Here is a 56,705-nt window from a genome sequence, read left to right on the forward strand (position 1 = left end):
CACTTCCACCTGAAGATCCTCGCGCGAGCCGAAATGCGCGAAGACGCCGCTCTTGCTCATTTGCATCCGTTCGGCCAGCAAGCCGATAGTCAAACCCTCAAGTCCGTCGCGGCTTGCCAGGTCCAGCGCAGCATCGAGGATCGCGACACGTGTCTGTTCGCCTTTTCGCATGATCTTTACCGTTTTCATTGAATCAAAATAAAATCGAACGGCCGTACTATTGTTATAGCTAGCCGCTCATGAAACAAGCTTTTTATTAGAAACCGGGGTCTAACTTCTGGCTACATCTATAGGATGAGTCTCAGTTGGTCCCGGTTTGTGGGCGAACAGCCAGTCGGGGCTGTCCGGGTTTGACCGCGCGGCGGTTTTTACGCCTCAATCGTAGCGGCCGATGGTGAGCATTTTCATCATCGTGCGATACGCGTTGTAGGCGAGCCAGTTAAGCAAACGCTCACCAGCCGGACGCGCTGCATATTGCTCGACCGTGATCGGCCGGCCGTCGTGAAAGGCAGACAGGATCGCGTCGCGCAGCTTCACGATCTCGTTTTCATGGTTCACCAGCACCATGTTCGCCTCATTGTTCAGCACCAGGCTCAATGCGTCCAGATTCGACGATCCTACCGTCGCCCAGTTCGAATCTACTACGGCCACCTTGCCGTGCAGGATTGTTTTCTCATATTCCGCGATCCGCACGCCGTACTTCAGAAGATTGCGATACAAGAACGGTGTTGCGTAATCGAGCGCGACAAACTCTTTTCTCCCGATCACCAGCGTGACGCGAACACCACGCTGCGCGGCGCGCGCCAGCGCGCGGCGCAGCTTGCGCCCCGGCATGAAATACGGATTCGCCAGCATCACTTCTTCTTCCGCGTGCGAAATCGCGGCGAGGTACGCCTTTTCGATTGCGCGCCGGTTGAGCAGGTTGTCGCGGGCGACAAAAGCCACGCACGGCTGGTCGACTGCGTGAATCAGGCCCCGTCGCGCTCGCAGGCGTGCTCTCAATGCACGGCGGTTCGTTCTCGACGACGCCCCCGGCGTAGGCTCTTGATCTTGTGGCCGCGGCGTCAGCGGCTTCACGCCGAGTCGAATCCGCTGCCATTGGAGATCGAAGGCTTCGCGGACATCCTTGACCACCGGACCCTGCGCTTCCAGCGCAAAGTCCCAGCGCGGGTTGTCGAGATGAACGCCGTTCTGGTCGAAGTCATCGACAATATTGATGCCGCCGCAGAACGCAATGTGATGATCGATCACCACCAGCTTGCGATGCGTCCGCGAGAAGCCAAGCTGGCCGAACAGATGCGGGTTGTACACGCGATGCTCGACGTTAGCCTGCGCCCATTCGTCGAAGAGCGGAAGTTTCGCGGTGCCTATGCCGTCCGTAATCACGCGTACATGCACGCCGCGCCGGGCCGCGTTCATCAGTGCCGTGGAAACGGCACGGCCCGCTTCGTCGTCGCAGAAGATATAGGTCTCAAGCGAGACGTCGTGCTTCGCGGCGTCAATGCGTTCGATCAGCGCCGGGAAAAATTCCACGCCGGATTTGAACAACCGCACCGTGTTGTTGATGGTGAAGCACAGGCGTATCGGGCGGCGTCCGCCAAAGAGCGCTAGCTTGAGTCGGGCGAACCGGCGTTTGGGCGTACCGAAACCGATCACCGGCTGTGCTCCGCGAGACGCTCGGGCAATTGCAGGATCGCCTCACGATTCGACGATGAAAAACACTTCGCCGCCGCCTCACGGAGCGGCAGCCAGAGAAACGCGGTGTGCTCGCGCGGCGCGAGCTTCACTTCCACGCAATGCGGGACGAGCAGGCTGAACTGATGCTCGACATTGCGCACGACGCCTTCGGCATACCGATGCCGCCACTCGGGATAGATGTCGTATTCAATCCGATGATGCCAGTCGATCAAAGAACGCTCCGGCACGCCCGGGCTGCCGACCACGATCCCGGTTTCCTCGGCGACTTCGCGTGCCGCCGTCAGGGCCAACGGTTCGTCGATGTGATCTTTTGAACCCGTCACGGACTGCCAGAAACCTGGCCGGTCGAAGCGCTCGATGACGAGCACGTCCATTTCGGGCGTATGGATGACAACGAGGACAGACTCAGGAATTTTCGGCGGCTTGGACATGATTGGAACGTTGCGGCCTTTCTAAGAGGCTGGCCGAAGAATGTAACCTAAAAATGGGAAAAGGCGCACCGGGAGGTGGTTTCGTTTCGGTGTTGCAAATGGGGGAAGGGCTGGGGAACTCGCGCACTCCCTCAGTCGGCTCTGAGTACTTGTCGTGGGCGATTTGCAGCAGAAGGCCTTGGACGAGGTGAGATTTTATCGATGCAATCGTGCTCCAACGGTCAAAAACCATCGCAAAACGACCCTGTGGGCGAAAATGCTGCCTTATCGTATGGGGGAATTTATCAGCCGTTACAAAGGTCACTTGCCTACGGCGCCCATAGATCCACGCGCCACTAATTCGAGCAGTGCGGCCGGACGCCGACGCAAAAGTTATTGGGCTGATCAAAAGTTATAGCCATTTAGGGGACGGTAGTACATGAGCGGTGAATTGATCCTGTACCAGACCGAAGACGGACTAGCACAGGTAAAACTTCGAGCCTTGGACGGAAACGTCTGGCTGTCGTAACTGGAAATAGCAGAGCTGTTTCTGACCACCAAGCAGAATGTCAGTCTGCACGTAAAAAACGTGCTGGAAGGCGCCGAGTTGGTCGAAAGCGCAGTTGTCAAGAATTCCTTGACAACTGCCGCGGACGGCAAGCAGTACCGCACCAAGCTTTATAGCCTGGACATGATTCTGGCTATCGGCTATTCAGAATCGGGCGAAGAGAATTTACGGCGCATAGCTTCGCCGAAAATTAGTACCGCATAAACCGAAAAAGGCGCCTGCGGCGCCTTTTTCGTTTCAACCCGTGATGCTGCTAAAGCTTACTGCGGCTTCGGCTCCGGCGCGCGCAAACGAATGTGCAGTTCCTTCAACTGCTTCTCGTCCACTTCGCTCGGCGCTTGCGTCAACAAATCGGTCGCGCGCTGCGTCTTCGGGAACGCGATCACGTCGCGGATGGAATCGGCACCGGCCATCATTGTGACGATACGATCCAGCCCGAAGGCGATACCGCCATGCGGCGGCGCGCCGTACTGAAGCGCGTCGAGCAGGAAGCCGAACTTGAGGCGTGCTTCTTCGGCGCCAATCTTGAGCGCGCGGAACACCTTGCTCTGCACTTCTTCCTGATAAATCCGCACCGATCCGCCGCCAATTTCCCAGCCGTTCAGCACCATGTCGTATGCCTTCGCGAGGCAGCGGCCCGGGTCCGTTTCCAGATATTCCAGATGCTCGTCCTTCGGGCTCGTGAACGGGTGATGCGCAGCCACGTAACGGTTGTCTTCTTCGTCGAATTCGAACATGGGGAAGTCCGTCACCCACAGCGGCTTCCAGCCCTTTTCGAACAAGCCGTTCGCACGGCCGAACTCCGAATGGCCGATCTTCAGACGCAACGCGCCCAAGCTGTCGTTCACAACCTTCGAACGATCCGCCGCGAAGAAAATGATGTCGCCGTTCTGCGCGCCGGTCCGCTCGATGATCGCAGCGATCGCTGCATCGTGCAGGTTCTTCACGATCGGGCTTTGCAAACCGTCGCGGCCCTTCGCGATGTCATTCACCTTGATCCAGGCCAGACCCTTCGCGCCATAGATGCGCACGAATTCCGTGTAGCCATCGATCTCGCTGCGCGTCATCTCGCCGCCACGCGGCACGCGGATCGCCGCCACGCGGCCGTCCTTGGAATTGGCCGGCGTGCTGAAAACCTTGAAATCGACGTCGCGAACGGCGTCCGTCAGATCAGTGAATTCCAGCTTCACACGCAAATCCGGCTTGTCCGAGCCGAAACGGCGCATGGCTTCGGAATACAGCATGACCGGGAATTTTTCGTCCAGCGAGACGTTGATGGTCTCTTTGAAGACGTGACGGATCATCGCTTCGAACAGATCGCGAATTTCCTGTTCCGTCAAGAACGACGTCTCACAGTCGATCTGCGTGAATTCCGGCTGACGATCCGCGCGCAGATCTTCGTCGCGGAAACATTTCACGATCTGGTAGTAACGATCGAAGTTCGCCACCATCAGCAATTGCTTGAACAATTGCGGCGACTGCGGCAGCGCGAAAAACTGACCCGGGTTCGTACGCGACGGCACGAGGTAATCGCGCGCACCTTCCGGCGTGCTCTTGGTGAGCATCGGCGTTTCAATATCGATAAAACCCTGCGCATCCAGATACTTGCGCACTTCAATCGCCACGCGATAACGCAAACGCAGGTTCTGCTGCATTTGCGGACGGCGCAGGTCGAGCACACGATGCGTGAGGCGCGTGGTTTCGGAGAGGTTGTCGTCGTCGAGCTGGAACGGAGGCGTCACCGACGGGTTCAGCACATTCAGCTCGTGGCACAGCACTTCTATCTTGCCGCTCGTCAGACCGGCGTTCGCCGTGCCTTCCGGACGGGCGCGCACGACGCCTTTCACCTGCACGCAAAACTCGCCGCGCACCCCTTCGGCAATCTTGAACATCTCAGCGCGATCGGGATCGCAAACGACCTGGACCAGGCCCTCGCGATCACGCAAATCGATAAAAATAACGCCGCCATGATCTCGCCGGCGATGAACCCAGCCGCACAGCGAAACGCTTTGGCCCAGCAGGGCTTCGGTCACCAGACCGCAGTATTCGGATCTCATCGACATGATGTTGTGTCTTTCGTTATTCATTGATCAACGGTGCGCGCGCACAAGCTCAAAGCGTTGTTCGCAGCGCGCCGGCATTACAGCGGCGGATCGACGGGGCGACGCGGCGCGGCCTGCGCTTGCGGCATGGACGGCGCGACTACTCCCATAGATACGATGTACTTCAACGCAGCATCGACGGACATGTCGAGCTCGATGACTTCGCTTTTCGGCACCATCAGGAAGAAACCCGAGGTGGGATTCGGCGTGGTCGGCACGTAGACGCTCACATGTTCTTCAGTCAGGTGATTGACCACGTCGCCGCCGGGAACGCCCGTCAGGAAACCGATGGTGTAGGACCCCGAATGCGGGTAACGGATCAGCAGTGCCTTGCGAAACGCGTTGCCGCTGCTGGAGAGCAACGTGTCCGATACTTGTTTGACGCTGGTATACAGCGGCCCGACCACGGGAATGTGACGCACGATCACATTCCACCACTCGACCAGCTTCTGGCCGACGAAGTTCTGCGTGAGCAAGCCCACGACGAAAATGAAAGCGAGCGTCAGCACAGCGCCGAGGCCCGGCAGGTGAAAGCCGAAGACCCGCTCGGGTTGCCAGGATTCCGGCAACAGCAGGAGCGTCTGGTCCATGGTCCCGATCACGAGCCCGATCACCCACAGCGTGATGGCGAGCGGAACCAGCACCAGCAGGCCGGTCGCAAACACGGATTTCAACGTAGTCTTTTTGGTCGTCATTTACACAGCCGGAAGGCCACCCCGTTCGAGCTTCAACGGTTTGGCTGGTTTGCCGCCCAGCGCACATTCACGGCTTCGGGCGGTCATCTTCTTGCGTGCGATCGGACAGATCGAGCAGATCGTGCAACTGGGCGCGCTTGCGGCACGGGCTGAGCACGACTGCATTGCAGGCTTCGCGCTTCACCCCAACGACGAGCGTCAATTCGATGCAGGCGAAGCCGGTTTGCTCGATGACGCCGCTGCCGACGACGTACCGCTCGACTTCGAGCTGTCTGCCGCTGGCGTGCTTGCAGCGGAGGAATCGGTCTTCGACGACTGATTGCCCGAATCTTTACTCGAACTGCCGGAATCCGATGCGCCTTCGCTCTTCGTTTCGGCTTTGGCGCCTTCGTCCTTCTTGCTGCCGTCTTCTTTCTTGGCAGCAGGGGCGCCGTTGTTGCCACCGCGGAAATCGGTCACGTACCAGCCTGAGCCCTTCAACTGAAAGCCCGCGGCCGTGACCTGTTTGACGAATGTGTCTTTCCCGCACTGCGGACAGTGCGTGAGCGGTGCGTCGCTCATTTTCTGGAGCGCGTCTTTTTCGAAGCCGCAGGACTCGCAGCGGTACGCGTAGATCGGCATGTCACTCTTCCTACGATTAACGTTTCGGCGCTTGCAAAGCCTTGAATTATAGCCTCAAACCATCGGCTAACCCTTAATTTTGGGCTGGCAGGCCTTGGTTTCAAGGGGACGCGGCCAGTTTGCGCAGGTTTCTTTTGTCGAAACGCAGGCTATGCAAGCGCAGGCGGATTCAGACGCCGGACTAAGCTTTCGGTCCACGCCGACGCCAGGTAAGCCAGCGTTCGCGTCCTGCGAAGACGTCGATGGAACCGGTCACTTCGTGCTCCTCCACGAGTTCGAAGTACGGTGTCAGCAACGCATCGAGCGCATCGCGCTCGATGCCGAACGGTGGGCCCTTGGGGGTATTGCCGAGGAAATAGAAACCCGCCAGCATCGCGCCGGGCTGCAGCAGTTCGGCCATCCGAACTGCATAGCCCTGCCACCGGTCGCGCGGCAAGGCGCACAGGAACGCGCGCTCATAGATCCAACTCGTTTCAAACGGCGGCTGGTACGCGAAGAAATCGGCTTGCTCAACCACGCCCGCGTGTTCGCCCAATTGCTCACGCGCGGCTGCAACGGCGCTCGGAGAGAAATCGATAGCCCTGACCGGCCAGTTTTCTCGCGCCAGCCATAGTGCTTCGTACGCGCTGCCGCAGCCGGGAATGAGGACGTTCGCCAACGTGTTCCGATGCGCGAGGGCAAACGCCCTGAACGCGTCAGGCGCGCCGGCCTGATCCCAGGGTGTAAAACGCTGGTCGAAGCGCTCGTTCCAGAACTCGGGGGAGTTCGGGTCGCGAGCCTGGAAGCTGGGAGGAGAAGCCGGCTTGCTGGTGTCGATCATGGCGCACTCACCCTCCGTATGCAAACACCTGCCAGAACTGGACAATGACCGCGCCCGCGCCTACCGCAAGCCCGAAGATCAACAAGGCTTGCAGCAAACGATTCGTACGTTTCTGCTCGATCAGGATCATGCGCATGAGCTCGTCATTGCCGCCGCCGGGCTGGTCATGATGGTCAGCCAGCACCTGATGGATCAGGCGCGGCAACTGCGGCAGCGTCTTGCTCCACTGCGGCGCTTCCAGTTTTAGCCTTTCGTACCAGCCGCGCCAACCGACCTGCTCATTCATCCAGCGTTCGAGATACGGCTTGGCCGTCTTCCACAGATCGAGTTCGGGATCGAGTGATCGACCGAGCCCCTCCACGTTCAGCATCGTTTTCTGCAGCAGCACGAGTTGCGGCTGAATCTCGACGTTGAAACGCCGCGAGGTGGAAAAGAGCCGCATCAGCACCTGGCCCAGCGAAATATCTTTTAACGCCCGGTCGAAGTACGGTTCGCAGACGGCGCGGATAGCGCTTTCCAACTCTTCGACGCGCGTGCTCGGCGGCACCCAGCCCGACTCCAGATGCAGCGTGGCCACACGGTGATAGTCGCGCTTGAAGAACGCCAGGAAATTCTGCGCCAGATAGTTTTTATCGAAGTCGGACAGCGCGCCGACAATCCCGAAATCCAGCGCGATATACCGCCCGAACGTCTCCTCCGCGAGACTCACCTGGATGTTGCCCGGATGCATGTCAGCGTGGAAAAAGCCGTCGCGGAATACTTGCGTAAAGAATATCTCGACGCCTTCTTGCGCCAGTTTCGGGATATCCACGCCCGCCGCTCGCAGCACTTCCACCTGGCTGATCGGCACGCCGACCATGCGCTCCATCACCAGCACGGTAGGCGCCGAATAGTCCCAGTACATCTCGGGCACCATCAGCAAATCGAGGCCCGCGAAATTGCGCCGCAACTGGCTGCCGTTCGCAGCCTCGCGCATGAGGTCGAGTTCGTCGTGGAGGTATTTATCGAACTCTGCGACCACTTCGCGTGGCTTCAGCCGCTTGCCGTCCGCCCACAGCCGTTCGGTCCAGTATGCAATGTCGCGCAGCAACGCCAGATCCGAATCGATCACCGGCAGCATGTTCGGCCGCAATACCTTCACCGCTACTGCCTTGCCCCCGTGGGCGCCGGTCTTGATCTTGGCGAAATGCACCTGCGCAATCGATGCACTCGCCACCGGCACACGCTCAAAGTCGTCGAACAGGACGTCAATGGGCGAGCCCAGCGCCTTCTCCACAAGGCCGATAGCGACATCCGAGTCGAACGGCGGCACTTGATCCTGAAGCTTGGCGAGTTCGTTGGCTATGTCGACAGGGAGCAAATCGCGGCGCGTTGACAGCACCTGCCCAAACTTCACGAAGATAGGCCCAAGGCTTTCGAGCGCGAGACGCAACCGCACCCCGCGTGGGACGTCGAACTTGCGGCCGAACGTGGTGACGCGCATCAGCAAACGGACGCGCCGGTCCTGAATGCCGCTCATCACCAGCTCGTCGAGCCCGAATCGCACTACGGTGAAAAAAATCTTGAGGAAACGCAGAAGACGCATGGTTCAGCCCGTTACTTGCTCGTGCCGCGCGCTGACGCGGCGCCGGACGCTGACGCGCCTCGGGCTTCGGCTTTTTGTTCAAGTCGCTCGATGCGTTTTTCGACGCGCGCGAGCGCGTCCCGGGCTACTGACAGTTCGGCATTGAACGTGTCGAGAGCGCTGCGGCGCACGAGTTGAGGTTGTTCGTCGAGCAGGTATTCGGCCACCGATTCAACCAGATTGCGTCCTGAGCGGCGGGCTTGTTCACCCACCTTGCGCACGGTCGAGCCAATGCGGTGAGCGGGACCGTCGCCAATGACGCGCGCCAGATCTTCCTCGGGCTCCCATCGCAGATGTTCGGCCAGTTTTGCGATCGTGGTCGCGAACTCCGCGTCGCCCTCTATGCGGACGTGTTTCATCGCAGCGGCCTGGCCGCCTTGCAGGAACGCCGGAACGGCGTCCGCGGGGACTGACAGCGTGACGTCGAATGTGCGTGCTTCGGTTTCGTCGACGGCGGCAATCAGCCCGTCAGGCTGCACCATCAGCAACAGCGAGAACGGCGAGAGCGCCAGCCGCGCGGTCTTGCCGGCGTAAGGCGTAAGCCGCTCGCGGGCCCAGGATTCGCGCGCGAGCACGTGGTTCACAGCCGCCGCGAATGCTTTCGATGCGGTTCTGGCTGCGGCCTGAGTGGCTGAAGGTGCGGCGGGTTGGGCAAATTCGTCTGCGTGCGTCATCGGCTCTGAGATGAAAAAACCCGCGCAAGCGGTCACTCGCGCGGGTTTCTATTCTACCTTTGCAACTGGCGTTGTCGTTTGCCCCACAGCACCGCCAACATCACGTTAGCCATAAGGCCTGCCTATCAACGCCGGGACGACCGGCTTTTTCAGCCTGTCGCGCTGATCAATTAACTGACCTGCTGGATCCCGGCCAGCAACCAGCCTTCGTTGCCGTACTTCTGCTTCGACAAGTTCCAGATCTCGATAAACGGCTCGGCGGCAGCGCCTTCCGTTTCACGAATCAAACCGTGGAAACGCACGCTGGCAAGGCTTTCCGTGCCGCGTTCCTCGACGCCCAGGATGTCGGCGTTGAGTTGCACGACGTCGGTACGGTTCGGCTGCGTGCCCCGTGCATCGATATCCAGCTTCACTTCCGCGAACATTTCCGGCGTGGTGAATTCGCGGATATCGTTGGAATTGCCGCGATCCCACGCGTCCTGCAAGCGCACGAAATAAACTTTCGCGTTTCGCACGAACGCTTCGCTGTCGAAACCTGCGGGCACGTCGATCTGCGGTGCGGCCTCGATCGTGTTCGCGCTGTTCAGCGCAGCCGCGGACGGACCAAAACCACCCGACGCCGACGGCGGTACATAGCTGGGTTCTTGCGAGTTAAACCCGGTACGTGCCGATCCGCCAAACGGTGAACCCGCGCCGCCGCCAGTTGCATACGCTGGCGTATTGGCGTTTTTCCTGCGGTTCATGATGAAGCGGAACACCATGACAGCGGCCATTACGATCAACGCGATCATGATCATGTTGGCCATTGCGCCAGCGAACGCGCCGCCAAGACCGAAGTGCGACAGCAACGCCGCAATGCCAAGGCCGGCGGCGAGACCGGCGAGCGGGCCCATCCAGCGGTTACGCGCAGGTTGCGCGGCCGCAGCAGCGGGCGCTGCTGCAGGTGCCGCACGCTGTGCGTTAGCGGCCTGACCTGGCTGCATGGACTGCGACGGCGGCGTCGCTTGATTCTGCTGAGCGGCACTCGTTGACTGACGGCCCATGCTGCGGCCGCCACCCATGCGGCGTGCCTCCGCATCTTCAGCAATCAAAGCACCGGCCATGATCACGCCAGCCAGCGCGACGACCCCGGCTTTCCTGAATAACGACTTCAGGAAACCCCGAGTTTGGGGTAAGCGCGTATCGGACATTTCGAATCCTTATAAAAGTGGAACACTAAAATTTTGTCCCGACGTGCAACGCTACCACGCCACCTGACAAATTGTAATATTCGACTCGATCCAATCCCGCGCGTTCCATCATTTCTTTTAAAGTTTCTTGATCCGGGTGCATCCGGATCGACTCTGCGAGATAGCGATAGCTATCCGCATCTTTCGCGAATTTGTCGCCAAGCCACGGCAAAAACTTGAAACTGTAGAGATCGTACGCTTTCTTTAACGGCTCCCATACCTTCGAGAACTCCAGAACCAGTACCCGGCCGCCCGGCTTCAATACCCGATACATTTCGGCCAACGCACCATCTTTGTGCGTCATATTACGAATCCCAAAGGCAACTGTAATGACATCGAAATAATTGTCGGGGAACGGAATCTTCTCGGCATCGCAGATCAGGGTTGGTGTGATCACACCCCGGTCAATCAGGCGATCACGGCCGACGCGCAGCATCGATTCATTGATATCCGTGTGCCAGACCTCGCCTTTTTCGCCCGCCTGTTTCGCGAACGCTTTCGCGAGATCGCCCGTCCCGCCTGCCAGGTCGAGCACTTTGTAGCCTGGACGAACCTTCGCCTGGCCGATCGCGAAAAACTTCCACGCGCGATGCAGCCCGCCCGACATCAGGTCGTTCATCAAGTCGTAATTGCTCGCGACCGAATCGAAAACGCTCGCCACCTTCTTCGCTTTTTCCTGTTCGTCGACCGTTTCAAAACCGAAGTGGGTCTTGCTCATCGCGTTCGTCCTCATCTTGTTCGTGTTGTTGGCTGCGCCCTGATACGGGCTGTCGGCCGATGGCAGTGGCAAATTGTCGCTGCGAGGTAAAAGCCGGTTAGTGGCGATGTCCACCGGACGCTTTTGGCGTCATTGGCGTATCGCGGTCAATGCCCGCCGCTTCCAGTTTGGCGAGATAGTCGGCCCAGAGTTCATCCTGGCGGACCGCGAGGTCATGCAGGATGTCCCAGGAATACAGGCCGGTATTGTGGCCATCGGAGAAAACGAGTTGCAATGCGTAGTGGCCGACCGGCTCGATGGCGTTGATCAGCACGTCCCGCTTGCCCGTTTGCAGCGTTTCTTGTCCGGGACCGTGACCTTGGACCTCCGCCGACGGCGAATATACGCGCAATAGCTCAAACGGTATCCGATACGTCTGATCGTTACCGTATTGCAGTTCGAGCGCGCGCGTTTTCGAATGCACGACAATGCCCGTCGGAATCGGCGTTTGTTTGGTCAGTCCGCTCATAGTGAGCCTTTATCAGAGTGTCATTAGCCCGGGCGGCCTGGCTGGAAGGTTCAGCTTCAGCGTCTCAACCGAACGCCAGCGCCATCTCGGCGCGTACTGCTTCGCGCAGCAAGGTGGCCTGCGCCCGGCGATTCGACAGCAGCGCCTGCGACACCGTGCGCTGGCGCGGCGCCCAGATGGGCAGCGGAAAACGGGAATCGTTGGAGTGGCGCGGGATGACGTGCCAGTGAACGTGAGGGACCTGATTGCCGAGACTGGCGAGATTGACCTTCGCCGGCGCGAGGATTCGACGGATCGCGCGCTCCACCCCGTTCACCGCCGTCATCAACTTGAGGCGCGCGGCGTTGTCGAGATCGGACATTTCCGCCACGTGCGCATGCCAGATCACGCGGCAAAAGCCCGGCCACTCGGGCTCGTCGGCGAGGACGACGCGCACCGCGTCGTCCGACCACAAGACCTCTCCGCCGTCTTCACGGCAAAAAACACAGTCCATCATTTTCCTCTAGCGAAACAAGCCCCGATTCCGCTATTACACCAGCACGCGCTCGATACCGCCATCGTTAGCGCGCGCCACGTAATCTTCCATCCAGCTCGCGCCGAGCACCTTGCGGGCGATTTCCACGACGATATAGTCCGCTTCGATGTTCGCGTCCTCGTTATAGCGCGACAAACCCTGCAGGCAGGACGGGCAGCTCGTGAGAATCTTGACGTCGGTTCCGGCGGATTGAGCGCCATCACCTGCTTTTAGCACCGAACCTGGTGCAGCACCCGCCGTTCCCGCCGACGCGTTCGCCATATTCACCGCGTTCGAGCCCGCCTCGCCCACCAGCGGAATGTCGCGCAACTTCGCCGCGCCCTTGCGGATTTCCTCTTCCTTGCGGAATCGGACTTGCGTCGAAATGTCCGGACGCGTGACGGCGAGCGTGCCTGATTCGCCGCAGCATCGGTCATTCTTCTCGATCTTGTACCCGTCGTTCGCCGAACCCATGATTTCATTCACGAGCTTGATCGGGTCCATTGTTTTGATCGGTGAATGGCAAGGGTCGTGATACATGTAACGCGTCCCGGTCACGCCTTCCAGCCTGATGTTTTTTTCCAGCAGGAATTCGTGGATATCGATAATCCGGCAGCCCGGGAAAATCTTCTCGAACTCGTATCCGGCCAGTTGGTCGTAGCAAGTTCCGCACGACACCACCACCGTCTTGATATCCAGATAGTTCAGCGTATTGGCCACGCGATGGAATAGCACGCGGTTATCGGTGACGATCTTCTCGGCTTTATCGAATTGCCCGGCGCCGCGTTGCGGATAACCGCAGCACAGGTAACCCGGCGGCAACACCGTCTGCACGCCGGCTTCCCACAACATGGCTTGCGTGGCGAGGCCGACTTGCGAGAACAGGCGCTCCGAGCCGCAGCCCGGGAAGTAGAAGACGGCTTCCGTATCCGATGTCGTCGTCTTCGGATTACGGATAATCGGGACAATCTTGTTGTCCTCAATGTCGAGCAACGCCCGCGCCGTCTTCTTCGGCAAGTTACCCGGCATCTTCTTGTTCATGAAGTGAATGACTTGCTGCGTCACCGGCGGCTTGCCGACCGTTGCCGGTGGTTTCGCCGTCTGCTTCTTCGCAAATTTCTTCAGCACTTCATTGCCCAGCCGCTGCGCCTTGTAGCCGACGCCCATCATCGCCGTGCGGGCCAGGTTGATGGTCTGCGGATTCGTCGCGTTGAGGAAGAACATGCCGGCCGCATTGCCCGCGTTGAACTTCTTCTTGCCCATCTTGCGCAGCAGGTTGCGCATGTTCATGGTGACATCGCCGAAATCGATCTTCACCGGGCACGGCGTCAAACACTTGTGACAGACGGTGCAGTGGTCAGCGACGTCGTTGAATTCGTCCCAATGCTTGATGGATACTCCACGCCGTGTCTGCTCTTCGTACAAGAACGCTTCGACCAGCAGCGATGTCGCGAGAATCTTGTTACGCGGGCTGTACAGCAGATTGGCGCGCGGCACATGCGTTGCGCAGACCGGCTTGCACTTGCCGCATCGCAGACAGTCCTTAATGGAATCCGCGATCGCGCCAATATCCGACTGCTGCATGATCAGCGATTCATAACCCATCAAGCCGAAGCTCGGCGTGTAGGCGTTGCGCAGATCGGCGCCCGCGAGCAGCTTGCCCGCGTTGAAACGGCCCTCCGGATCAACGCGTTGTTTGTACTCGCGAAATTCCGAGATCTCGTCTTCGGTCAGGAATTCGAGCTTCGTGATGCCGATCCCGTGTTCGCCCGAAATCACGCCGTCCAGATCGCGCGCCAGCTTCATGATGCGTGCGACCGCGACGTGCGCGTCCTGCAGCATCTCGTAGTTGTCGGAGTTGACCGGGAGGTTCGTGTGGACGTTGCCGTCGCCCGCGTGCATGTGCAGCGCGACAAACACGCGGCCACGCAGCACTGCTTTGTGAATGTTCTGCGCTTCTTCGAGGATCGGCTTGAACTCGCCGCCACTGAAAATGTGCCGCAATTCGGCGCGGATTTCCTGCTTCCAGGAGATGCGGATCATGCGGTCTTGCGCGACGTCGAACACACGTACGCCCGGCTGCGAATCCACGCGATCCGCCATCTTCTCGGCCAGTCCTTCGTAGCCAAGCTGAACCATGTAGTGCTGCGCTTCCCGCAACGGCAGATCCAGCTTTTCACCGATGAACGTCCAGCGCTCGCGCACTTTTTGAAGCAGCTCAAGCGCATGCTGCACACGATCTTCGAGCAATTCGGCGCTGGGAATCTCGTTGGCGTCATCGCTCTTTCCGAGCGGCAGCTTGCCCGTCTTGAAGAACGTTTCGAGCGCATCGACAAGTTTCAGCTTGTTCTTGATCGACAACTCGATATTGATCCGCTCGATCCCATCGGTGTACTCGCCCATACGGTTCAGCGGGATCACGACGTCTTCGTTGATCTTGAACGCGTTCGTATGCTTGGCGATAGCAGCCGTGCGCGAGCGATCGAGCCAGAAGCGTTTGCGCGCTTCGGCGTTCACCGCGACAAACCCTTCGCCGCTCTTGCCGTTCGCCATGCGGACGACTTCGGACGTCGCTTGAGCCACGGCATCTGGATCGTTACCGACGATATCGCCAATCAGCACCATCTTCGGAAACGCGTTGCGCTTGCTCTTGGTCGCGTAACCGACCGCGCGCAGATAGCGTTCATCGAGATGCTCAAGACCGGCGAGAATCGCGCCGCCCTGCTTCGATGTCTCGAACAAGTAATCCTTGATTTCCACGATGCTCGGAATGGCATCGCGCGCCTGGCCGAAAAACTCGAGGCAGACGGTGCGCGTATGCGCGGGCATCTTGTGCAGGATCCATCGCGCCGATGTAATCAGCCCGTCGCACCCTTCCTTCTGTACGCCCGGCAGACCCGACAGGAATTTATCCGTCACGTCCTTGCCAAGCCCTTCCTTGCGGAACTTGCTGCCGGCAATATCGAGCGATTCAGTGCGCAGCAATTTCTCGCCCGGCGCACGCGATCCGTCGAACCAGTCGAGCCGGAAACGCGCCACGGGGATGTCGTGAATCTTGCCGCAGTTGTGATCCAGGCGCGTGACTTCGAGCCAGTCGCCCTGCGGATCGACCATGCGCCACCAGGCCAGATTGTCGAGCGCAGTGCCCCACAGCACGGCCTTTTTGCCCCCGGCGTTCATCGCGACATTGCCGCCGACACACGATGCATCCAGCGACGTTGGGTCAACCGCGAACACGAAACCAGCGTGTTCGGCGGCTTCGGTCACCCGCCGCGTAACCACGCCCGCGCCCGAAAAAATGGTCGCGACTTTATGGTCGACGCCCGGCAGATCCGTCATTTCGACGGGTCCAAGCTGTTCGAGCTTTTCGGTGTTGATAACGGCCGCGAACGGCGTCAACGGAATTGCGCCGCCGGTATATCCCGTGCCGCCTCCGCGCGGAATCACGGTCAGCCCGAGTTCGAAGCACGCCTTGATCATCCCGGCAATTTCCGCTTCGGTATCCGGCGTCAAGACGACGAACGGGTATTCGACGCGCCAGTCCGTTGCATCGGTCACGTGGGAGACGCGCGACAGGCCATCGAACTTGATGTTGTCTTTTTCAGTGACCTTTCCCAAGACCTTCGATGCCTTCTTGCGCAGATCGTAGGTTTGCTCGAACTCTTTCTTGAAATCTTCGACCGCGCGGCAAGCGGCGCTGATCAGCAATTCCACCCGCGCCGCGCGATCCCGGCCGGCATCGTCCTGATGTTGCGAAAGATCCGCTTTGCGGCGCTTTTCGATATCGCCCAGACGGTGATTCAACGCTTCGATCAGCAATGCGCGGCGTTTGGGGTTATCGAGCAGATCGTCTTGCAGATACGGATTACGGCGCACGACCCAGATATCGCCGAGGACTTCATAGAGCATCCGAGCCGAGCGGCCCGTGCGGCGCTCGCTGCGCAGAATGGCCAGCGCTGCCCAAGCTTCCTCGCCGAGCAGGCGAATGACGATTTCGCGATCGGAAAACGAGGTGTAGTTATAGGGAATTTCGCGCAGGCGCGGCTCGGTATCCAGGGCCACGGCATGCGCGGCGCCGTTCGGATCGAAGGCTTGGGGTGCGTTCATATTCGACAGTTCGGTGAGCCGGCGCTTACGCTGACAATGAGATCACGAGCAGCGCTATAGCCGGCTTTGCGCGGGGAGGCGCAGATTTTCGAGTGATACTTTTTGTGAAGGTGCTCGCCGGCAGGAAGTGACAGAGGGTGGCGAGCGATGCAAAACCTTCGAGAGGCCGGAATCAGCGCCACGATCGCTGATGACGCGCATGTCGTTCCGAAGCCGCGTGGGTAGCGCAGCAGAGCGCGCAGCACTCGCGTAGAGCGTCGCGGGGAACATGCGTCAAAAAGCCGGTCCGGGACTGCCGTTGCATCTTCCGATCCTGTATCGAAAAAGGAATTCTAACTCATCAGGATGTTTGCCGTTCGCAGGCGGTAGCGGGTTGAAGGGCTTTATGCCTGCCAAATTTCGACGCATTTTTGATGGTTTTTTCGCCGGCGGGTTGGGGATTTCGCGGGCATTGGGGCCGGAGCGCGGCGCCGGATTTCTTGTGGGCAGTTGGGACCGATGGCCGATTGCCCGTTCCGGCGTACCAGCAGCCGTCGAACGCCGGAAACCCGTTCCACCGACCCCCCTGCGCTATTATTGATGCTTTCGCTCTCAAAAATGGCGCGCACAGCCGCGCGAACGGCTCCGGAATGACACACCCCGATTACCTCAAGAAAGTCCTGACCGCGCGCGTCTACGACGTCGCCCGCGAAAGCGAGCTCGAACCCGCCCGCAATTTGTCCGCGCGGCTGCACAACTCGGTCTACCTGAAACGCGAAGACAACCAGCCGGTTTTCTCGTTCAAGATTCGCGGCGCGTACAACAAGATGGTGCAGCTTTCCGCTGACGTGCTGGCACGCGGCGTGATCACGGCATCGGCGGGAAATCATGCGCAAGGCGTCGCTTATTCGGCCACGCGGCTTGGCTGCAAGGCCGTCATTGTCGTGCCGGTCACCACGCCCCAGGTCAAGATCGACGCCATGCGTGCGTTCGGCGGCCCGACCGTGGAGATCGTCCAGCACGGCGAATCCTATAGCGACGCGTACGGCCACGCCGTCAAGTTGCAGGGACAGCGCGGCCTGACCTTCGTTCATCCTTTCGATGACCCCGATGTGATCGCCGGCCAGGGCACCGTCGCGATGGAAATCCTGCGCCAGCATCAAGGCCCGATCCACGCCATTTTTGTTCCTATCGGCGGCGGCGGGCTCGCGGCAGGCGTTGCAGCGTACGTCAAGGCCGTGCGCCCGGAGATTCGCGTGATTGGCGTGCAAGCCATCGATTCGTGCGCGATGAAGCAATCCATCGAGGCAGGCGAGCGCGTCACGCTGGCTGAAGTCGGTCTCTTTGCCGACGGCACGGCGGTAAAACTCGTCGGCGAGGAGACATTCCGGCTGTGCCGCGAGTTGCTCGACGAAGTCATTACGGTAGATACCGACGCCCTCTGCGCCGCAATCAAGGACGTTTTCCAGGACACGCGCAGCGTGCTGGAACCGTCGGGCGCGCTGGCGGTTGCGGGTGCAAAACTCTACGCCGAGCGCGACGGGCTCGAAGCAAAGACGCTGGTCGCCGTGACGTCCGGCGCGAACATGAACTTCGACCGCATGCGTTTTGTGGCCGAACGGGCAGAAGTGGGTGAAGCGCGCGAAGCGGTGTTCGCGGTGACCATTCCGGAAGAACGCGGCAGTTTCAAGCGCTTCTGCGAACTGGTCGGCACACGCAGCGTGACCGAATTCAACTACCGGATAGCCGATGCCCACGCCGCCCATATCTTCGTCGGTGTGCAGATCAAGACGCGCGGCGAAGCGGTGCAGATGGCGAATGCGTTTATCGAACATGGATTTGCTACGGTCGATCTCAGCCACGACGAACTCTCGAAGCAACATATTCGTTACATGGTCGGCGGCCATTCGCCGCTCGCGCAAGACGAACGCCTGCTGCGCTTCGAATTCCCCGAGCGTCCGGGCGCGCTGATGAAATTCCTTTCGTCGATGGCGCCAAACTGGAATATCAGCCTGTTCCATTACCGGAACCAGGGCGCGGACACCAGCTCAATTCTCGTTGGCGTCCAGGTCCCGGCATCGGACAACGCGGCCTTCGGGCAATTCCTCGCGACCTTGGGTTATCCGTGGTGGGACGAAGGTGCGAACCCCGTCTACAAGCTATTCCTGGCCTGACGCCGCATGGCCTTCACGCTGGACGACAAGCTGGTGGTCGCGATTTCATCGCGCGCGCTGTTTGATTTCGAAGAAGAAAACGAAGTCTACGAAGCCGGCGACTCGCGCGAATACGAGGCGCTGCAGCGCTCGCGGCTTCATGTTCCGGCTAAACCCGGCATTGCGTTCTCGTTGATCGAGAAGTTGCTCGCGTTGAACGTGGACGGCGAACGCCGCGTGGAAGTCGTGATCCTGTCGCGCAGCGATCCTATCAGCGGTCTGCGCGCGTTCAGTTCGTGCAAGGAGCATGGGCTGGTGATCGAACGCGGGGTGTTCACGCGTGGCCGGTCACCGTTTGGCTACCTGGAACCGTTTCGCGCGTCGTTATTCTTGTCGGCGAATTCAGCCGATGTCCGCGATGCCCTCGCCGCCGGCTTTCCCGCCGCGACGGTCGTGCCGCGAGCGCCGCTTGCCGCGAGCCGGTATCCTGACGAAATTCGAATCGCTTTCGACGGCGATGCCGTGCTTTTCTCCGACGAAGCCGAGCGGGTGTTCCAGGCGCAGGGCTTGCCGGCGTTTGTGGAGCATGAAGTCGGCAAGAAGGATCTGGCGTTGGCGAACGGGCCGTTGAAACCGTTGCTGGAAGCACTTCACAAGCTGCAAAAACTTAGCCATGCCACATCGCGGATGCGGATTCGCACGGCGCTTGTCACGGCGCGATCGGCGCCCGCGCACGAGCGGGCGATCCGGACGTTGATGGCCTGGAACATCGAAATCGACGAAGCGATGTTCCTCGGTGGATTGAACAAAGGCCCGTTCCTGGGCAAGTTCGAACCCGACTTTTTCTTCGACGACCAAATTGGCCATATTGAATCGGCTCGCGTTGTGACAGCGACGGGGCATGTTCCGAGTGGCATATCGAACGCCTCATCATGAATACGCCCGAACACTCTCCTCTTGGCAAGCCGGTCCAGTACACCGAACGGTACGATCCGGCGCTGCTCTTTCCCATCGATAGAAGGCCGGGGCGCGACGCACTCGGACTCACCGGCGCGTTGCCGTTCTTCGGCACCGATATCTGGAATGGCTACGAGCTCTCGTGGCTGAACAAGAAGGGCAAACCGCAGATCGCGGTGGCGACTTTTATCGTGCCAGCGGATTCGCCCAATATTGTCGAGTCGAAGTCGTTCAAGCTGTATCTGGGATCTTTCTCGCAGACCGCGTTTGATTCTATCGATGATGTTCGAGCGGCCATTCGCAAGGACGTTTCCGCGGTGTGCGGGGCGAATGTTTCCGTGCAGCTTGTCGCGCCTTATGAGTTTGGCGTGAAGCTGAAGATGGAGGAGTTTGAGGGGTTATCGCTGGATCGGCTGGATCTGGATGCTGAAGTTTATTCACCGGATCCATCGCTATTACGGGCGTCTTTTGGCGAATCGCCGGTGGATGAAACGCTGTTTTCCAATCTTCTGAAATCGAATTGTCCGGTGACTGGGCAACCGGATTGGGGCAGCGTGCAGATTCGTTATGTTGGTGCGCCAATCGATCATGCCGGATTGCTGCGATACATCATTTCTTATCGGGAACATACCGGGTTTCATGAGCAATGCGTCGAACAGATATTTCTCGACGTGATGCGGGAGTGCAAGCCTGAACGGTTGGCCATTTATGCGCGCTATACGAGGCGCGGCGGTTTGGATATCAACCCGTTCAGGACAAACTTCAATTTGCCGTTGCCGGATAATGCGAGACTAGCGCGACAATAGGGGCATTCGCGCCGGCTGGCATAAGCTTCCCCGGCGCGAATAAAGCATCCCTCAGGCCTTCTTATAAGCCACGCAATCCACTTCAACCTTGCAATCGATCACCATCGATGAAACCACGCAAGCGCGTGCCGGCGGATGTTCGCCAAAGTATTCCTTGAACACCTTGTTGAACGATGCAAAATCCCGCGGATCATCGAGCCAAACGCCGCAACGCACGACATGCTCCGCGCCATATCCGGCTTCTTTCAAAATCGCGAAAACATTCTGGATAGCCTTATGCGATTGGGCAACGATCCCGCCTTCAATGACTTCGCCGTTTTCCATCGGCGTTTGACCCGAAACAAAAAGCCATCCGTCCGCTTCCACAGCCCGCGAAAACGGCATTACCGCGCCGCCTTGTCCTTTACCGCCTTCCACGCCATATCGTTTCATTGCACATCCTCAACGTTAATCAAAAGTGCCCATGCGCATCGAGTCTGGAACCCTCGCCGCGCGCCACAAAATGTCCCGCTCTTAATCCGGTCACAGCGCCGTCGAAATAAGAAAGCACGCCATTTACCCAAACCGCATCGATACCATCCGCCTCCTGCCGAGGCTCGGCGAACGTAGCTTTATCGCGGACCTTGTCGGCGTCGAAGAGAACGAGATCTGCGTGATATCCCACTTGAATCTGACCGCGCTCCGACAACCCAAACCGCCGCGCCGATAACCCCGTCATCTTGCGCACCGCTTCCTCAAGCGCGATCAGCGACGTATCCCGCGCGTAATGCCCCAGCACTCGCGGAAACGCGCCCCACAAACGTGGATGCGGCAGCGGATCATTCGGCAAACCATCGGAGCCGACCATGGTTGCCGGATGCGACAGAATCCGCCGGACATCGTCTTCCGACATGTTGTGATAAACCGCGCCCGCCGGCTGCAAGCGCTTGCCCGCCTCCTGCTGCGTCACGTTCCATTCGGCGGCAACCTCGGAAATCAACTTCCCCGCCATCTCCGGATGCGGTTCCGACCACGTGATCGTGATGTCGATATCGCCGGTCACCTGCTTCAAATCGAGCGTCGATGAACTCCGGTTGTACGGATAACAATCGCATCCAACCGGCTGACCCTCGCGTGTGTTTTCAAGCGACTTCAAAACCTCCGTGCTACGCCCCCAGTTCGATGGCCCCGCGCACTTCAAATGCGAGATCACGACGGGAACGCGTGCATGCTTGCCGACTTGATACGCCTCGTTCATTGCGTCGAGAATCGCATCGAATTCGGTGCGCATGTGCGTGGTGTACAACGCGCCGGCGTTGGCCAAAGGCTCGGCCAGCGCCATCACTTCTTCCGGCGGTGCGCTGAACGCCGAGCCGTAGGCAAGACCGCTGCTCAACCCAAGCGCACCATGCGACAACGCTTCTTCCAGCTGCGCGCGCATGCCGTCGATTTCCTCAGCCGACGCCCCGCGATCCAGCCGATCCATATGATTGTTCCGCAACGCCGTGTGCCCGATCAACGCGCCCACGTTCACCGCCGGACGCGCTTCGTTGACTGCATCGATATAAGCCGCAAACGTCGGATAAGAGAAATCGTGCCGTTCGCCTAACAAGTTCATCGGATCGGGCGGATCGCCCTTCAACGTCACCGGCGATGCGCTGATCCCGCAGTTGCCGACAATCACCGTCGTCACGCCCTGCGATATCTTCGGCAGCATCTGCGGCGAGCGAATGACATGGGTATCGTCGTGCGTATGGACATCGACAAAACCCGGCGCCAGCACCCGCCCTTCCGCCTCCACGACGTTCTCCGCCGTCCAGCCGCTCAGCTCACCGATCGCGACGATCCGGCCATATTTCACGGCCACGTCGCGCTGAACCGCCGGTGCGCCCGTTCCGTCGATCACCCGTGCGCCTTTGATCAGCGTATCGACGTGTTCTCCAACCGATGCCATGTTCAATCTCCTAAAGGCTGACGTTCGTCGACGCCGCCACCACGATAAGCATCCAGCGCGTGTTTCATGCGCCGCAAAAGCTCGCGGCTCGTATCGCCTTGCTTCACGGCAAGTTCGGTCACAAGCAGGTCGAGCGCCATCAACATGGCGTAACGCGATGTCGACGGCTTGTAGATAAAATCGGTTTCATTCGCGATGATCGGGATCAGCCAGTCGGCCAGTTGCGCGAGCGGCGACGCGGGCGCAGTCAGCGCAATCACCCGCGCGCCATACTCCCGCGCGATCCGGCAGCTTTCGACCATCTCCGGCGTTTGCCCCGTCACCGATAACGCCACCACCACGTGCTCACGCGAGAGCGTCGCGGCGACCATCCGCTGCAGTAAGCCATCCTGATACGACGCCACCGGGCGCCCCAGCCGAACCAGACGAAAGCGCATTTCATCGGCTAACGCGGTCGAGCCTCCGCCCATGCCGAACACGTAGATCATCCGGGCATCGGCGAGCGCGTCGGCGGCAGCGGCAATCGGCGCCGCCCGCAGCGCGCCGCGATTGTGGGCGAGCGTAGTCTGGATATCGTCGAAAATACGGGCGGCGAGGGAATCGGCGGGATCGTCGGCATCGGTTTCGTCATACGAACTGCCGCGCAAAAACCGCTGGCCAACCGCCGCCGCCTGTGCCAGCCGCAATTTAAGCTCGCGGACGTCATGGCACCCGACCGCCTTCGCAAAACGCGTCACGGTCGCAATGCTGACCTCGGCTTTTTTTGCGAGCGCACCGATGCTGGCGCGCGATGCGCCGGTCAAATCGTCGAGAATGAGCGCCGCGACCTTCCGTTCCGCCGAACGCAATTCGGGCGCGCGCTCGGCAATCCGGGCGACGATATCGAAAGCGGGCGGTTCGGATGACACGTTCATGAAAACCTTTTCGGCAGGCGTGGTACTAAATAACAATGTCTTGGGCATCGTACTTTCTGTACCATTGTCGCGTCAATCTCGATATTAAATCGGATACAGCAAAACAAGCCCTCAACTCTATACAAACGGACGATGGAGTAGCAGCACATGAAAGTTACAAACTATCAAAGCGCGACAATCGACCCATTTGGCAAGGGTCTGGGCATGGTGCCGGGCGTCAGCGTGCATCTGGTAGATGCCGCGCGCCTTGACTGGAATCTGCTCGACGAGGACGTGAGCCTGCCGGCCGCCGTCCTCTACGCGGACCGGATCGAGCACAACCTGAAGTGGATGCAAGCGTTCGTGGCTGAATACGGCGTAAAACTCGCGCCGCACGGCAAGACGACCATGGCGCCGCAATTGTTCCGCCGCCAACTGGACGCCGGCGCGTGGGGCATCACGCTTGCCACGGCACATCAGGTGCGCGCGGCGTATCGCGGCGGTGTGCAGCGTGTGCTGATGGCGAATCAGCTGGTCGGCAAACGCAACATGGGCATGATCGCGGAATTGCTGACCGATCCCAATTTTGAGTTCCATTGCCTGGTGGATTCGGCGGACAACGTCGACCAGCTCGGCGCGTTTTTCAGCGATGTGAACAAGCACGTGAACGTGCTGCTGGAACTGGGCGTGGCGGGCGGCCGAACGGGTATTCGCGACGACGCGCAGCGCGACGCGGTGCTGGCAGCCATTGCACGCTGGCCCGATGCCGTGAAGCTAACCGGCGTCGAGATATATGAGGGCGTGTTGCAGGACGAAACGAAGGTGCGGGCGTTTCTGCAGCACGCGGTGGACGTGACGCGCAAGCTGGTCGACGACGGCAAGATCGAGCGCAAGCCGGCCATTTTGTCGGGCGCGGGATCGGCGTGGTACGACGTTGTCGCCGATGAATTCGCGAAAGCGAACAGCGATGCTATCGAAGTGATCCTGCGTCCGGGCTGTTACCTGACGCACGACGTGGGCGTGTACAAGAAAGCGCAGAACGAGATTTTCGCGCGCAACCCGATTGCGAAAAAGATGGGCGAAGGGTTAAAACCGGCGCTGCAATTGTGGGCCTATGTGCAATCCATTCCGGAGCCGGATCGCGTGATCATTGGCCTGGGAAAACGCGATGCCGCGTTCGATGCCGGCATGCCCGAACCCGCTCGCCACTTCCGTCCCGGTACGCAATGGCCTCGCGACATTGCGAGCGATGAAGGCTGGGAGATCTTCGGCATGATGGACCAGCATGCGTATTTGCGGATCAAACCGGGCGACGACATCAAGGTCGGCGACATGATCGCCTTCGACATCTCGCACCCTTGCCTCACCTTCGACAAATGGCGCCAGATTCTGGTCGTCGATACAAAATATCGCGTGAAGGAAGTGATCGAAACGTCGTTCTAAGCTTAAGCGTCGTCGGAGACGGGACTTCCAAGCTCGCCCGGGCCGTTCAATTCGGCGGTTCCGGCGGCCACTTCCTGGATGCGCTGCTCAAGCGCACGCAACGCGCCGGAGAGCGCGGTGACGGCGTCGTCAGGAAGCGTCGACAGAGTCTCGTGAAGGAAAGCATTGCGGCGCGGCATGCCGGCTTCGGTGACGGCGCGGCCGGCATCGGTGAGAACCACGTTCGATACCCGGTTGTCACGCTGGTCGACACTACGCACAATCCAGCCCAGCGCCTCCAGCGTCTTCAACTGCCGCGTGAGCGCGCCCGGATCCACGCGGAGCCTTTCGACTAGCCGCTTCTGCGACAACTCGCCTGCATGATCGTGCAGCGCAAGCAGGATGCGCCAACGCGGCATTGGATGGCCGACCTGCGACTCGAACGCCTGCATGAACGTTCGATAAGTGCGCCCAAACTGCTGTATGAAGGCGATACGGTCCGTCTCGTCCATGCTGATTGGTTCCCGGCTGACTGCTTTAATGCTAGTTGCTTCCGTGTTGCGCGTTTGCGCGTCGTTCTTCGCGTGCCCGGCTTCTGATGTCGCGCTCATTCGGCCACTATCGTCGGTTCAACCTTCACGCCCTTCAAGCGCACCGGCGGTACGCGACGCGATTGCCACACCGCCAGCACCGCCACAATGGCTGCCACCGCGAGACCAATGTGAATAGCCGCAACCAGCGACTCGCGTGCCGATTCAAGCAGCATCGCGCCGTCATGACCCGCGCTCGCAAGCTGCGACAGCAACGTGGTTTGCGCGTCGTGATTGATCAGGATCTGCGGATCGCTCAGGTCGCCAAACCAGTGGTTGGCGTTGGCTTTTTCAAGTGAGAGCTGCACGCCGCTCGCATACAGATGGCTGATCAGCGTACCCGTCAGCGCCGTGCCAATCATCCCGCCAATCATGCGCAGCGACTGCAGCAGCGCCGTCGCAATACCCAGATGCTCCCTTCCCGCAGTCAATTGCGCGAACACGGTCAGGTTCGGCATGACAAAACCCAGGCCCATTCCGCCCAGCACCATGAACACCATCAACAGCGGTCGCGGCATTGAGCGCGTGGCGATCACTACGCCGAGGCACGCCAGCGCGAGCAACGCGAAACCGACAAACAACATGGCATTCGGATTCTTCACACGCGTCACAATCCGTCCATTCACGATACTGCCGATCGTAATGAACACCACCAGCGGCGTGATCATCAGGCCGGCGTCTTTCGGCGACATCCCAAAACCGCCCTGAAATAGCAGAGGCGCGTAGAACAGCAGCGAAAACATCGTGAAACCGCCGAGAATCGCGAGCGTAAAGAGCGCAGAGAGGCTCTTGTTGCGGAACATATCGACGGGAAGAATGGCGTAATCGCAGCGTCGTTCCCATTTCCACAGCGCGTAACCGGATGCAACGCTTACTACCAGCAGCATCAACGATTCCACCGACAGCCCGTGCTTCGGCAACATTTCGACAAACAATTGCAGCGAACCCAGCGCAATCGCGATCAGGCCCGCGCCTTGCCAGTCCAGACGCATCTTGCCTTCATGCTTGACGTGCCGAAGGTGCGGAAGGAAGCGCCAGACGAAAAACACCGACAACAAACCGACGGGCAGATTCACGTAGAAGACGGAGCGCCAGCCGTAGTATTGGGTCAGAATCCCGCCAAGCGATGGACCGACCGCGTTGGCAATACCAAACGCTGAACTCATCATCACTTGCCAGCGAAGGCGCACGACGGAGTCAGGAAACAGATCGGCAATACACGCGAACGCGGTACCAACCAGCATGCCGCCGCCAATGCCCTGAAGGCCGCGCGCGAGCACGAGGAACAGCATGTTGTCGGCCAGACCGCAGAGCGCGGACGCGACGGTGAACACGACGATAGACGCGATTACGAACGGTTTGCGGCCGTAATAGTCGCCAAGCCGGCCGAAAATAGGCACGGTGATGACGGATGTGAGCAAGTACGAAGTGGCGACCCAGGCGTACAGGTCGAAACCCCTGAGTTCAGCGACGATAGTGGGCAACGCGGTGCCCACCACGGTTTGATCGAGTGCGACCAGCATGGTCACGAAGCAGATGCCCAACATCGCCATCAGCGATTCGCGAAACGGGAGCACTTGTCCCGCGGAGTGATGCTCGGCAGTATGAACAGCCATTTTTTGATACCGCAATGATTGACTTATCAACAGAATGGGAATCATAGCACGGCAAAAGGCTCTAATCCAAGGCCAGACGCCTCCTCAACCTTTTCTAAAATTGCCATGGAACCGACGCCAATCGCCGTTTCGCCCCTCTCGCAGGAAGATCTCGCGACCTTGCGCCGAGCCAAGGAAGCGCTCGAAAGTCCCTCGCTTACGATGAAATTGGCGAGCGTGGTTGGCTCGCCGATCGAAAAGCTGATGGGGAAAATGCCGAACGTCGCGCAGGAGAAAATCGACGACGCAACCCAGGCTGCGCTCAAGAAATGCCTGCAACTCGCGCTGCGCACGCTCAGTAAGACGACGGTTGACGGCGTCGTGCTGCCGCCCGAAAAACCGCATAACCTGATGCACAAGCTGGCTGTTGCGACAACGGGTGCGGCTGGCGGCGCGTTTGGACTATTCGCGTTGCCGGTGGAATTGCCCGTCACGACCACGTTGATGTTCCGCTCGATCTGCGATATTGCGCGCAGCGAGGGCGAAGACGTACACCTCATCGATACCCAGTTGCAATGCTTGATGGTGCTCGGCATGGGCGGTCCCAGTTCGAGCGACGATGCCGCCGATATCGGCTATTTCATCGTGCGTGGGACGTTGGCGCAGTCGGTATCGAAGGCGACGAGCGAACTGGCGGCGAAGGGTTTGAGCGGACACGGCTCGACTGCATTGCTCAAGTTCCTGCAGACGGTGGCGTCGCGGTTCTCGGTGCAGGTCAGCGAACAGGTCGCCGCCAAGTCGATTCCGGCGATCGGCGCAGTGCTGGGGGCCATGGTCAACACGGTTTTCATCGATCATTTCCAGCAGATGGCGCACGGACATTTCACCGTACGGCGGCTGGAGCGGCAATACGGGCAACTGGCGGTCGAGCGCGCTTTTCAGACCATCGATATAGGCAGCGGGAAGTGAACCACTAGCTAGCTTGCCTGCAATGTCTCCACGGTTTGAGAAGCCGTAACCCGGCGCACAAACCCAGCCGCCTGCTCCAGCGCGCGGCTCGCCTCCGGCACGAACGGCGCGAACATCTGGAAGACGTGCGGCATTTTCGGCCAGATCTGAAGCTCGACACTGACGCCCGCCGCACGCGCTTTCTCCGCAACGCGCGTGGAATCGTCGAGCAGCACTTCGGTATCGCCGACCTGGACAAAGAGCGGCGGAAGACCGTCGAAGCGCCCGTATAGCGGTGACACGTAGGGGTTGCGGACATTAGCGCTGCCCGTATAAAGCTTGCCCGCCGGCGCGAACGCCCGGCCGTAGAACATGGGATCGCGACCATCGTTGGTCGTCATCGACGCGCCAGTCGCCGCCAGATCCGTCCATGGCGCAAACAACACCGCGCCTGCGGGCAGCGAATCACCCGCATCGCGTAAAGCCAGTAAGGTCGCAAGCGCAAGACCGCCGCCGGCCGAATCGCCGGCTATCACCATGGAGGCAGGCGGCACGCCATCGGCCAATAGTTGTCGATAAGCAGCCAGCGCGTCGTCCAGCGCGGCAGGAAACGGGTGCTCAGGGGCAAGCCGGTAATCGAGGGAAAAAGTCCGCGCGCCCGACCTTCTTGCGAGGGGAAAGACGAGCCCGCGATGCGTCGCGGGCGAGCAAAAATAATAACCGCCACCATGCAGGTACAGGATCGTGCTGTCAGACGGCTGACCGGGCCACAGCCACTCGCCACGAAGCGGGGCATGGTCCTGGCTGTATCGCTCTTCAAGACGCCAGCCCGACGGCGGTTTCGGCAGCCACACGCGCTTCGACGTCAATGCCCGGGCTCGCGCAACATCGATACCGGGCTTGCCCGTTTCGGGCCGCATCCGGTGACGTAAAACCCAGCAAGCGAGCGCACTTTGCCAACTCATGGCGACTCCTCTTTTCCGTGAACGTCAATAGTACGATCGTTCGTCTAGTCGCGTATGAAGAGGGCCCAAAAAGGGCCGCGGTGCGTTTCCTGTGCGCTGCGAAGCAAAACGCCTCGTCAGTTCGCCGGCATTACCTGTCCGCGAATCTCTCCAGTCGGGTTCTTCTCGGTGTGGATATTGAAGTAATACTGGCCGGCCATCAGTTCGTTGGCCTGTTCCTCGGAAAGCGTGGCCTGACCCGAGATCGGACTCGGCAGCGCGTTCTTATCGATAGCGACCTGCACCTTCGCGTTCTGGCCCACCGGCGCGGGGCCATGGAAGTGGGCCATCGTCGCAGGGCCCGACAACTCGGCGTACGTCACGGTCCACTGCAGCGTCTTGGTCGTGGTGTCGAAGGTGGCTTTCAGCATCCCATGCCCCTTGCTCACGCGCGGAGGCACTTCACTCGACGGTTGCAGGTTCGCTTGCAAAGCGACGGTATCGGCAAAAGCTGAGCTTGACGCGATTGACACTACAGACGACATCAACACCATGCTCAAACCCAACACACTGTTACGCAGACTGAATCTCGTGAACATGCTTGCTCTCCCCTGGGTGACTGATGAGTGAACGAGTCGTCTGCTCATCGACGCGCCATGGTAGTGCATTTTGCGTGTCTGGCCCTTTTCAATGAACCCGGGTAGCCAATACCGGGCTGGAAATGCGAAAAAGCCCCACGCGAGTGGTAATGCCGTTCAGTTAAGAGCTGAGCGGCATTTTCATTTTTGAAGCAGGAAGAGGTTGTAAACAACGCGTCGAGATGTTAACTTTTCAGCGCGATGCTCTCAGCCCACCTTACCTATCTGATCGAAGCGCAAGAGCCGCTAGCCGAGCTGAGCCGGCTGGCTGAGCATCTGCCTTATGAATGGATCGAACGGGCGGTCCAGGCAACGGGCACAGTGAGCATCCGGCGCCGCCGCCTGCCCGCGAAACAAGTGGTGTGGCTGGTAATCGCGCTGGCGATGTACCGGCACCGGTCAGTCAGCGAGGTGCTGGACAGCCTTGATCTAGCGTTGCCCAACGAGGCCGCGCCGTTTGTCAGCAAGAGCGCGGCGGCGCAGGCGCGTCAGCGCGTCGGCGAAGCACCGTTGGCTTGGCTGTTTGAGCAGACAGCACGTGCTTGGACGACGCAAGACGCGGCTCACCATGCATTCAAGGGGTTGAGTCTGTGGGCGATGGACGGCACCACGCTGCGCACGCCCGACAGCCCGGCCAACCGTGAGCACTTCGGCGCACAGGGTTACGCCAGTGGCAAGGTGGCCAGTTATCCGCAAGTGCGCGCAGTGACGCTCACCGCGATTCCGACGCATCTGGTCGCCGATATCAATTTCGGTCGCTACGGCACCAACGAAATGGTGTACGCCAAAAGCCTGCTGCCGCAGATACCGGAAGACTCGCTGACTGTGTTCGACAAGGGCTTTCTGGCCGCTGAGATTCTGTGTGGCCTGACCATGGGCGCACGCAATCGCCACTTTCTGATTCCAGCCAAATCCAATACCTGCTGGGAAGTGATCGCGGGTACCGCTGACGATGCAACGGTGCGCATGCGCGTCTTGCAGCAGGCGCGCAAGAAGTGCCCGGCTTTGCCCGAATTCTGGAATGCGCGGGCGATCCGCACCATCGCGCGCGGGCGTGAACGCGTGCTGCTGACTTCGCTGGGCGAGCGTCGGCGTTTCAAACCCGCCGATATCGTGGCCTGCTACGAGCGTCGTTGGCAGATCGAAACCAGTTTCCGGGAGATCAAGCAATCGATGCTGGGTTCGGAGTTGACCTTGCGCAGCCGCAGCGTCGAAGGGGTGTATCAGGAAATATGGGGCGCGTTGATCGCCTACAACATGATTCGCCGTGAGATCGCCAGCGCCGCATGGGAAGCCAAACTCGAGCCGACTGATATCAGCTTCGTGCGAGCCTTTCATACGATCCAGCACGAAATGATGTGGGCCGCTGTTACTCCGGCCTACGCAAAATTGCCAGCGTGCCTTAAGCGTTTGCGTGAACGGCTCAAGGCTTTACCCAATGAAAAACGACCCGGTCGCGCATGCGAGCGGGTCGTCAAATCCCGACCTAAACGTTACACCGTTCGATACCTTAAGAAGGAACTTAACTGAACGGCATTACCTCACGGGGAGGGCTTTCATGTTGGAGACAGTTTCTAAAGTTCTTCGCGGACAGTATTCTCCACTTTCCAAACTTTATTGCCGTTTCCAAACTTAATTGTCACGAAACAATACTCAAGCGCCAAAATTCTTCGACGCAAAGTCCCAGTTCGCAATGTTCCAGTACGCCTCAATAAACTTCGGGCGCGCATTGCGATAGTCGATGTAATACGCATGTTCCCACACGTCGATGGTCAGCAGCGCCTTCGCGTCGGTGGTCAGCGGCGTAGCGGCATTGCTGGTGGAGACGATATCGAGCGAACCGTCCGGCTTCTTCACGAGCCACGTCCAGCCCGAACCGAACGTGCCGGTTGCGACCTTCGCGAACTCTTCCTTGAATTTATCGAACGAGCCGTACTTGGCGTTGATGGCGTCGGCCAGCGCGCCGCTCGGAGCGCCGCCACCCTTGGGCGACAGGCTGTTCCAGAAGAACGTGTGGTTCCACACCTGGGCTGCGTTGTTGAACACGCCGCCCGATGCTTTCTTGACGATTTCTTCGAGCGACAGGTTTTCGAATTCGGTACCCGGAATCAGCTTGTTCAGGTTCGTCACATAGGTTTGATGATGCTTGCCATAGTGATACTCAAGCGTTTCTTCCGACATGTTCGGAGCAAGCGCGTTCTTGTCGAACGGCAACGGCGGGAGGGTATGTTCCATGGTGCGAGCTTCCTTCTATGATGATTATGGGGGACGTGAGGAGTGAAGCAATGGAGCACTCGATTGTAGGCGAGTTGGGATAACCCCGCAAATTGCGGGTTTTTATGAGCAGTATCGATTACGAAGCTTTAACAGCGGCGTAAAAAATGCTCGAACGTTCCTTCTAAGCCGTCAAAAATACGGGCTTTGAACTACCCGCGCAGGTCTTGTAAAAACTCATGCGCGCATCGCATGAAAGCAGCGGTCGATGCACACCGCCCGAGCGTCAGAACCAATCAGAATTCATTGGAAAGCCGCGGCTGGATATCGGCCAGCACAATATCCGCCGATCCTTCCGCCAAATGCACGGTCAATGGCCGTTTTGGCTTCAGCGCATTCGGCGCGCGTACGGCGCGTCCGGATTGGGTATCGATCAAAGCCGCGTAGCCGCGCTCGAGCGTGCGTTGCGGGCTCAACACCTGCAACCTCGCCGATAACTCCGACACCCGCGCCGCCGCCCGTTCATGCCGGCGCCCTTGCGACACACTCAGGCGTTGTGAAAGACGCATCAGATGTTCCCGCTCGGCGGCGAGATCCGGACGCCAGCGCTGCCAGCGCATCTGCACGAGCGCAAAACGCGCGCGGGCATCGCGGACCGGACGCGCACCGGCGGACGCCAGCCGCACCGCCAGTTGCCGCAAGTGCGTGCGCTGACGTTCCAGGCGCTCCGCCGGGCTGACCAGCCGCCGCGCCAGCCAGTCGAGCTGCTGCGCACGCCGTTCCATCATCCGGCCGAAACCACGCGCCAACGCCGCATGGCGATGATCGAGATCGCGCAGCAACAACACGCGCTGCGGACTGACCAGTTCGGCGGCTGCCGTGGGGGTGGGAGCGCGGACATCGGCGGCGAAATCGGCGATGGTGAAATCCGTCTCGTGGCCCACGCCGCTGACAACCGGCATCGCACTTTCGGCTATCGCGCGGGCGAGCACTTCCTCGTTGAACGCCCACAGGTCTTCGATCGAACCGCCTCCACGACACACGATCAACACATCGACTTCGCGGCGTGCGCTGGCCTGATCGACCATCGCGGCGAGCTTCGCGGCCACGCCCGTGCCCTGCACCGGCGCGGGATACACGATCACCGGCACGTGCGGCGCGCGCCGCGAGAGCGTGGTGAGCACATCGCGCAACGCCGCCGCCTGCAACGACGTCACGATGCCAATCGCCCGCGGATGCTGCGGCAACGCACGCTTGCGTTCGACCGCGAACAGCCCCTCGGCTTCAAGTTTCGCCTTCAGCTTCAAGAAGGCTTCGTACAGACGACCTTGGCCCGTGCGCCGCACCGCTTCCACGCCGAGTTGCATTTCGCCACGCGGTTCATACAGGGTCACGAGCCCGCGGACCTCGATCCGGTCGCCTTCACGCGGCGTGAACTCGGCGTACTGCGCACGGCCGCGGAACATCACGCAGCGCATCTGCGCCTGCGCGTCCTTGATCGAGAAATACCAGTGGCCGCTGGCCGCTTTCGTAAAATTCGATACTTCGCCCGATACCCAGACCAGCGGAAACGAGCGTTCGAGCATTGACCCGATCGCCCGGTTCAGCGCCGACACGGGGATGACGGCATCGGCACTGGCGGCTGAACCGGATGAAGCGAAAGGATCGGAGCTCATTGAAGAAAAAGTAGTCGTTTCAGGTTGAAAACGGGGTGGAGAACTGGCTTGCTCGCGGACGTACCAACAGGCCAACAAGGGCCATTCCCGCACCCCTGAACGGTCTACGAACAAGGCATGGACGATAGACCAATCAGAGTTCGAAGTGTAGCAAGTGTCCACAATGCACAAGTTACCGAAAGCTGACATCAACGCTTGTGAAACAATGATGAACACGCTTTAACTCATTGATTTAACAATGTTTTCTATCTCTAATTCATGAAGAAGCCGATGCAGGTCTTTCCTGGTGTCGATTTCAGCCCGCCGCAGCTCAAGTTGTTCACAGAGTTATCCACAGGCGAATTGTGAATAGCTTGCGAGCAAAATGGAGCATGGAATGTACCCTTTTTCCCGGCTTGAATCGAGGTCGGGCGCTGCCCTTCGACTGGCGCCCCAGGCATCGCCGCGCTAGAGTGCCGGGTTTAAGGGCGAGCGCGACATGTGCCCTGTGTCGTCCATCGACCGCTTACCTTCTGCTTGCCATTCGCCCAAATTCGCTCATTCTGGAGATCCGCCTCGATGCAAAGGTGCCGGCCGTTATCGCAAACATTGCCCCTCCTCTCGCCGCTACGCCGCTCACCGTTGCTGTCGTCCGAAGATATTGACCGCAAGGCGCGCCATGTCTGACTTCAAGCCGCCGATTGAAAACTTCCTCGCCCGTGAATGGCGCAAGCGCGGCTGGGTCGCGTGGTCGCTGACGCCGTTCGCTTGTGTGTTCGGCCTGATCGCCGCCATTCGACGCGCGTTTTTCGCGCTCGGCTGGATCAAGCAGGTGAACGTGGGCGTACCGGTGGTCGTGGTCGGCAACGTGACCGTGGGCGGCACCGGCAAGACGCCGACGGTCATCGCGCTGGTCGAAGCATTGCGCGCCGCCGGCTTTCAGCCGGGCGTCGTCTCGCGCGGTTACGGCGCGAAGATTCACGAAGCCACGCGGGTCACCGCCGACAGTCAACCCTCCGAAGTCGGCGATGAACCCCTGCTGATCGCCCGCCGCACGCATGCGCCGGTGATGGTGTCGCCGGATCGCGTCGCGGCGGCGCAGGCGTTGCTGAAGGCAAATCCATCGGTCGATGTAATCGTCAGCGATGACGGCCTGCAACACTACCGCATGGCCCGCGCGTTCGAACTCGTGGTCTTCGACGACCGTCTGGGCGGCAACGGCTTCCTGCTGCCGGCGGGACCCTTGCGTGAGCCGATGTCGCGGCGCCGCGACGCCACGCTCATCAACAGCCCCTACGACCGCACGTTGCCGCCGTGGCCGAACACGTTCTCGCTCGACCTGACCACCGGCGACGCCTGGCGTCTCGACGATCCCGCCGTGCGCCGTCCGCTTAGCGCGTTCAAGGGCGAACGGATCGCGGCAGCAGCGGGCATCGGCTCACCGGAACGGTTCTTCGCGTCGCTGCGTGCCGCCGGCCTCGCGCCGGCCACGCGCGCGTTCCCGGACCACTACGATTATCGTGACAATCCGTTCGCCGGCATCGACGCCGATTCGATCCTGATCACCGAGAAGGATGCAGTAAAATTCGGGGCCTGGCGTGACGCGCGCATCTGGGTGGTTCCAGTCGAAGCCGTGCTCAGCCCCCGCCTCATCGCATTAGTTGTGGAGAAACTCCGTGGACGCACGCCTGCTTGAAATCCTTGTCTGCCCTATTTGCAAGACCCAGCTCACGCATGACCGCGCGGCGCAGGAACTCATCTGCAACGTCGACAAGCTCGCCTACCCCATCCGCGACGGCATTCCCATCATGCTGCCCGATGAAGCGCGCCAGACTGTGGAAGGCACGCCCGTCGAACCGTTGAAACCTTCCGACGGAAACTGAGATTTCCAAGGTTTCCTAGATTTAGCACTGAGGTTTTATGAACGCACACGTTCCGGTCGCGCCGCTCTTTATCGCCGTCGTGCCCGCGCGGCTCGCGTCCACGCGGCTGCCGGACAAGCCGCTGGCGGATATCGGCGGCAAGCCGATGGTCGTGCGCGTCGCCGAGCGCGCGCGTTTGTCGGGCGCGCTGCAAGTGCTGATCGCAACGGATTCGCAGCGTGTGGTCGAGGTCGCGAAGGAGCATGGTTTCGAGGCGCTGCTCACGCGCGCCGATCATCCGAACGGGACCGACCGGCTCGCCGAAGTCGCGACGCATTTCGGCTGGAGCGACGACACCATCGTGGTCAATGTGCAAGGCGACGAGCCCTTGATCGACCCGGCGCTCGTGCGCAATGTGGCGGCGCATCTGGCGGCGCATCCGTCGTGCGTGATCGCCACCGCGGCACATCCTATCTCGGACCCCGCCGATGTCTTCAACCCGAACGTGGTGAAAGTCGTGCTGGATTCGAAGAGCGTGGCGCTGTATTTTTCGCGCGCGCCGATTCCCTGGTCGCGTGACGCGTGGCAAAAGGACTGGCCAAATGTCGCCGCGCTCAGTGCGCGTCCGTCCGTTCCCGCCAACGTGTTGCGCCACATCGGCTTGTACGCGTATCGCGCGAAGTTCTTGCGGATTTATCCCACGCTGTCAGTGGCGCCGATCGAAGAAGCCGAAGCGCTCGAGCAATTGCGCGCGCTCTGGCACGGCGAGCGCATCGCAGTGCTGACGACGAACGACGCGCCGCCGCCGGGTGTCGATACCCCCAATGATCTGGCCCGCGTCCGCGCGCTGTTCGGGGCGTCGGCATAAGAGTACGGGCCGCACGCTTAAGCCGCGCTTCCGCAGTCGACCTATCCATCGCTTCTCATAGCGATTACGACCCGCGAAATCGGCGCGTTTCCACCTGTTCCTAGCGCGCCATGCCGCTCTCGATCAACTCGCGTTAACCCCCGCTGCGTGCGACTTTCCGGGCTTTCCAGCCTCGGATTCGGGCCGCGATTGTGACGATGCGTGGCATAATCGATTGGTAGCGCGAGCCTTCCGGTCAGCGCCAACGCTCCTGAGCGCCTATGTCGACTGGTGCCGCGCCGTCTCTCGAATTCGGCTCGTCGCGCCTCGTTTGCGGCTTCAGCCGGGCGATGTGCCACAGCGACCGGATGCCAGATAAGCCTCGCAGCGCAGCGGTTTCTATTCGATTCGGAGATATCACCATGCGTTTGATCCTGTTGGGCGCCCCCGGCGCCGGCAAGGGCACCCAGGCCACGTTCATCAAGCAAAAGTTCGGCATCCCGCAGATCTCGACGGGCGACATGCTGCGCGCCGCCGTGAAAGCAGGTTCGCCGCTTGGCGTGGAAGCCAAGCGCTTCATGGACGCCGGCGAACTCGTGCCGGACACGCTCATCATCAACCTCGTAAAAGAACGCCTGCAGGAAGCGGACTGCGCGAACGGCTATCTATTCGACGGTTTCCCGCGCACGCTTCCCCAAGCGGACGCCATGAAGGAAGCCGGTGTTGCTATCGACTATGTGCTTGAGATCGACGTGCCGTTCGCGGACATCATCGAGCGCATGAGCGGTCGGCGCTCGCATGCAGCGTCGGGGCGCACGTATCACATCAAGTTCAATCCGCCGAAAGTGGAAGGTCTTGACGACGTCACCGGCGAGCCGCTGATCCAGCGCGACGACGACAAGGAAGAGACCGTGAAGAAGCGGCTCGACGTGTACGTTGCGCAGACCAAGCCCCTGATCGAGTACTACAACACGTGGTCCAAACATGGCGATAACAACGGCCTGAAAGCGCCGGAGTATCGGCGGATCTCGGGGCTCGGTACCGTCGATGAAATCCGCACGCGCGTGTTCGATGCATTGACCTGATTGTCACTGAGCGCTCATACCTGGGCGCTCGGGGCACGCCTTCTGAAACCCGCTCGCGCTCCATCGGCCGAGCGGGTTTTTCGTTTTCGTCCTGAGCGATCCCCGGGACGAAACATGTTCTACGACTCACCCTCATCAAGGAGCACATAGCATGGACATCCAGGACAACGTCTTTCTCGTCACCGGCGGCGCATCGGGCCTCGGCGCGGCGACCGCTCAGCTTATCCGCGACCACGGCGGCAAGGTCGTGCTCGCCGACATGAACGAAGCCGGCGGCGAGAAGCTCGCGAAGGAACTCGGCGGTGTGTTCGTGAAATGCGACGTGAGCCGCGAGGAAGACGGCCAACGCGCCGTGGAAGCCGCGACGCAACTCGGCAGCTTGCGCGGGCTGGTCAATTGTGCGGGCATCGCGCCGGCGGCGAAGACGGTGGGCAAGGATGGCCCGCATGCGCTCGATTTGTTCGCGAAGACGATCGGCGTGAATTTGATCGGCACGTTCAACATGATCCGTTTGGCGGCAGCGGCGATGTCGAAGAACGAGCCGAACGCGGCGGGCGAACGAGGCGTGATCGTGAGCACGGCATCGGTTGCCGCCTACGATGGCCAGATCGGCCAGGCGGCGTATGCGGCATCGAAAGGCGGCGTGGTCGGCATGACGTTGCCGATCGCCCGGGACTTATCGCGCAACGGCATTCGCGTGATGACGATTGCGCCGGGCATCTTCGAGACGCCCATGCTGCTCGGCATGCCGAAGGAAGTGCAGGACGCGCTCGGCGCGATGGTGCCGTTCCCCTCGCGCCTCGGCAAACCGAACGAGTACGCCATGCTGGTCAAGCAGATCTTCGACAACCCCATGCTCAACGGCGAAGTGATTCGCCTCGATGGCGCGATCCGGATGCAGCCGAAGTAGATTTTTCAACTTGAGGGGCGAACAGCGGCTGGCTGCTCGCAAGTTCAAATGCCGAGAAAAAACGGCGGCCATCGAAGAGATGAGCCGCCGTTTTTTACTTCACCAAAGCTGGAAAAAACTACCCGCCGTTGTGCTGCGTACGCTGACGCAGCTCATGCAATTCCGTCTCCACGACGGTGGCATCTTCAGCCTCAGGCCGATCATCGAGATACCGGCGTAGATCTTCCATCGCCGGGCGCAAGTAATCCAAGCGCGCGTAAGCGAAGCCCCGATCACGCACTTCTTCGATACTTCCCGGCATCAGGATCACGAGCCGTTGCTGCACGGCGAGCAGCCGTTGCCAGCGCTCCGTCTGAAGATAAATGCTCTTCAAATTGCGCAGCATTCGTCCGATGATTTCGCGGCGCGTAGCCGGCTGCAACAACACCCGCAGCGCACTGCCGATAGATTCGCCGACCCGCTGCACATACGGCTCGAGCATCTCGACCATCGCCGATTCAGACAAGGAATGGCCGGTGGTGGGATCGAGCATCACATCGCCGTCGGGCGTGGTCACGCGCAGCAGGAAGTGCGCGGGAAACGACACGCCACGCACTGGAATACCGAGCTGCTCGCTCATTTCCAGATACACGACGGCCAGCGAAATCGGAATCCCGCGACGCCGCTTCAGCACCATGTTCAGGTGGCTGTTATCGGGGTCATAGTAATCGTTAAGATTGCTGGTGAAACCCAGCTCGCGGAAGAAAAAGCGATTCAGCACGCCGACCTTCTGCTTGATGTCGGCGTCTTCGGGCATACGGCGGCGCACGCGCAGGACCAGCTCGTCGATCTCAGCCAGCACGCCTTGCAAATCGAGATCCGGATACGCGTCCTGGGCGAGCGACAACGCCGCCTCGGTGAGCGGCAGACTGTCGTCCTCCGCCACAAGCGAGGTGAAATAGTCGAGGATGCGCGTCGTCGTCATTGCAGCGTTCGCCTTCTGAAATACGCGTATTTAAAGCCCATCGCGGAGAGCATACCGAAATATAGCGCACCGAATACAACCAGGCTTGCACCGAGAAGCATGATTCGCTCCAGAGGTGCCGCACGCATGCCGATCCAGTCGAAATTGCCGGCCACCCAATGCATCACGCCCGCGAGCACGAGGCACGCGCCGACGAGTTGCGCGAAGAAGCGCGCCCATCCTGGCGACGGCTGGTAAATTCCGCGCTTGCGCAAGCCGATGAACAAAAGTGTGGCGTTCACGCAGGCGCCCAAGCCGATCGATAGCGTCAATCCGGCGTGCGCGAAAATAGGCACAAAAATCAGGTTGCTGAGCTGAATGGCGATCAACACGATGATGCCAATAATCACCGGCGTCTTGATGTCCTGTTTCGCATAAAAACCGGGCGTGAGGATCTTGATCAAGATGAGTCCGACCAGCCCGACGCCATACGCCGACAATGCCCGTCCGACCATGATGACGGAATTTGCGTCGAATTTGCCGTAGTGAAACAGCGTGGCCGTCAGCGGAACGGCGAAGAAAAACAGCGCAACGCCGCTGGGCGCCGCCATCAGGAACGTGATGCGCAGGCCCCAATCGAGCAGCGCCGAATATTCGACCGGATCGGCGTCCACGTGCGCCTTGGAAAGACTTGGCAGCAGGATGGTGCCCAGCGCCGCGCCGAGCAGCGCGGTGGGAAACTCCATCAGGCGATCGGAGTAATTGATCCACGACACCGCGCCCGGCCCGAGTCGCGACGCAATGTTCGTATTGATGATCAGGCTCAGCTGGGCGACCGACACGCCGAACGTCATGGGGACCATCTTGATCAGCACGCGCTTGACGCCTGGATGCCGCAACGCCCGGAAAAAGTTCAAGCCGATGCGCGGGATCATGTCGATCTTCTTGAGACCGGGCAACTGCACGAGAAACTGCAGCACGCCGCCCACGATCACTGCATAGGCGAGCGCGTAGACCGGCACTTTCAGGTGCGGCGCGAGAAAGACGGCGGCCGCGATGAACGACACGTTGAGCAGTACGGGCGCGAACGCGGGCAGCGAGAACTGCCGGTACGTGTTGAGCACTCCGGACGCCAGCGATGTCAGCGAGATGAAGATGATGTACGGGAACATGATCTGGGTCATGGTCACCGCAAGGCCGAACGCGCGGCCGTCATGCTCGAGGCCCGAGGCGACGGCGAACACGACCCACGATGCACCCGCTACGCCTGCCAGCGATACAACCGCCAGCGCCCATGCGAGCACCGTCGACATGGCGTCGACGAGGGCTTTGGTGGCGTCGTGGCCTTCGGTGTTCTTGAACTCTGCAAGGATAGGCACGAACGCCTGCGAGAACGCTCCTTCAGCGGACAAGCGCCGCAACAGGTTCGGTATGCGGAAGGCGACGTAGAACGCGTCGGTGAATTGACTGGCGCCGAAGGCTCGCGCGATCAGCGTTTCGCGGACCAGGCCGGTCACGCGGGAAAGCAGCGTGAAGCCGCTGACCGTCAGTAGGGCTCGGAATAGATTCATGGGGCGTTGATTATACGGGCCGCATTATGAACGCGACGCGTTGCAACATCGGCGGAATCGTTAGAATTTGCAACTTGGATGGCGCAAGGGCGCGTGCCTGCAGCTGTTAAACTGCGCGGCTCGATACATCCGGCGCATTGCATCCGGCTTATTGCGGTTGATTCCTTGCCACACTCAGCAAAAACCAGCCGGGCTTGCCAGTCCCATGATTTCGTTGCTATAATCGCCGGTTTCGAAGCTCCTGAATCTGCCTTTGGCACTTTTAGGTACGTTGCTGACGAAGTACAAAGCACGGCGGCTTCGCGTCTTCTTTCGACGTTTTTTGCGCTTTCGGGCAATCGATCCCGAGGGTTTGATCATAAACAGCGCATCGGATTGACCTCGTTTTATCTTGTGTGGAGTCGGACCAGCATTGAGTTGGATCTGATCCAGAAGCAAAACGGGAAGCGCTGAAACACATAGCTGGAACAGGATAAGGAACCGTCATGGCAAATACCGCACAAGCCCGCAAGCGCGCCCGTCAAGGCGCCAAGGCAAACTCGCACAACTCGGCGCTGCGCTCGAAATTCCGCACCGCCATCAAGGCAGTTCGCAAGGCGATCGACGCCGGCGACCAAGCCAAGGCTGCAGAAATCTACAAGACGTCGGTCAAGACCATCGACATCATTGCGGACAAGCGCATCGTCCACAAGAACAAGGCTGCTCGCCATAAGAGCCGTCTGTCGGCCGCTATCAAGGGTCTGCAAGCACCCGCTGCTTAAAGATCCTGTTGGGTCGCCCGCTGCGCGCCTTTAGTTTGACGAGTGCGTGACAGGCAAAAAGGCACCAATAAGACAGCAATAAAAAACCCGCTAAAAGCGGGTTTTTTGTCGTGCGCATCGGTAAGAGGCCTTCTCAAAGGCCCCTGCTACTCAGCTACTCAGTTAGCCATGTTGCTGCTGGGTGGCGTGATGTGGCGGCAACTCGCACGCCTCTGTCACGAGCAGGTCATTGTCCTTGGCAAAATTCATCACGAAATCAAAAGCCATGGGTTCAATGTCACGCAATCGGGAATCCAGGATGACTGTCTTCACATTGCCGAGCAACGTCGGGCGGACATAGACGGAATACTGCAACCGGGCGTTTGGACCGCGCTTGCCTGGGCCGAACCCGGACATCACGCCGCAAAGCCTTTCCGACCAGTCGCTCGGCCGAAAAGTCTTGCCGTTCGACGTAATGCCCTGGATGAAGTATTCGGTTGGAATTGTTTCGGCCATGTAGGAATACCTGTTTGACGACCGGCGAAGAACGCCGGCGAACGCGCATGCATGGTTGGCAAGGTGAACCGGAAAGTCGTCGGCTGCAACCTCCGGCGCTGAACTTCGCCTCGTCCGGCAGCGTCGCGGCCGGTAAGATCCAGCCTCTTTTTCGACCTGCATCTACCCGCTTATCGACTACTCATCGACCGCTCATTGACCATTTATTCGCCTGAGCGCGACGCCGCCCGTGCCGACCTGTGCGCGCGATCAACTCATGCCGAACGCGTTCACGGCTGCAATCCATACGGACTGCCTGGACAGGCAGACAAGTGCCAGCGAGACGAACTCGCGTGAAAACGCGAACCGCCTGGACTCCCGCAGATTTATGCCGAAAAGCAACCTGGAATCTGCGTGTTTAGCTCGCGGATTGACTTGGCTTAACATGCCAGCGGGTCTGATTCGTAAGCAGTCGAAAGGTATCAGGACTGCCGGAGAAACCTGCCGGATTATACAGCAGAGGCCCTTTTTCCGCACTGCACACAAAGCCTCTAAACCACGTCGGACGGCGTATGGCGGCGCGCGTTGGCTATTTGGCGGCCTCGTCAAACACCGGAAATTCCTTTATGCTGAAATTCGATACCACCACGACGGCGGCGCCGTCCGGCGCAATTGCCGGCTGAAGCCGCCGTACGCATTTTTCATGACCGAAAAAAAAATTCGCCACTATTTGCAGTTCAAGGACTTCTCTCTCGACGACTATGACTACGTGCTCGAGCGCGCGCGTATTCTCAAGCGCAAGTTCAAGAGCTACGAGACCTACCATCCGCTGCACGACCGCACGCTGGCGATGATCTTCGAGAAGAATTCAACGCGTACGCGGCTCTCGTTCGAAGCGGGCATCTTCCAGCTTGGCGGTCACGCCGTGTTCCTCAGCACACGCGACACGCAACTCGGCCGCGGCGAACCCATCGAGGACGCGGCGCAAGTGGTGTCGCGCATGGTCGACATCATCATGATCCGCACGTTCGGCCAGCACATCATCCAGCGCTTCGCGGACAACTCGCGCGTACCGGTGATCAACGGTCTGACGAACGAATATCACCCATGCCAGGTCCTGGCCGACGTCTTCACCTACTACGAACTGCGCGGCCCTGTCGCAGGAAAAACCGTGGCCTGGGTCGGCGACGCGAACAACATGCTGTACACCTGGATCGAAGCCGCGCAAATTCTGGGCTTCAAACTGCGCCTGTCCACGCCGCCTGGTTACTCGCTCGATCATGCGCTGGTGTCGCCCGATAGCGCGCCCTTCTACGAAGAATTCGCCGATCCGAACGACGCCTGCACCGGCGCCGACCTTGTCACCACCGACGTCTGGACCAGCATGGGTTTCGAAGCCGAGAACGAAGTGCGCAAGAAGGCCTTCGCCGATTGGTGTGTCGATTCGGAAATGATGGCGCGCGCGAATCCGGATGCGCTGTTCATGCATTGCCTGCCGGCTCATCGCGGTGAAGAAGTCAGCGCGGACGTGATCGACGGCCCGCAGAGCGTGGTCTGGGATGAAGCCGAGAACCGACTGCACGTCCAGAAGGCGCTGATGGAATATCTGCTGCTCGGCAAACTCAATCACTGAGCGGCTTCAGCGTTTAGCTAACCGTGCGGGGTTTCGATCGAAACGCCGCGTCGCCCTGAAAATGCGGAACAGCCGCCATTTGATGTCAAAATAGCGGTTTTCCGCGCGCTGAAAGCCCGGCGCACACCGTTTTCCAGCCATACGAGTTCACCATGAGCGATATCAAAAAAGTCGTGCTCGCCTACTCAGGCGGCCTCGATACCTCCGTCATCCTGAAGTGGTTGCAGGACAACTACGACGCCGAAGTCGTGACGTTCACCGCTGACATCGGTCAGGGCGAAGAACTCGAACCGGCGCGCAAGAAAGCACTGCAGCTTGGCATCAAGCAGGACAACATCTTTATCGAAGATCTGCGTGAGGAATTTGTCCGCGACTTCGTGTTCCCCATGTTCCGCGCCAATACCGTTTATGAAGGCGAGTATTTGCTCGGCACGTCGATCGCGCGTCCGCTGATCGCGAAACGCCAGATCGAAATCGCGCGAGCGGTGGGTGCGCAATCCGTGTCGCACGGCGCGACCGGCAAGGGCAACGACCAGGTGCGTTTCGAGTTGGGTTATTACTCGCTCGAGCCGGGTATCAAGGTGATCGCGCCATGGCGTGAATGGGATCTGCTGTCGCGTGAAAAGCTGCTCGCTTACGCGGAAAAAGCGGGCATTCCGATCGAAATGAAGCACAAGCAAGGCGGCGCGCCCTACTCCATGGACGCGAACCTGCTGCACATTTCGTTCGAAGGCCGTCACCTGGAAGATCCGAAGGCCGAAGCTGAAGCCGATATGTGGCGCTGGACGGTTGCGCCCGAAGACGCCCCGGATCAGCCGGAATATCTGGATATCGAATACGAGAAGGGTGATCCGGTTGCGCTGAACGGCAAGCGTCTGTCGCCAGCAGAGATGCTCACGCAATTGAACGCGATTGGCGGCAAGCACGGTATTGGCCGGCTGGATCTGGTCGAGAACCGCTATGTGGGCATGAAGTCGCGCGGTTGTTATGAAACGCCGGGCGGCACGATTATGCTCAAGGCTCATCGTGGGATTGAGTCGATCACGCTGGATCGCGAAGTGGCGCACTTGAAAGACGACCTGATGCCGCGTTATGCCGCGCTGATTTACAACGGCTACTGGTGGAGCCCGGAGCGCCGCGCGCTGCAAGTGCTGATCGACCATACGCAAGACAAAGTCAACGGCTGGACGCGCGTGAAGCTCTACAAGGGCAGCGTGACGGTGGTGGCGCGCGATTCGAAGGAAACGCTGTTCGACAAGAACATTGCCACATTCGATGACGACGGCGGCGCGTACGACCAAGCCGATGCCGGCGGATTCATCAAGCTGAACGCGTTGCGCATGCGGATTGCGGAAAATGCACGTCGCAAGCGTGGTGGCTGAGTTGGCCCGGCTTGGTTGATGTTGAATGAGAAACCCGCCAGCTTTTGCTACCCGTACCACAAAGGTAGTGGTAAACGGGCAGGTCTGGTGATTACTGCGAGCCTCTTTGGAGGCTCGCTTTTTTTGCGGACATGGAAAGCCCATGCGAGTCTTGGCCAAGCGGTGTCGACGAAAGAACGGTTGTACAGGGCTGCACGCGCAACCGCGCAAAGCTCTTTGGCCTGTCACACATGGCCTGACATCCCTCTTGTCCGTGCGACAGCTAAGCAGTACTTCGCACGAAGACAAAGAGCAAACTGTAGTCACCTTTATCCGCCGCGCGCAAGGCGGTTAAGTAATCCGACCGGGCGTTGTCCGCTTTAACCAATGTCCCGCCCCCGCCCCACGAAAACGGCTCTTGTTTCATGCTGCGCAAGAGCGCATCCGCCATCATTCGTGAGTGTCGACCGTTGCCGTTTGGAAAGGGATGAATCCACACCAGCTCGCGGTGAAACCTTGCGGCAATCTCATCGGGCGGGAATGTGCCGTTGTCGATCCACCATCGCGTGTTGTCGAAAAGGTTTCTCACTTTGACGCTGACCTGCGTCCATTCACATCCGATGTTTTTGTCGGACTTGCGGAACGTGCCTGCCCACAACCAGGTCTGGTCGAACATTTTCTTGTGAAGGTTGCGACAGAACTCTTCACCGAGGACATCGACCTTGCGTTGACGGCGAGCCCATTGCACAGCTTGCAGGATGTTCTCCTGCTCCCAGTCATTCAGGTTGCCCTTGGTGGCCAGGTGCGTCGGTATCAGCCCTGCAAGCTCGTCAGGGTCGAGAGGGGTCTGACCGTCCTGTTCGTCTAAATTTATCGCCATAGGTCGGACCAGCGGCCCCGGAGTAGCTCTGCCGTTCTCTGCTCAACCTGTTTGCGAAGTCGGTCGGTTGCCGGACGTTGGTCTTCCAGACTCATGGTGTGCGCAACTCCACTCACTTCCTGCAGGGCGATTGAGCGCGCCCGGTCTTCGACCACTTGAGTCAGTGGCTTTCTGGGCACCAGAGCGTAGACCAGCTCGCAGTCCAGCCCCTCTGCAAGCTTGCGCAGTTGTCCGAGCGTGATTCGCTCCTCTGCTTCCGCCGACTCCGACTTGTGCAGGGTCGAACCGGTAATGCCTAATCTGTCGGCTTGCTGTCGCTCGGTGAGTCCTAACGACTCTCGGATGGCCTTCAGCCATCCACGCGGCGGGGGCCGACGGTTGTTCAAATCCGAATACATTGCGACCGACGCCTGGACTTGCTCAAGCCGGAGCTGCCTCATTCTGGAATCCATCTTTCTGGCCTATAGGCTAACAAAAACGCGACAAATGATAGCCTATAGTGAAGTGGCTATCCATATTTTGCTTTACTAAGACGAGGCAAATAGATATATTTTACGTCGGCATAGTGACGCAAAATGCGAATACTTGCTTCATCGAAAAGAATCAAAACATACCAGCATGCTTCACTATATAACATCAAATTTGACAAAGTTGCTTCACTATATAGAAGCAAATTTATCTGATTTGCTGCGCTGTAAGCCAGCGGTTGCGAGGCGGTTTATTTCGACGGTGGGTCGTAAGGCCATTGAAAACGCCCGACCAGTGATGCTTCGCGCATGTAGCGCCCGGTCGTAAGCTCTGTATCTTCGGAAGCAGGTCTATGAAGCTGATCTCGAGCTCTTCTTCCGGGCTTCTAGCTGCCATGCTCGGCCTCAACGTCGGGAGCTCTTGCAGCCTCTACCTCCCGGAAATATCTTCTGCAAGAAAGAGACCCGCGGCCCCTAGGGACGCGGATCCAGCACTAATTAGCTCAACCAACACTTTTGTGGCACGGGTAGCAGCTCTGGGCGGTTTTTTTGTTGACGGGCGGTGATGTGTTGCTGTGGCTGCTAGGGGCGTCTGCCGGAGGCAACTACGTAAGCTTCTTGCCGATCTACTGCGATGGCACTCGACGAACGCAATAGCTCTTTCTCAGCCGCGTTAGCTCACAGACACACCGGCTCCGCTTCAAGTTCGACCGCGAAACGCGCGTGCACGTCGCGTTTGATGGCGTCGGCGAGTTCCAGAATTTGCGCGCCCGACGCGCCGCCTCGATTCACCAGAACCAGCGCCTGCCGGTCGTGCACAGCGGCCGCACCGATTGCGCGGCCTTTCCAGCCACATTGGTCGATCAGCCAGCCTGCCGCCAGCTTGAACTGGCCATCGTGTTGCTTGTAAGACACGAGATTGGGTTCAAGCGCCTTCAGCGCGTCGAAGGCCGCGGCGCTCACTACCGGGTTCTTGAAGAAACTCCCGGCGTTCCCGAGCACACGCCAGTCAGGTAACTTTGCCTGACGCACCGCGACGACCGCATCGAAGATAGCCTGGGGATTGTTCGCGCCGCTTGTCTCAAGCGCACGCGCGATATCCGCATAATCTGCGCGTGGCGTCCACGCTTTCGGCAGACGAAAGGTCACCGATACGATCACAAAGCGCCCGCGGCCTTCTCGCTTGAAAAAACTGTCGCGGTAGCCAAACGCGCACGCATCGCGATCGAATTCCCGTGTTTCTCCCGTCGATATTTCAATCGCCTGCAGACTCTCGAAACGCTCGCCCATTTCGAGCCCGTAGGCGCCTATATTCTGGATCGGCGCCGCGCCCACCGTGCCGGGGATCAGCGCGAGATTTTCGAGGCCGGGCAAGCCTTGCGACGAGGTCCACGCAACGAATTCATGCCAGTTTTCACCCGCGCCGGCTTCCACCAAGACAGCGTCATGATCTTCGCCAATCACGCGGCGGCCGCGCAATTCCACCAGCAACGCGACCCCATCGAAGTTGCGCGTCAGCACGATGTTGCTGCCACCGCCAAGCACCAGTTGCGGCAGGCCGCTGAGCCGGGCATCGCGAGCAAGCGCCGGAATTTGCGCTTCTTCCGTTAGCCGAACGGCATGCTTGGCGCGGACGTCGAAACCGAACGTGTTATGCGCGAGCAGCGGGTAATCGGAGAGAATTTTGAACTCGGACATTGAGCAGCGTTGGGTCGGATCGGGGGCGCCCTTGGGCAAACCGGGACGTCATCGGTAGAATGACGTTGGTCCGTGATTATAGCGAGTGCGTGCGAGCCTTACGCCATGCCTCGCCTCAACGAAGGGGAATGCAGATGCCATCGTTTGACGTCGTCAGCGAAGCAAACATGATCGAGGTGAAAAACGCCATCGAACAATCGAACAAGGAAATTGCCACGCGCTTCGACTTCAAGGGTTCGGACGCGCGCGTCGAGCAAAAGGATCGTGATCTGACGCTTTTTGCCGACGACGATTTCAAGCTCGGCCAAGTCAAGGACGTGGTGTTGTCGAAACTCGCAAAACGCAATGTGGACGTGCGTTTTCTCGATTACGGCAAGATCGAGAAAATCGGCGGCGACAAGCTGAAGCAGGTCGTCGAGGTCAAGAAGGGTGTCAGCGGTGATCTGGCGAAGAAAATCGTCAAGATGATCAAGGACAGCAAGATCAAGGTCCAGGCCAGCATTCAGGGCGACGCGGTGCGCATCAACGGTACGAAGCGCGACGACCTGCAAAGCGCTATTGCGTTGCTGAAGAAGGACGTGACGGATACGCCGCTGGATTTCAATAATTTCCGCGATTGAGCGTGAGCGGATTGCGTTGATTCAGCGTTGCCGTGAGCAAGAAAGAAAGCAAGAAAGCCGCCCTCGGGGCGGCTTTCTTGCTTTCGTGGCGCAGCTTTGCAGCCTCCTATTCAACCGCCTCCGCCGCCCGCTTCTTCTCTCCGATCCGGCTTTCCTTCCCATCCAGCAGCTTCTTGATATTCGCGCGATGCCGCCAGATCAACAGCGCGCTCATCGCGGCAACGGCCAGCGAGATACGGCTGGGGCCGAAAAGAAAGACATCGAAGAAAGGCGCGAACACCGCCGACACCAACGCGGCCAGCGATGAATATCGGAAGAAAACAGCGATGATCACCCACGTCAGCAAAGTGGCCAGCCCCAACACCGGGTTGATGGCGAGCAGCACGCCCGCCGCCGTCGCCACGCCTTTGCCGCCCTGGAATTTAAAGAATATCGGGAACAAATGCCCGAGAAATACGGCAATTGCTGCAAGCGCGACAGCCGTGGAATCAAGCCCGAACCGCGCGCCGAAATGCACGACAACCCACACGGGTAGCCAGCCTTTGAACGCATCGCCAATCAGCGTCAGGATGGCCGCGAGCTTGTTGCCCGTGCGCAGCACATTCGTCGCGCCGGGGTTGCCCGAACCGTAAGAACGCGGGTCGGCAAGACCCATGGCCGAACTGACAACCACCGCGAACGAGATCGAGCCGATCAGGTAAGCCACCACAGCGACAATCACATTGTTCATTGATTTCTTCTTATCTTCGGGGAACGCCAAGCGTGAATGGGACGAATGGGACGTGAGCAAAACTTCACGACGCGCATTTTAATCGACGCTCGCGCAATTCACGGGTGTCGCCTTCAACAGGTCGGTCAGGACCGGGGGCGCGATGCTCACCAGATATCCGCGTCGCCCGCCGTTCAGATAGATCGTACCCAGGTCCAGGATGCTCGATTCCACGTACACCGGCATCGCCTTCTTCGTGCCAAATGGCGACGTGCCGCCAATCAGGAAACCAGAATGGCGATTGGCCACTTCAGGCTTGCACGGCTCAACGCGCTTCGCGCCAATCTGCCGCGCGAGATTCTTGGTCGAGACCATTTTGTCGCCGTGCATGAGCACGATCAGCGGCTTCGCATGCTCGTCCTCCATCACGAGCGTCTTGACCACGCAATGTTCATCCACACCCAACTGCCGCGCCGATTCTTCCGTGCCACCATGCTCGACATACTCATAAGGATGCTCACCGAACGCGACCTTGTGCCGACGCAAAAACTGCGTTGCGGGGGTTTCGGAAATGTGTTTTACCTTGGACATGACGGCATTGTAGCGGCGCGAAAGCATGGCCACCATCGGCCAAACGGCCAATTGTGCAAGCCGATTTCATGTGGCACGATCGTTCGGAATTGCTCATCCGGCGTATGCGACCAAGGAGATTCAACGTGATTCGCGATTCAGAAACCCAGACGCTCCTTGAAGACGCCATCCACCGTTTCGTACGCGAAACGCTCGTGCCGCGCGAAGCGGAAGTCGACGAAACCGACCAAATTCCCGCCGATGTGCTCGCCGCCATGCGCGAGATCGGCCTGTTCGGGCTGACCATTCCGGAGGCCTACGGCGGACTCGGCCTGACGATGGAAGAGGAAGTGCGCGTGGCGTTCGAACTCGGCCAGACATCGCCGGCATTCAGGTCTGTGATCGGGACGAATAACGGCATCGGATCGATCGGCATTCTGCTCGACGGCAGCGAGCAGCAGAAGCAGCGCTATTTGCCGAAGCTCGCTGCGGGCGATCTGATCGGCTCGTTCTGCCTGACCGAGCCGGACGCGGGTTCAGACGCGGCGTCGCTGAAAACCACGGCGCGCAAAGACGGCGGCCACTACGTGCTGAACGGCACGAAACGTTTCATCACGAACGCGCCGGAAGCCGGCATCTTTACCGTGATGGCGCGCACGAGCGACGCTAAAGGCGCAAGCGGCATTTCCGCGTTCATTGTCGAGCGGGAATCGCCGGGATTATCGCTTGGCAAACCCGACAAGAAAATGGGCCAGCGCGGCGCGCACACCTGCGACGTGATCTTCGAGGATTGCCGCATTCCGGCCGCGCAACTGATTGGCGGCGTGGAAGGCGTCGGGTTCAAGACGGCCATGAAGGTGCTGGATAAAGGGCGTTTGCACATTGCAGCGATCGCGATAGGCGCGGCCAAGCGAATGCTGCGCGACGCCCTCGCCTACGCCATGCAACGCAAGCAGTTCGGCCAGCCGATAGCAGAATTCCAGCTCGTGCAAGCCATGCTCGCCGACAGCAAGACGGAGATCTACGCGGCCGAATGCATGGTGCTCGATGCCGCGCGCCGCCGCGACGAGGGCCGCGACGTGTCCATAGAAGCGTCGTGCGCCAAATATTTCGCCACCGAGATGTGTGGCCGCGTGGCCGATCGCGCGGTGCAAGTGCATGGCGGCGCGGGGTATATCTCGGAATACGGTATCGAGCGTTTTTATCGCGACGTGCGGCTGTTCAGGCTTTACGAAGGCACGTCGCAGATTCAACAAGTGATCATCGCGCGCGGACTCATGCGCGGCACGGAGATTTGAAATGGACGTTGATGTCGCCGCCTTGCTCGCCGCCTTACCCACGCGTATTTCCGATATGCCCGCGCGCCTCGCCGCCCGCGATCCGCAGCACGTCGTGTTGATCGAAGACGAGCGGCGGCTGAACGCGGCGGAGCTCGTTGAGGCCATCGACAACACCGTCCGCCAGCTCGCGCAAGCCGGCGTGCAAGGCGGCGATCGCGTGATGATCGTGAGTGAGAATTGCGTGGCGCAAGTCGTGCTGATGTTCGCCGCGGCGAAGCTCGACGCGTGGTGTTTGCTCACGAACGCCCGGCTTTCGGCAAGTGAAGTCGACGCAATCCGCGACCACGCGAAGCCGCGAGTGGTGGCGTTCACCGTCGATGCCTCGAAGGATGCCAAGAATCATGCGGACCGCTTCAACGCTGCCGAAGCGCCGGCCGCGGCGAATGTGGGCGCGTGGCGTTTTATCGTCGATGAAAACGTATCGTCCGAGCCTGTTCAAGCCGATCCCGCCCGTCAATGTGCCGCGCTGATCTACACCACGGGCACGACCGGAGCGCCGAAAGGCGTGATGCTTTCACATAGGAACGTGTTGTTTATTGCGGCCATGTCGAGCACGTTGCGGCGCGTGACGCCTCAGGACGTGGTGTACGCCGTGCTCCCGATTACGCATATCTACGGGCTCGCGTCGGTGTGTCTCGGCAGTCTTTACGCGGGCGCCACGCTTCGGCTCGCGCCGCGTTTCGCCCCGGACGCCGTACGACGGGCATTGGCCGAAGAGAACGTTTCGATCTTCCAGGGCGTGCCGGCCATGCACGCGAAGCTCGTCGAACACGTGCAGACCAGCGGCACGCCGTGGGGCGCGCCCGCGCTGCGCTTCGCGTATTCCGGCGGATCTGCGCTCGATGCCGCGCTGAAGGCGCGCGTAGAAGGCTTGTACAAAGTGCCGCTGCACAACGGCTATGGCATGACGGAAAGCAGTCCGACCATATCGCAGACCATGCTCGATGCGCCGCGCGACGACTGTTCGGCAGGCGATCCCATTCCCGGTATCGAATTGCGATTCGTCGCGCTGGATGGCGAGGATGTGGCGGTAGGTGAAGTCGGTGAACTATGGGTACGCGGGCCGAACGTGATGCTCGGGTACTACCGAAATGAAGCGCAGACGCGGGCAACGGTCACGCAAGATGGCTGGCTGCGGACGGGCGATCTCGCGCGTCTGGCCCCGGATGGCGCGCTGTATATCGTCGGGCGCAGCAAGGAGTTGATCATCCGTTCGGGCTTTAACGTCTATCCGGCTGAAGTCGAGAACGTGCTGAATTTACATCCCGATGTGCTGCAATCCGCCGTGATCGGGCGGGCGGTCGAGGGCAACGAGGAAGTGATTGCGTTCGTCGAACTGCGGCCGTCGGTGCATGCGCTACCCGACGATATCGTCCAGTGGTGTGCGGAACGTCTTGCGCCCTACAAGCGTCCCGCCGAGATCCGCGTGCTGGCCGCGCTGCCGGCGGCATCGACGGGAAAGGTGTTGAAACATAAGCTCAGGGATCAGCTTTAAGCTGATGACCTTCCCGACCATTTAACCGCGCGGATGATGATCGTGATGCAGCGTCTTCAGCCGCTCGCGTGCGACGTGGGTGTAGATCTGCGTGGTGGAAATATCCGTGTGACCGAGGAGCATTTGCACCACGCGTAAATCGGCCCCGTGATTCAGCAAATGCGTGGCGAACGCGTGCCGCAAGGTGTGAGGTGAGAGCGGCGCGCGCACATCGGCTGTGAACGCGTGGCGCTTGATGATGTTCCAGAACTGCTGGCGCGTCATGCCTTCGCCACGCGTGGTGACAAATAGCGCATCGGCGGCGCGCGCACCAAGCAACGCCGGCCGCGACTCGCGCAAATATCGCTCGATCCAGTCATGCGCAACCGCTCCGAACGGGATCAGGCGCTCCTTCGAGCCCTTGCCCATCACGCGCACCACGCCTTCGTTCAAGCCCACTTCCACCGTCTTCAGCGTCACGAGTTCGGTCACACGCAGGCCGCTCGCGTACATCAACTCGAGCATGGTCCGGTCGCGAAGCCCAAGCGCGGTTTCCACATCGGGCGCGTTCAGCAACGCTTCGACCTGGGCTTCGTTCAAGGTCTTGGGAAAGCGCGGGGCCTGTTTGGCCGAACGCAGCTTGAGCGTAGGATCGGCGAGCGCGCGATGCTCTCGCAATGCCCACGCGTAGTAGCGTCGAAACACTGACAACCGCCGGTTCGCAGACGTCGCTTTGTCCGCGCGACGGGCGGCGAGATAGCCGTTCATGTCGGCTTCGGTGGCGGTGTCCACGCTGCCGCCGTGCGTCGTCGATAACCACTCGGAGAACAAGCGCAAATCGCGCCGGTACGCTTCGAGCGAGTTCTTGGCGAGACCATGTTCCAGCCAGAGCGCGTCGCAAAAAAGATCGATCGATGCACTGCTCGACACGAGTTCCGGCGCGCGTTCTGCCTCGGTCACTTCCATTGATTTTTCCTGTGGGCGTGAAGTCAATCGTGAGGTCATGTGTGAATTCATGCTTCCTGGCGCAGCGCCCATTCGACGTGTTCCCGGAGCAGACCTGATTCATCCGCGGCGCGAGCATTCAACGCATCGCGTATTGCCAAGCGCTCATCGGCGCCCAACGCTGGCGAGCGCAACGCGTTGCCCATCGCCACCGCAATATTACGCAACCATTGCTCGTGTCCGATACGGCGGATCGCGCTGCCCTGCATGCGTTCATCGAAATCACGGGCGCTCCAGCCAAACAGCATCACGAGCGACGCGCGATCGAGCCCGTGGCGTACATCGAAATCCGCGACCGGCGCCGCCTGCGCGAATTTGTTCCACGGACATACGAGCTGGCAATCGTCGCAACCATAAACCCGATTGCCGATCAGCGGCCGCATGTCTTCGGGAATGCTGCCTTTCAACTCGATGGTCAGATACGAAATGCAACGGCGCGCATCCACGCGATACGGCGCGACGATCGCCCCGGTCGGGCATACATCGATGCAACGTGTACAGCTTCCGCAATGCGCGCCGTCGTGTTCCGGCGCTTGATCGGGATGGGTCAAAGCATCAGCGGGCAGCGGAATATCCACCAGAATCTCGCCGATAAAAAACAGCGACCCGGCATCGCTGTCCAGCAACAACGTGTGTTTTCCACGCCAGCCGTTGCCGGCCTTTTGCGCCAGCTCGACCTCGAGAACGGGCGCGGAATCCGTGAATACGCGATACCCGTACGCGCCAATCTCGGCTTCTATGCGCTCGGCCAACTGCTGCAAGCGGTTACGCATGACCTTGTGATAATCACGGCCGCGAGCGTAGACCGACACAACCGCCGCCGCTGGATCGTCGATTCGAGCCCATTCCGCCGCGCGCCAGTCCAATGCCTGACCGTCGGCTGTCGCAGCACTTTCGCGCGCCTTGCCGTCGAGCGTCGATGCCGGCAGATAGGCCATTCGAACTGTAATAACACGTCGCGTGCCGGCCACAAGCTCGGCCGGCCTTGCGCGTTTCATCCCATATTTGGCCATATAATCCATCTCGCCGTGATAGCCTGCTTCGAGCCACGAGGCCAGGCCTTCTTCGGCTTCCGTCAAGTCGGCGTCGCTCACGCCGACTGCAGCGAACCCCAGCTCGCGCCCCCACGCCTTGATGCTTAGCGCGAGTTCAGCCAGCGCGGCTTCGTCGTCAAGTCTGAAGTGGCGCGTGTCCGCGACGGCGTCGTCTGACGCGCTCTCGCGTTCCACAGGGTGTTCCGGCAAACGGTTCATCACGACATTTTACGAGAATGCCCAACAGCCTCACTCGATCGTTTGCAAACACTCCCGCCGCGCTGCTCGAACGCCGCTTCGACCTGCCCGACGAAGACGCGACGCTCGCCTTCGGTAGCCGCTTCGCGCAGGCGATCCTGCAGGCTCGTGGCCTCGACAATTCACACCATTCGCAGGCCCCGAACGAACGGTTTCCCGGTTTGCAGGTCCAGTTGATCGGCGACCTGGGCGCGGGCAAAACCACGCTGGTGCGCGCAACGTTGCGCGCACTCGGTCATGCGGGCCGCGTGCGCAGTCCCACTTACACACTTGTCGAACCCTACTCGCTTGCTACGGAAACGGGTCCGCTCGAGCTTTATCACTTCGATCTTTATCGCTTTGCCGATCCAGCCGAATGGGCCGATGCCGGCTTTCGCGAATACTTCGATGCAGGCGCAATCTGCCTGGTCGAGTGGCCGCAACGCGCGGGCGGTTTGCTGGGTGTGCCGGATCTCGAATTCACGCTGGAACAGGAAGGCGAAGGCCGCGTGCTGACAGCGCGTGCGTTTAGCGAAACAGGAAAGTCATGTCTCGAAAGCTGTTGATCAAGCCGTTTCATTCGATCGAATCGACCGCCACGGCGTCTTACAACTGGCGGCGGCGCCAGGTGCTGCGCGCGGGTGCTTCGACTATCGCGCTCGCGTTGCTCGGGCCGAAGCTTGCGTACGCGAGTTCGGTGCTCGGCGTGCGCGTGTGGCCTGCCCGCGATTACACGCGGGTTACGATCGAGTCCGATCAGCCGCTGCAAAACACCCAGCAACTGCTGCAGGGTCCGGACCGGCTCGTGGTCGACCTGAATGGGCTCGACCTCGATCAGGAACTGAAGGATCTTGTCTCGAAGATCACGCCGAACGATCCGCAGATTCAGTCGGTGCGCATCGGCCAATATCAGCCTCATGTGGTGCGGATGGTGTTCGACCTGAAGGGGTCCGTGAAACCGCAAGTGTTCACCTTGACGCCGATTGGCAGCTACAAGTATCGGCTGGTCTTCGATTTGTATCCGGCCGTGGCGCCCGACCCGTTGATGGATTTGCTCGCCCAGTCCGAGCACAAGCAACAAACGTTCGATCAAACCAATCCCAATCCGACACCCCCGCCCGCCACGCTGAGCGGGCCCGCGACGCCGCCGAAAACGAACGCGCCGGACAACACGGACGAATTTTTCCAGAAGTACGCGCAAGCCGATCAGCCGGGCGCGCCATTGCCGTCCTCTCCGTCTTCTCCATCAATACCCGTTCCGCCTATTGCAGCGGCGCCGAAGCCCCGGCCCACGGTCAAAGCTGCACCGCCTACAGCCTTGGCGAACCAGGACAATTCGTCCAACAGCAACACGAGCGACGACTACGGCTTCTCCAATCCGAAGGGCAGCAAGTCCGGCACAACGCGCCTGCTCACTGTTGCCATCGATCCGGGACACGGCGGCGAAGATCCGGGTGCGATCGGCAGCGGCGGAACGTACGAGAAGCACATCGCCCTCGATGTCGCGAAGAAGCTGCGGGCGAAAATCGATGCCCAGCCGAACATGCGCGCCATGATGACGCGCGACGCCGACTTCTTCGTGCCGCTCAATGTGCGCGTGCAGAAAGCGCGCCGCGTGGGCGCGGACCTGTTCGTCTCCATTCACGCCGATGCATTCACCACGCCCTCGGCGCGCGGTTCATCGGTGTTCGCGCTATCCGACCACGGTGCTTCGAGCGCGGCCGCGCGCTGGATGGCGAACAAGGAAAACTCCTCGGACTCCATTGGCGGCATCAATGTGACGACGCAAGACGCGAGCGTCAACCGGGCATTGTTCGACATGTCGACGACCGCTCAGATTCGCGACTCCATGCGCTACGGCAATTTCGTGCTCAACGAGATTGGCGATATCAACAAGCTGCACAAGGGCTCGGTGGAACAAGCTGGTTTTGCGGTGTTGAAAGCGCCGGATATTCCGTCGATCCTGGTGGAAACCGCGTTTATCAGTAACCCCGAAGAGGAGCAGCGCCTGAACGACGATGCTTATCGCGACAAGATGGCTAACGCGATCATGAAGGGCATCAAGCGTTATTTCGCGGCCAATCCGCCGCTCGCAAAGAGCCGGATGACGTAAAGAGCCAGGTTCGCTCGCGGGCCTACAAACAGGTAAAGGCCGAGCGAACCAATCGCCCGGTCTTTACCCACCGGCTTTCGGCCTAACGCGCCGCCG

At 59.9% G+C, this 56,705-nt stretch carries 54 protein-coding genes (2 of these 54 running past the window's edge); 20 read left to right on the top strand and 34 right to left on the bottom strand.

The features are described from left to right. From ACMX25_RS09420 to ACMX25_RS09485, 14 genes are all read right to left on the bottom strand, one after another. Positions 1–171 carry the 5' portion of a TetR/AcrR family transcriptional regulator gene (locus ACMX25_RS09420; protein ID WP_158937231.1) on the bottom strand. It extends 429 nt beyond the left edge of the window, so only the first 171 of its 600 coding nucleotides appear in the window; its start codon is at positions 169–171; its stop codon lies beyond the left edge, outside the window. A gap of 204 nt (positions 172–375) precedes the next feature. Beyond that, positions 376–1,656, bottom strand: a complete 1,281-nt coding sequence (locus ACMX25_RS09425) for a phospholipase D-like domain-containing protein (RefSeq protein ID WP_414949461.1) — start codon at positions 1,654–1,656, stop codon at positions 376–378. Continuing rightward, on the bottom strand, positions 1,653–2,129 hold the full coding sequence (gene nudB, locus ACMX25_RS09430) for a dihydroneopterin triphosphate diphosphatase (RefSeq protein WP_414949463.1): 477 nt from the start codon (positions 2,127–2,129) through the stop codon (positions 1,653–1,655). The genes ACMX25_RS09425 and nudB overlap by 4 nt, the downstream gene beginning before the upstream one ends. 807 nt (positions 2,130–2,936) lie before the next feature. Then, on the bottom strand, positions 2,937–4,739 hold the full coding sequence (gene aspS / locus ACMX25_RS09435; RefSeq protein ID WP_414949464.1) for an aspartate--tRNA ligase: 1,803 nt from the start codon (positions 4,737–4,739) through the stop codon (positions 2,937–2,939). Positions 4,740–4,816: 77 nt separating this feature from the next. Then, positions 4,817–5,473: a DUF502 domain-containing protein gene (locus tag ACMX25_RS09440; protein WP_414949465.1), complete on the bottom strand. Its 657-nt coding sequence runs from the start codon at positions 5,471–5,473 to the stop codon at positions 4,817–4,819. A 198-nt stretch (positions 5,474–5,671) separates the two neighbouring features. Continuing rightward, positions 5,672–6,094 (bottom strand): FmdB family zinc ribbon protein, encoded by a 423-nt coding sequence (locus ACMX25_RS09445; RefSeq protein ID WP_414949466.1) that lies wholly within the window; start codon positions 6,092–6,094, stop codon positions 5,672–5,674. Positions 6,095–6,275: 181 nt separating this feature from the next. Then, positions 6,276–6,914 (bottom strand): methyltransferase domain-containing protein, encoded by a 639-nt coding sequence (locus tag ACMX25_RS09450; RefSeq protein WP_414949467.1) that lies wholly within the window; start codon positions 6,912–6,914, stop codon positions 6,276–6,278. A 7-nt stretch (positions 6,915–6,921) separates the two neighbouring features. Continuing rightward, positions 6,922–8,499, bottom strand: coding sequence for a ubiquinone biosynthesis regulatory protein kinase UbiB (gene ubiB, locus ACMX25_RS09455; protein ID WP_414949468.1), 1,578 nt, complete (start codon positions 8,497–8,499; stop codon positions 6,922–6,924). 11 nt (positions 8,500–8,510) lie between these two features. Then, positions 8,511–9,212, bottom strand: coding sequence for a ubiquinone biosynthesis accessory factor UbiJ (locus tag ACMX25_RS09460; protein WP_414949469.1), 702 nt, complete (start codon positions 9,210–9,212; stop codon positions 8,511–8,513). Between the two features lie 170 nt (positions 9,213–9,382). Further along, on the bottom strand, positions 9,383–10,402 hold the full coding sequence (locus ACMX25_RS09465; RefSeq protein WP_414949470.1) for a Tim44 domain-containing protein: 1,020 nt from the start codon (positions 10,400–10,402) through the stop codon (positions 9,383–9,385). A gap of 25 nt (positions 10,403–10,427) precedes the next feature. Next, positions 10,428–11,159 (bottom strand): bifunctional demethylmenaquinone methyltransferase/2-methoxy-6-polyprenyl-1,4-benzoquinol methylase UbiE, encoded by a 732-nt coding sequence (gene ubiE, locus ACMX25_RS09470; protein ID WP_414949471.1) that lies wholly within the window; start codon positions 11,157–11,159, stop codon positions 10,428–10,430. Between the two features lie 97 nt (positions 11,160–11,256). Beyond that, the gene (locus ACMX25_RS09475) at positions 11,257–11,667 is read right to left on the bottom strand and encodes a gamma-butyrobetaine hydroxylase family protein (protein ID WP_414949472.1); all 411 of its coding nucleotides are present in this window, start codon (positions 11,665–11,667) and stop codon (positions 11,257–11,259) included. Positions 11,668–11,731: 64 nt separating this feature from the next. After that, positions 11,732–12,160, bottom strand: a complete 429-nt coding sequence (locus tag ACMX25_RS09480; protein WP_414949673.1) for an HIT family protein — start codon at positions 12,158–12,160, stop codon at positions 11,732–11,734. Between the two features lie 36 nt (positions 12,161–12,196). Next, positions 12,197–16,288: a DUF3683 domain-containing protein gene (locus ACMX25_RS09485; protein ID WP_414949474.1), complete on the bottom strand. Its 4,092-nt coding sequence runs from the start codon at positions 16,286–16,288 to the stop codon at positions 12,197–12,199. Between the two features lie 629 nt (positions 16,289–16,917). On the opposite strand from ACMX25_RS09485, the gene ilvA reads away from it, so the two are divergent. Genes ilvA through queF form a run of 3 tightly spaced genes read left to right on the top strand, consistent with a single transcriptional unit; the run spans position 16,918 to position 20,183 of the window. Further along, complete coding sequence (gene ilvA, locus ACMX25_RS09490) at positions 16,918–18,441, top strand: threonine ammonia-lyase, biosynthetic (RefSeq protein WP_414949475.1); 1,524 nt, start codon at positions 16,918–16,920, stop codon at positions 18,439–18,441. A 6-nt stretch (positions 18,442–18,447) separates the two neighbouring features. After that, positions 18,448–19,356 carry a 5'-nucleotidase gene (locus tag ACMX25_RS09495; RefSeq protein ID WP_414949476.1) on the top strand — a complete coding sequence of 303 codons (909 nt, stop codon included), beginning with the start codon at positions 18,448–18,450 and terminating at the stop codon, positions 19,354–19,356. Beyond that, positions 19,353–20,183, top strand: a complete 831-nt coding sequence (gene queF / locus ACMX25_RS09500; protein ID WP_414949478.1) for an NADPH-dependent 7-cyano-7-deazaguanine reductase QueF — start codon at positions 19,353–19,355, stop codon at positions 20,181–20,183. The genes ACMX25_RS09495 and queF overlap by 4 nt, the downstream gene beginning before the upstream one ends. A gap of 51 nt (positions 20,184–20,234) precedes the next feature. Here queF and ACMX25_RS09505 read toward each other — a convergent pair whose 3' ends face one another. From ACMX25_RS09505 to ACMX25_RS09515, 3 genes are read right to left on the bottom strand one after another with little or no spacing between them, the layout of a single operon-like run. After that, positions 20,235–20,615: a RidA family protein gene (locus ACMX25_RS09505; protein ID WP_031357567.1), complete on the bottom strand. Its 381-nt coding sequence runs from the start codon at positions 20,613–20,615 to the stop codon at positions 20,235–20,237. A 19-nt stretch (positions 20,616–20,634) separates the two neighbouring features. Further along, on the bottom strand, positions 20,635–22,116 hold the full coding sequence (locus tag ACMX25_RS09510; RefSeq protein ID WP_414949480.1) for an N-acyl-D-amino-acid deacylase family protein: 1,482 nt from the start codon (positions 22,114–22,116) through the stop codon (positions 20,635–20,637). A gap of 2 nt (positions 22,117–22,118) precedes the next feature. Then, positions 22,119–23,030, bottom strand: coding sequence for a MurR/RpiR family transcriptional regulator (locus ACMX25_RS09515; RefSeq protein WP_414949482.1), 912 nt, complete (start codon positions 23,028–23,030; stop codon positions 22,119–22,121). Between the two features lie 147 nt (positions 23,031–23,177). On the opposite strand from ACMX25_RS09515, the gene ACMX25_RS09520 reads away from it, so the two are divergent. Further along, entirely contained in the window at positions 23,178–24,452 is a 1,275-nt protein-coding gene (locus tag ACMX25_RS09520) for an amino acid deaminase (protein WP_414949483.1), read from the top strand. Positions 24,453–24,454: 2 nt separating this feature from the next. Here ACMX25_RS09520 and ACMX25_RS09525 read toward each other — a convergent pair whose 3' ends face one another. After that, positions 24,455–24,943: a MarR family winged helix-turn-helix transcriptional regulator gene (locus ACMX25_RS09525; protein WP_414949674.1), complete on the bottom strand. Its 489-nt coding sequence runs from the start codon at positions 24,941–24,943 to the stop codon at positions 24,455–24,457. Between the two features lie 95 nt (positions 24,944–25,038). Beyond that, the gene (locus ACMX25_RS09530; protein ID WP_414949484.1) at positions 25,039–26,637 is read right to left on the bottom strand and encodes an MDR family MFS transporter; all 1,599 of its coding nucleotides are present in this window, start codon (positions 26,635–26,637) and stop codon (positions 25,039–25,041) included. 105 nt (positions 26,638–26,742) lie between these two features. On the opposite strand from ACMX25_RS09530, the gene ACMX25_RS09535 reads away from it, so the two are divergent. Continuing rightward, positions 26,743–27,585, top strand: a complete 843-nt coding sequence (locus tag ACMX25_RS09535; RefSeq protein WP_414949486.1) for an EcsC family protein — start codon at positions 26,743–26,745, stop codon at positions 27,583–27,585. Between the two features lie 8 nt (positions 27,586–27,593). Here ACMX25_RS09535 and ACMX25_RS09540 read toward each other — a convergent pair whose 3' ends face one another. Then, positions 27,594–28,529 carry an alpha/beta hydrolase gene (locus ACMX25_RS09540; protein WP_414949487.1) on the bottom strand — a complete coding sequence of 312 codons (936 nt, stop codon included), beginning with the start codon at positions 28,527–28,529 and terminating at the stop codon, positions 27,594–27,596. Between the two features lie 116 nt (positions 28,530–28,645). Then, complete coding sequence (locus ACMX25_RS09545) at positions 28,646–29,062, bottom strand: CHRD domain-containing protein (protein ID WP_414949676.1); 417 nt, start codon at positions 29,060–29,062, stop codon at positions 28,646–28,648. 285 nt (positions 29,063–29,347) lie between these two features. Between ACMX25_RS09545 and ACMX25_RS09550 the strand changes: the two genes are divergently transcribed. Next, complete coding sequence (locus ACMX25_RS09550) at positions 29,348–30,676, top strand: IS4 family transposase (RefSeq protein ID WP_414949488.1); 1,329 nt, start codon at positions 29,348–29,350, stop codon at positions 30,674–30,676. Positions 30,677–30,799: 123 nt separating this feature from the next. On the opposite strand, the gene sodB is transcribed toward ACMX25_RS09550, so the two are convergent. Both sodB and xseA read right to left on the bottom strand, forming a co-directional pair. After that, the gene (gene sodB, locus ACMX25_RS09555) at positions 30,800–31,381 is read right to left on the bottom strand and encodes a superoxide dismutase [Fe] (protein WP_414949489.1); all 582 of its coding nucleotides are present in this window, start codon (positions 31,379–31,381) and stop codon (positions 30,800–30,802) included. 275 nt (positions 31,382–31,656) lie between these two features. Continuing rightward, a complete protein-coding gene (xseA, locus tag ACMX25_RS09560; RefSeq protein WP_414949490.1) occupies positions 31,657–33,036 on the bottom strand; it encodes an exodeoxyribonuclease VII large subunit in 1,380 nt (459 codons plus the stop codon). A 658-nt stretch (positions 33,037–33,694) separates the two neighbouring features. On the opposite strand from xseA, the gene lpxK reads away from it, so the two are divergent. The 5 genes from lpxK to ACMX25_RS09585 all read left to right on the top strand — a co-directional run bounded on the left by lpxK (position 33,695) and on the right by ACMX25_RS09585 (position 37,719). Continuing rightward, positions 33,695–34,711, top strand: coding sequence for a tetraacyldisaccharide 4'-kinase (gene lpxK / locus ACMX25_RS09565; RefSeq protein ID WP_414949491.1), 1,017 nt, complete (start codon positions 33,695–33,697; stop codon positions 34,709–34,711). After that, positions 34,692–34,898 carry a Trm112 family protein gene (locus ACMX25_RS09570; RefSeq protein WP_414949492.1) on the top strand — a complete coding sequence of 69 codons (207 nt, stop codon included), beginning with the start codon at positions 34,692–34,694 and terminating at the stop codon, positions 34,896–34,898. The genes lpxK and ACMX25_RS09570 overlap by 20 nt, the downstream gene beginning before the upstream one ends. Before the next feature lie 37 nt (positions 34,899–34,935). Then, positions 34,936–35,745 (top strand): 3-deoxy-manno-octulosonate cytidylyltransferase, encoded by an 810-nt coding sequence (gene kdsB, locus ACMX25_RS09575; RefSeq protein ID WP_414949494.1) that lies wholly within the window; start codon positions 34,936–34,938, stop codon positions 35,743–35,745. Positions 35,746–36,146: 401 nt separating this feature from the next. Then, positions 36,147–36,809 carry an adenylate kinase gene (gene adk / locus ACMX25_RS09580; RefSeq protein WP_414949495.1) on the top strand — a complete coding sequence of 221 codons (663 nt, stop codon included), beginning with the start codon at positions 36,147–36,149 and terminating at the stop codon, positions 36,807–36,809. A gap of 151 nt (positions 36,810–36,960) precedes the next feature. Further along, on the top strand, positions 36,961–37,719 hold the full coding sequence (locus tag ACMX25_RS09585; RefSeq protein WP_299703324.1) for a 3-hydroxyacyl-CoA dehydrogenase: 759 nt from the start codon (positions 36,961–36,963) through the stop codon (positions 37,717–37,719). A gap of 118 nt (positions 37,720–37,837) precedes the next feature. On the opposite strand, the gene ACMX25_RS09590 is transcribed toward ACMX25_RS09585, so the two are convergent. After that, positions 37,838–38,683, bottom strand: a complete 846-nt coding sequence (locus ACMX25_RS09590; protein ID WP_414949496.1) for a SirB1 family protein — start codon at positions 38,681–38,683, stop codon at positions 37,838–37,840. After that, positions 38,680–40,233 (bottom strand): murein biosynthesis integral membrane protein MurJ, encoded by a 1,554-nt coding sequence (gene murJ, locus ACMX25_RS09595; protein WP_414949497.1) that lies wholly within the window; start codon positions 40,231–40,233, stop codon positions 38,680–38,682. The genes ACMX25_RS09590 and murJ overlap by 4 nt, the downstream gene beginning before the upstream one ends. A gap of 93 nt (positions 40,234–40,326) precedes the next feature. On the opposite strand from murJ, the gene ACMX25_RS09600 reads away from it, so the two are divergent. Together ACMX25_RS09600 and rpsT are read left to right on the top strand one after the other, a co-directional pair. Beyond that, on the top strand, positions 40,327–40,686 hold the full coding sequence (locus tag ACMX25_RS09600; RefSeq protein ID WP_414949498.1) for a hypothetical protein: 360 nt from the start codon (positions 40,327–40,329) through the stop codon (positions 40,684–40,686). A gap of 32 nt (positions 40,687–40,718) precedes the next feature. Continuing rightward, positions 40,719–40,994: a 30S ribosomal protein S20 gene (gene rpsT, locus ACMX25_RS09605; protein ID WP_031361387.1), complete on the top strand. Its 276-nt coding sequence runs from the start codon at positions 40,719–40,721 to the stop codon at positions 40,992–40,994. Between the two features lie 162 nt (positions 40,995–41,156). Here rpsT and ACMX25_RS09610 read toward each other — a convergent pair whose 3' ends face one another. Continuing rightward, positions 41,157–41,489, bottom strand: a complete 333-nt coding sequence (locus ACMX25_RS09610; RefSeq protein WP_213767252.1) for a DUF3579 domain-containing protein — start codon at positions 41,487–41,489, stop codon at positions 41,157–41,159. A 682-nt stretch (positions 41,490–42,171) separates the two neighbouring features. On the opposite strand from ACMX25_RS09610, the gene argF reads away from it, so the two are divergent. Then, the gene (argF, locus tag ACMX25_RS09615) at positions 42,172–43,101 is read left to right on the top strand and encodes an ornithine carbamoyltransferase (RefSeq protein WP_414949499.1); all 930 of its coding nucleotides are present in this window, start codon (positions 42,172–42,174) and stop codon (positions 43,099–43,101) included. Positions 43,102–43,253: 152 nt separating this feature from the next. After that, the gene (locus ACMX25_RS09620; RefSeq protein WP_414949500.1) at positions 43,254–44,483 is read left to right on the top strand and encodes an argininosuccinate synthase; all 1,230 of its coding nucleotides are present in this window, start codon (positions 43,254–43,256) and stop codon (positions 44,481–44,483) included. Between the two features lie 262 nt (positions 44,484–44,745). Here the strand turns inward: ACMX25_RS09620 and ACMX25_RS09625 are convergent, their stop codons facing one another. From ACMX25_RS09625 to murB, 3 genes are all read right to left on the bottom strand, one after another. After that, positions 44,746–45,342: a mobile mystery protein B gene (locus ACMX25_RS09625; RefSeq protein ID WP_414949502.1), complete on the bottom strand. Its 597-nt coding sequence runs from the start codon at positions 45,340–45,342 to the stop codon at positions 44,746–44,748. After that, positions 45,333–45,794 (bottom strand): mobile mystery protein A, encoded by a 462-nt coding sequence (locus ACMX25_RS09630; RefSeq protein ID WP_414949504.1) that lies wholly within the window; start codon positions 45,792–45,794, stop codon positions 45,333–45,335. Before ACMX25_RS09630 ends, ACMX25_RS09625 begins: the two co-directional genes overlap by 10 nt. Before the next feature lie 693 nt (positions 45,795–46,487). Continuing rightward, positions 46,488–47,507 carry a UDP-N-acetylmuramate dehydrogenase gene (murB, locus tag ACMX25_RS09635; protein ID WP_414949505.1) on the bottom strand — a complete coding sequence of 340 codons (1,020 nt, stop codon included), beginning with the start codon at positions 47,505–47,507 and terminating at the stop codon, positions 46,488–46,490. Positions 47,508–47,641: 134 nt separating this feature from the next. On the opposite strand from murB, the gene ACMX25_RS09640 reads away from it, so the two are divergent. Then, positions 47,642–48,127 (top strand): YajQ family cyclic di-GMP-binding protein, encoded by a 486-nt coding sequence (locus tag ACMX25_RS09640; protein ID WP_299699301.1) that lies wholly within the window; start codon positions 47,642–47,644, stop codon positions 48,125–48,127. A gap of 106 nt (positions 48,128–48,233) precedes the next feature. Here ACMX25_RS09640 and plsY read toward each other — a convergent pair whose 3' ends face one another. Together plsY and ACMX25_RS09650 are read right to left on the bottom strand one after the other, a co-directional pair. Then, complete coding sequence (gene plsY / locus ACMX25_RS09645; protein WP_414949506.1) at positions 48,234–48,857, bottom strand: glycerol-3-phosphate 1-O-acyltransferase PlsY; 624 nt, start codon at positions 48,855–48,857, stop codon at positions 48,234–48,236. A 78-nt stretch (positions 48,858–48,935) separates the two neighbouring features. Beyond that, a complete protein-coding gene (locus ACMX25_RS09650; protein WP_414949507.1) occupies positions 48,936–49,427 on the bottom strand; it encodes an aminoacyl-tRNA deacylase in 492 nt (163 codons plus the stop codon). 125 nt (positions 49,428–49,552) lie between these two features. On the opposite strand from ACMX25_RS09650, the gene ACMX25_RS09655 reads away from it, so the two are divergent. Continuing rightward, positions 49,553–50,704 (top strand): acyl-CoA dehydrogenase family protein, encoded by a 1,152-nt coding sequence (locus ACMX25_RS09655; protein WP_414949508.1) that lies wholly within the window; start codon positions 49,553–49,555, stop codon positions 50,702–50,704. Position 50,705: 1 nt separating this feature from the next. Further along, the gene (locus ACMX25_RS09660) at positions 50,706–52,241 is read left to right on the top strand and encodes a class I adenylate-forming enzyme family protein (protein ID WP_414949509.1); all 1,536 of its coding nucleotides are present in this window, start codon (positions 50,706–50,708) and stop codon (positions 52,239–52,241) included. A 21-nt stretch (positions 52,242–52,262) separates the two neighbouring features. Here the strand turns inward: ACMX25_RS09660 and xerD are convergent, their stop codons facing one another. Together xerD and queG are read right to left on the bottom strand one after the other, a co-directional pair. Beyond that, entirely contained in the window at positions 52,263–53,186 is a 924-nt protein-coding gene (gene xerD, locus ACMX25_RS09665; protein WP_414949510.1) for a site-specific tyrosine recombinase XerD, read from the bottom strand. A gap of 47 nt (positions 53,187–53,233) precedes the next feature. Further along, a complete protein-coding gene (queG, locus tag ACMX25_RS09670) occupies positions 53,234–54,478 on the bottom strand; it encodes a tRNA epoxyqueuosine(34) reductase QueG (RefSeq protein WP_414949511.1) in 1,245 nt (414 codons plus the stop codon). A gap of 17 nt (positions 54,479–54,495) precedes the next feature. On the opposite strand from queG, the gene tsaE reads away from it, so the two are divergent. Continuing rightward, positions 54,496–55,062, top strand: a complete 567-nt coding sequence (gene tsaE / locus ACMX25_RS09675) for a tRNA (adenosine(37)-N6)-threonylcarbamoyltransferase complex ATPase subunit type 1 TsaE (protein WP_414949512.1) — start codon at positions 54,496–54,498, stop codon at positions 55,060–55,062. Then, entirely contained in the window at positions 55,044–56,609 is a 1,566-nt protein-coding gene (locus ACMX25_RS09680; RefSeq protein ID WP_414949513.1) for an N-acetylmuramoyl-L-alanine amidase, read from the top strand. Before tsaE ends, ACMX25_RS09680 begins: the two co-directional genes overlap by 19 nt. 82 nt (positions 56,610–56,691) lie before the next feature. Here ACMX25_RS09680 and ACMX25_RS09685 read toward each other — a convergent pair whose 3' ends face one another. Further along, on the bottom strand, positions 56,692–56,705 hold the 3' portion of the coding sequence (locus ACMX25_RS09685) for an EamA family transporter (RefSeq protein WP_414949514.1). Its footprint extends 871 nt past the window's final position; 14 of the gene's 885 nt are visible here — the last part of the coding sequence; its start codon lies off the right edge, out of view; it ends in the stop codon at positions 56,692–56,694.

It is taken from the genome of Caballeronia eucalypticola (assembly GCF_047608185.1).
GTDB lineage: Bacteria > Pseudomonadota > Gammaproteobacteria > Burkholderiales > Burkholderiaceae > Caballeronia.

Excerpts from the sequence above, each read along its gene's own strand:
- ACMX25_RS09530 (WP_414949484.1), bottom strand. The coding sequence starts at position 26,637 with ATGGCTGTTCATACTGCCGAGCATCACTCCGCGGGACAAGTGCTCCCG.
- ACMX25_RS09540 (WP_414949487.1), bottom strand. The coding sequence starts at position 28,529 with ATGAGTTGGCAAAGTGCGCTCGCTTGCTGGGTTTTACGTCACCGGATG.
- ACMX25_RS09620 (WP_414949500.1), top strand. The coding sequence starts at position 43,254 with ATGAGCGATATCAAAAAAGTCGTGCTCGCCTACTCAGGCGGCCTCGAT.
- ubiE (WP_414949471.1), bottom strand. The coding sequence starts at position 11,159 with ATGAGCAAGACCCACTTCGGTTTTGAAACGGTCGACGAACAGGAAAAA.
- tsaE (WP_414949512.1), top strand. The coding sequence starts at position 54,496 with ATGCCCAACAGCCTCACTCGATCGTTTGCAAACACTCCCGCCGCGCTG.
- ACMX25_RS09480 (WP_414949673.1), bottom strand. The coding sequence starts at position 12,160 with ATGGACTGTGTTTTTTGCCGTGAAGACGGCGGAGAGGTCTTGTGGTCG.
- ACMX25_RS09585 (WP_299703324.1), top strand. The coding sequence starts at position 36,961 with ATGGACATCCAGGACAACGTCTTTCTCGTCACCGGCGGCGCATCGGGC.
- sodB (WP_414949489.1), bottom strand. The coding sequence starts at position 31,381 with ATGGAACATACCCTCCCGCCGTTGCCGTTCGACAAGAACGCGCTTGCT.
- ACMX25_RS09660 (WP_414949509.1), top strand. The coding sequence starts at position 50,706 with ATGGACGTTGATGTCGCCGCCTTGCTCGCCGCCTTACCCACGCGTATT.
- ACMX25_RS09440 (WP_414949465.1), bottom strand. The coding sequence starts at position 5,473 with ATGACGACCAAAAAGACTACGTTGAAATCCGTGTTTGCGACCGGCCTG.
- ACMX25_RS09590 (WP_414949496.1), bottom strand. The coding sequence starts at position 38,683 with ATGACGACGACGCGCATCCTCGACTATTTCACCTCGCTTGTGGCGGAG.
- queG (WP_414949511.1), bottom strand. The coding sequence starts at position 54,478 with ATGAACCGTTTGCCGGAACACCCTGTGGAACGCGAGAGCGCGTCAGAC.
- ACMX25_RS09535 (WP_414949486.1), top strand. The coding sequence starts at position 26,743 with ATGGAACCGACGCCAATCGCCGTTTCGCCCCTCTCGCAGGAAGATCTC.
- ACMX25_RS09680 (WP_414949513.1), top strand. The coding sequence starts at position 55,044 with ATGTCTCGAAAGCTGTTGATCAAGCCGTTTCATTCGATCGAATCGACC.
- lpxK (WP_414949491.1), top strand. The coding sequence starts at position 33,695 with ATGTCTGACTTCAAGCCGCCGATTGAAAACTTCCTCGCCCGTGAATGG.
- murB (WP_414949505.1), bottom strand. The coding sequence starts at position 47,507 with ATGTCCGAGTTCAAAATTCTCTCCGATTACCCGCTGCTCGCGCATAAC.
- ACMX25_RS09515 (WP_414949482.1), bottom strand. The coding sequence starts at position 23,030 with ATGAACGTGTCATCCGAACCGCCCGCTTTCGATATCGTCGCCCGGATT.
- ACMX25_RS09495 (WP_414949476.1), top strand. The coding sequence starts at position 18,448 with ATGGCCTTCACGCTGGACGACAAGCTGGTGGTCGCGATTTCATCGCGC.
- queF (WP_414949478.1), top strand. The coding sequence starts at position 19,353 with ATGAATACGCCCGAACACTCTCCTCTTGGCAAGCCGGTCCAGTACACC.
- ACMX25_RS09625 (WP_414949502.1), bottom strand. The coding sequence starts at position 45,342 with ATGGCGATAAATTTAGACGAACAGGACGGTCAGACCCCTCTCGACCCT.
- ACMX25_RS09545 (WP_414949676.1), bottom strand. The coding sequence starts at position 29,062 with ATGGTGTTGATGTCGTCTGTAGTGTCAATCGCGTCAAGCTCAGCTTTT.
- ACMX25_RS09525 (WP_414949674.1), bottom strand. The coding sequence starts at position 24,943 with ATGGACGAGACGGACCGTATCGCCTTCATACAGCAGTTTGGGCGCACT.
- argF (WP_414949499.1), top strand. The coding sequence starts at position 42,172 with ATGACCGAAAAAAAAATTCGCCACTATTTGCAGTTCAAGGACTTCTCT.
- murJ (WP_414949497.1), bottom strand. The coding sequence starts at position 40,233 with ATGAATCTATTCCGAGCCCTACTGACGGTCAGCGGCTTCACGCTGCTT.
- ACMX25_RS09610 (WP_213767252.1), bottom strand. The coding sequence starts at position 41,489 with ATGGCCGAAACAATTCCAACCGAATACTTCATCCAGGGCATTACGTCG.
- adk (WP_414949495.1), top strand. The coding sequence starts at position 36,147 with ATGCGTTTGATCCTGTTGGGCGCCCCCGGCGCCGGCAAGGGCACCCAG.
- ACMX25_RS09450 (WP_414949467.1), bottom strand. The coding sequence starts at position 6,914 with ATGATCGACACCAGCAAGCCGGCTTCTCCTCCCAGCTTCCAGGCTCGC.
- ACMX25_RS09460 (WP_414949469.1), bottom strand. The coding sequence starts at position 9,212 with ATGACGCACGCAGACGAATTTGCCCAACCCGCCGCACCTTCAGCCACT.
- ACMX25_RS09505 (WP_031357567.1), bottom strand. The coding sequence starts at position 20,615 with ATGAAACGATATGGCGTGGAAGGCGGTAAAGGACAAGGCGGCGCGGTA.
- nudB (WP_414949463.1), bottom strand. The coding sequence starts at position 2,129 with ATGTCCAAGCCGCCGAAAATTCCTGAGTCTGTCCTCGTTGTCATCCAT.
- ACMX25_RS09630 (WP_414949504.1), bottom strand. The coding sequence starts at position 45,794 with ATGGATTCCAGAATGAGGCAGCTCCGGCTTGAGCAAGTCCAGGCGTCG.
- ACMX25_RS09520 (WP_414949483.1), top strand. The coding sequence starts at position 23,178 with ATGAAAGTTACAAACTATCAAAGCGCGACAATCGACCCATTTGGCAAG.
- xseA (WP_414949490.1), bottom strand. The coding sequence starts at position 33,036 with ATGAGCTCCGATCCTTTCGCTTCATCCGGTTCAGCCGCCAGTGCCGAT.
- aspS (WP_414949464.1), bottom strand. The coding sequence starts at position 4,739 with ATGTCGATGAGATCCGAATACTGCGGTCTGGTGACCGAAGCCCTGCTG.
- ACMX25_RS09475 (WP_414949472.1), bottom strand. The coding sequence starts at position 11,667 with ATGAGCGGACTGACCAAACAAACGCCGATTCCGACGGGCATTGTCGTG.
- kdsB (WP_414949494.1), top strand. The coding sequence starts at position 34,936 with ATGAACGCACACGTTCCGGTCGCGCCGCTCTTTATCGCCGTCGTGCCC.
- ACMX25_RS09650 (WP_414949507.1), bottom strand. The coding sequence starts at position 49,427 with ATGTCCAAGGTAAAACACATTTCCGAAACCCCCGCAACGCAGTTTTTG.
- ilvA (WP_414949475.1), top strand. The coding sequence starts at position 16,918 with ATGACACACCCCGATTACCTCAAGAAAGTCCTGACCGCGCGCGTCTAC.
- ACMX25_RS09640 (WP_299699301.1), top strand. The coding sequence starts at position 47,642 with ATGCCATCGTTTGACGTCGTCAGCGAAGCAAACATGATCGAGGTGAAA.
- ACMX25_RS09550 (WP_414949488.1), top strand. The coding sequence starts at position 29,348 with ATGCTCTCAGCCCACCTTACCTATCTGATCGAAGCGCAAGAGCCGCTA.
- ACMX25_RS09445 (WP_414949466.1), bottom strand. The coding sequence starts at position 6,094 with ATGCCGATCTACGCGTACCGCTGCGAGTCCTGCGGCTTCGAAAAAGAC.
- xerD (WP_414949510.1), bottom strand. The coding sequence starts at position 53,186 with ATGGAAGTGACCGAGGCAGAACGCGCGCCGGAACTCGTGTCGAGCAGT.
- ACMX25_RS09485 (WP_414949474.1), bottom strand. The coding sequence starts at position 16,288 with ATGAACGCACCCCAAGCCTTCGATCCGAACGGCGCCGCGCATGCCGTG.
- ACMX25_RS09510 (WP_414949480.1), bottom strand. The coding sequence starts at position 22,116 with ATGGCATCGGTTGGAGAACACGTCGATACGCTGATCAAAGGCGCACGG.
- plsY (WP_414949506.1), bottom strand. The coding sequence starts at position 48,857 with ATGAACAATGTGATTGTCGCTGTGGTGGCTTACCTGATCGGCTCGATC.
- ACMX25_RS09465 (WP_414949470.1), bottom strand. The coding sequence starts at position 10,402 with ATGTCCGATACGCGCTTACCCCAAACTCGGGGTTTCCTGAAGTCGTTA.
- rpsT (WP_031361387.1), top strand. The coding sequence starts at position 40,719 with ATGGCAAATACCGCACAAGCCCGCAAGCGCGCCCGTCAAGGCGCCAAG.
- ubiB (WP_414949468.1), bottom strand. The coding sequence starts at position 8,499 with ATGCGTCTTCTGCGTTTCCTCAAGATTTTTTTCACCGTAGTGCGATTC.